The following is a 57,430-nucleotide window of genomic DNA, read 5'->3' on the forward strand; positions in this document are numbered from 1 at the left end:
ACGGGATGATGGCCACCAGCAGGATGATGAACGGCGTGGAGCGCACGGCATTCACGATCCAGCCCACGATCTTGTTGGCCGGGCCGTTCTCCAGCACGCCGCCCGCATCCGTGAGGCGCAGGAACACACCCAGCGGAATGCCCACCAGGCCGCCGACGATGCCGGACACGCCGACCATGATGATCGTCTCCCACAGCGAGGTGACGAACAACTCCAGCATCATTTCAGAAAAGTTCTCGAACATCGCCCGCCCCTCAGCCTGTCACTTCCACGGTGCGCACCACCACGCCGTTGGCACGCAGATAGTCGATGGCCGCGCCGATGCGCGCCATGTTGCCGCTGGCGTACACCGCCAGCGAACCGAAGGTCTGGTCCTGGATCTCGTCGATCTGGCCATGCAGGATGGACAGGTCCAGTTCCAGCTCGCGGATCAGGTGCGACAGGATCGGCTCGTAGGCATGCTCGCCCGCATACGACAGGCGCAGCAGCTGGCCGCTCGCGCCCGGCTCCAGCCGCGCGGCCAGGCTGCGCACGCGCGCCAGCACCCCGGCGGGCAGCTCCTGGGGCACGATCTCGTCGATCAGGCTCTTGGTGATGTCCTGCTGCGGGCGGGTGAACACGTCGACCACCGGGCCCATCTCCACGATGCGGCCCGCGTCGATCACGGCCACACGGTCGGCAATCTGCTTGATGACCTGCATCTGGTGCGTGATCAGCACCACCGTCACGCCCATTTCGCGGTTCACCTGGCGCAGCAGGTCCAGGATGGAACGGGTTGTCTCGGGGTCCAGCGCGCTGGTGGCCTCGTCGGACAGCAGCACCTTCGGGTTGCTGGCCAGCGCGCGCGCAATGCCCACGCGCTGCTTCTGCCCGCCCGAGATCTGCGCCGGGTAGCGGTCGGCCAGGTGCGCCAGGCCCACCAGGTCCAGCAGCGGGTCGATGCGCTTCTTGATCTCGGCCCGCGGCATGCCCGCCAGCTCCAGCGGCAGCGCGGCGTTGTCGAACACCGTGCGCGACGACAGCAGGTTGAAGTGCTGGAACACCATGCCGATCTCGCGGCGCGCGGCGCGCAGGTCGGCGTCGGACAGTTGTGTCATGTCGCGCCCCGCCACCATCACCTGTCCCGACGTGGGGCGGTTGAGCAGGTTGATGACGCGGACCAGCGAACTCTTGCCGGCGCCCGAACGGCCGATGATGCCGAACACCTCGCCCGGCGTGACATGCAGGTCGATGCCGCGCAGGGCTTCGACGGGGCCCTGCGGGCCCGGGTAGATCTGGGTGATACCCCGAAGGTCAATCATGAAATGCAATGCAAAGCGCGCGCAGGCTGCCCCCTCAGGGATGGCCAGCCGCGGCGGGTGAAGATCAGAACAGCGGGTGAATGTAATTGTTCGTTATGAAAAACCCAACGAACAAAAAGTAGGCACATAAGACGGCCCCGTTATGAGGCGTGCTTCAGCGAGCCGGGCGCTGCCCCGGTCGGGCGGCAATGCCACGCAGTAGCGGAGCACAGGGGCGATTTTAGGTGACGGGGCACATCCCCGGGCCGGCGTGCGCCTGCGCCTGGGGCAGGAACACGCGCAACTGCAGCCGTCCTGCCAGGGCGAGTGGCGAAACGGCGCCCGCCCGCCCAGCGATGCGCAAGACTCGCCTACCACCGACAGCACAGGCGTATGGCGCACCACCTATCCACGGCTGCGTGGCGCGTGGGGTCTAGCGCCGGCGGCCTCCATGGGGGCCCTCGCACACCGTACCATTCACCATTCACCGTTCCCGACACGCCCCGCTGCCGGCTCCCCGTCGCCGCCGCGCCCCACCGCGCGGGCTTTCTCCCTCCACCTATGCAAGAACGCTCCTGGTCTCCCGTTGTTTGGATTGGCTATGCCATGTGCGTCGGCGTCATGGGCACGGCGCTGGCCAGCCCGCTGTACCCGCTCTACCAGCAGGCCTGGGGGCTCAAGCCCAGCGACATCACGCATCTCTTCGTGGTGTACATGTTCGGCGCGCTCACCAGCCTGCTGTTTCTGGGGCGGCTCACGCAGCGCCACGGCTTCCTGGCCATCCTGCGCACGGGCCTCGCGCTGATGACCGCGGGCGTGGTCCTGTCAGCCCTGGCGTGGAATGTGCCCGTCTTCATGCTGGCGCGGCTCATGATCGGGCTGGCGTCGGGAATGATCACCACCTCGGCCTCCATCGGCATGGTGCAGGCCCGCCCCGGGCGTGATCCACGGCGCACGGCCGCACTGACCACCGTGGCGATGACGCTGGGTTTCGGCCTGGGGCCGCTTGTGGGCGGCTTGATGGCCCAGTGGGTGCCCCACCCGCTCGTCACTGCCTACGTGCCCACGGCGGCCATGGGCCTGCTGGCGGTGTATGCGCTGCACCAACTGCGCGGGCTGCCCACAGGGGGAACGCGGGACGACGCCCTGCCGCCCGGCACCTGGCGCGGCGTGATCGCACAGTGGATGCCGCGGCTCACGCCGCCGCCGCGCCTGCGCCGGCGCCAGTTCTGGCTGGCGAGCATGGGCGCCTTCAGTGCCTTCGGCATGTTCAGCCTGTACTCATCGCTGGCGCCCAGCTTCATGCAGGAGATCGTGCCCTGGCATGGGCCGGCCGTGAGCGGACTGTCGATCGCGATGATCCTGTTCCTGTCGTCCGCGTTCCAGTTCATGGTGCGCAACTGGCGCACCAAGCGCGTGGCCCTGGCCAGCGGCTGCGCGCTGGTGCTGTGCAACCTGCTGCTCATGGCGACCACGCTCACCGGCGCCACGCTGGTGTTTGGCGCGGCGGTGATCGCCACGGCCTTCGGCCATGGGCTGGCCAATGTGGCGGGCATGGGCGTGGTGGCCAAGCTCACCACGCCCGAAGAGCGCGGCGGCCTGCTGTCGTCCTACCTGATCGTGGGATACCTGGGCACCATCGTGCCCATCCTGGGCATGGGCTGGCTGTCGGACCATTTGGGCTTGAACCGCGGCTTGCTGGTGTTCTGCGGCGCCATGGCCCTGCTGAGCGCCGTGGTCACCGCGCTGGGCATGCGCACCGCGGAGATCCCCGTGCCGCAGCAGCACCTTTAACCGCTGGTGTCAGCGCCAGCCGATCAGCAGGATGGCGATGTTGACCAGCAGTCCCGCGCCCCACACCAGGCTGCGCGCCGTGGGCATGTCGCCCACGTACATGGTGATGTAGCACACGCGCAGCATCACGAACAGGAAGGCCAGCAGGTCCAGCATCATCTGCGGCGCACCCAGCTGGTGGGCAATGATGACCGCGCCGATGAAGAACGGCAGCGCCTCGAAACTGTTGGCCTGCGCCGCATTGGCACGGGCGCGCCAGCCGGTCTGGCGAGCCAGCCACGCACGCGGGTCGTGGTTGTCGCTGCCGCGAAAGCCCCCCCGCTTGGCCAGCAGCGCGCAAGCCATGGGCAGCAGCGCCGCAATCAGCACGCACCAGTAGGCCACGGTGAAGCGGGCCACATGCATTGTTGTGTTCATTTTTGCAGTGTTTTTGACCTCCAGCGCTTATCCAACAAGCGCTAGCAGCTATTGTTTTTGATATTCAGCGCCGATCCGCCAGCGCATGAGCGATGGTGCCCAGGTCCACGTATTCCAGCTCGCTGCCCACGGGCACGCCCCGCGCCAGGCGCGTGACGTGCACGCCGCGGCGCTTGAGCGCCTCGCCGATCGCGTGGGCCGTGGCCTCTCCCTCGGCCGTGAAGCTGGTGGCCAGGATCACCTCCTGCACCACGCCGTCGCTGGCGCGCTCCAGCAGGTTGTGCACACCGATGTCGCGCGGCCCCACCCCATCCAGCGGCGACAGCCGCCCCATGAGCACGAAGTACAGCCCCTTGAACGCCGCGGTGCGCTCCATCGCGGCCTGGTCGGCGGGCGTCTCCACCACGCACAGGCGGGTGGCGTCGCGCGCCGGGTCCAGGCAGGTCTCGCACACCGCGCCCTCGGTGAAGGTGTGGCAGCGCTCGCAATGGCGTACCTGCGTTGCCGCCTGCGCGAGCGCCTGCGACAGCACCTGCGCTCCGGCGCGGTCATGCTGCAGCAGATGAAACGCCATGCGCTGCGCCGACTTCACGCCCACACCGGGCAGGCGCCGCAGGGCCTGGATCAGTGCGTCAAGGGAGCTGGTGTCGGACATGAAGAATGGATTTCGGAGTGCAAACGCCGCCCCCAAGGGCGTAGCGAGCGCCTGCCAGGCGAGGCGGACGGAGTACAGCAACCGGAACGTACTTGCCTAGTACGTGAGGATTGCGAGCACCGCCCCACGACGCATGGCCGGCGCGCAGTAGCCTGCCCTCAGAAGGGGAATTTCATGCCGCCGGGAAGGCCTGGCATGCCGGCCGTGATCTTGGCCATCTTCTCCGCCGAGGTTTCCTCGGCCTTGCGCACCGCGGCGTTGAAAGCGGCGGCCACCAGGTCTTCCAGCATGTCCTTGTCGTCGGCCAGCAGGCTGGGGTCGATGGTCACGCGCTTGACGTCGTGCTTGCAGGTCATCAGCACCTTCACCAGGCCGGCGCCGGATTCGCCCTCGACCTCGATGTTGGCCAGGTCGTCCTGGGCCTTCTTCAGGTTGTCCTGCATGGCCTGGGCCTGCTTCATGAGGCCGGCGAGCTGTCCCTTGTTGAACATGGATGGTTTCCTTTGCGTTTCAAAAATGGTTATGCAGGCTTGATGCTGCCCGGGACGATTTTCGCCCCGAAATCACGCATCAGTTGCTGCACGTAGGGGTCGTTGTGGACGATCTCCTCGGCCACGCGCTGGCGTTCGGCCGCGGCGTGCGCGTTGCGGCGCGCGGGGCTGTCGATCACCACACCCACCTCCACGCTGATCTGGCGCGCATGGCCCGCGGCCTCCAGCGCTGCGCGCAGGCGCTCGCGCGCCGTGGGCTGGTTGAGCGACTCCCGCTCCACGCGCAGCAGCCAATGGTCCGGGTCACGCGCCACCAGTTGCGACTGCAGCGCCAGTTCGCGCACCAGGGCGGTGATGGCCTCCTGGGCAATGAGTTGCTGCACGGTGGCATGCCAGACATCGCCCTCCTCCGTGCGCACCAGCCGCGCGGGTGCCGGGGCCGCCGATGGCAAGGGCTGCAGGCGCGCGCCGGGTTCCGGCGCGGTACGCACGGGTATTGCTACCGTTTCAGGAGCTGCTTGCGCTGTATGGGCGGGCGCTGGAGGTGTTTTTTGCCTTAGATCCTCAGGGGAGCGTACGGGCAGACGCACAGGCGCTGCGGCCCGTACGGGCGCCTGGGCCGTATCGCCGGCTTCCCACGGGGGCGATTCGCGGTCGCCCGCGTCCAACGCGTCCTGCACGGCCTGGTTCACATCGTCCGGCGTGGCTTGCGCCCGCGTGGGTGCTGCCGATGCGGCGGGCCGGGCGGGCGCGGCAGTCGCGCAGTCCATCGCGGGCGCCGCGACAGGAGCCGGGTGCACCGACGCCGGCGACGGTGCGGGAGCCCGGTCCGCGGCGGCCGGCACAGCCTGCGGTGCCTGGACTACCGGCGTATCGGCCGGCGCATGGGCCGACGGCGCTGCGGCTTCAGGCCGCGTCAGAGTTTTTTTTTCAGCCGAGGCAGCCGCGCCGCCTTCCGAAGCCGCCGGCTTGAACGCCAACAGGCGCAGCAGCACCATGGTCAGCGCGGCATATTCGTCGGGCGCCAGACCCAGATCGGCGCGGCCGTGCAGACAGATGCTGTACAGCAGCTGCGTCTCGTCGGCCGGCAGGGCGGCAGACAGGCGCGCAACCTCTGCCGCCTCAGGGTCGCTGGCGTCCGCGGCCGCAGCCATCTGCGGAACGGCCTGCAGCACGGCCATGCGCTGCAGCACGGCGCTCATGTCCTCCAGCGTGGAGGCGGCGGACAGGCCGTTGATGCGCAGGGTGTCCGCCGTCTCGACCACCGTGCGGCCATCGCCCTGCGCCAGCGCGTCGATCAGACGGAACACATGGCTGCGGTCCACGCTGCCCAGCATCTGGCGCACAGCGGCTTCCTGCAATTGGCCGCTGCCGAAGGCAATCGCCTGGTCGGTCAGGCTGAGCGCGTCGCGCATGGAACCGCGCGCGGCGCGGGCCAGCAGCCGCAGGGCCTGCGGCTCGGCGGGCACGTTCTCGGCGGCCAGCACGCGGGTGAGGTGCTCCAGCACCGTCTCGGGCGCCATGGGCCGCAGGTTGAACTGCAGGCAGCGCGAGAGCACCGTGACCGGCACCTTCTGTGGATCGGTGGTGGCCAGCACGAACTTGAGGTATTCCGGCGGCTCCTCCAGCGTCTTGAGCATGGCGTTGAACGCCGTGTTCGTGAGCATGTGCACTTCGTCGATCATGAAGACCTTGAAGCGCCCCTGCACCGGCTTGTAGACGGCCTGCTCCAGCAGCCCCTGCACCTCGTCCACGCCGCGGTTGGAGGCGGCATCCAGCTCGGTGTAGTCAGGAAACCGGCCGCTGTCGATGTCGGTACAGGCCGGGCACACGCCGCAGGGCGTGGCAGTGATGCCGCCTTGGCCGTCCGGACCCTGGCAATTGAGCGACTTGGCCAGGATGCGCGAGACCGTGGTTTTGCCCACGCCGCGCGTGCCGGTGAACAGGTAGGCGTGGTGCAGCCGCTGCTGCGTGAGCGCGTTGGAGAGCGCCTGCACCACGTGCTCCTGCCCCACCATCTCAGAGAAGGTCTTGGGACGGTATTTGCGGGCGAGCACAAGATAGGACATGGGGCGTGATTCTATGTGCGGGCCAGACACGCAGCGCGCCAAGGCTTCTAGCTGGCCCGGGCCTACGCAGGCCACCGCGCCGACCGAGGGTGATCTGCTCTCTGCCAGGATTCACACTCCCCGGGAACGACTGCAAACTGCCAGTCGCACCGTACCGCCATGTTGCCCGCCCTGCTTCCAGCCCTTGCGGCCCGCAGGCGGCTATCGCGACAAGGGTTGCTGACCCGGTCGGCTGCGGTGCGTCTCGCCTGCTGGCTACTGTGTCTGTGCCTGCAGCCGCCGACGCAGGCCCAGGATGGTTCTAAAGACACCTCCGCCGACGATCCACGCAGCAGCAGGCACTACCTGCGGACCTGGATCTGCGTGCGCGGGACTACCCCGAGCCAGACGGTTACTCGCTGCCCAGCACGCCCGAGTTTGGCGCCATCGGCGTGCAGCTGCAGGGCGACTCACGTTTGCTGCTGCGCGTCCGGCGCGGTGGCCCCATACTGTACTACCGGGCAAAGTTCTGACAGGCCACGGGCAGAGCGTGGTTCGTCGTACAATCACGGGCGACGGGCCTCCCCGCATGGTGAAGCGGCCAACCGGGTCAGGTGGGGAACCAAGCAGCCCTAACTGTGGAGCCAGTGCCGGGGGTAAGGCTCGTCACCTTCTTCTTTTCTTTCCCCTTCTTTTTTGCGTCGCCTGAGCGCTTTGCGTTTCATCGGGCGGTTGCGGCGTTGCCTGCACATGAACGGCATGCGTCAGCTCCGTCCTACAGCGACACAAGCACGGCGATCGCGACAAGCATGTGCCCGCGGTCCATACTGCGCACCAGGAGTTCTCGCCACCGATCCACTTTCTTGCTGTCCCGTGCCGCCATGCTGTCTGCCATGTCCGCGCTGCTTGCAAGTCATCTGCTCCGGCCGCTGCCACGGCCGGCCATGGATTGGAGCATTGTGTGCCTGCTGTGCCTGTGCGCGGCATTTCCCGCCCGGGGCGATGAGAGCCTGGCAGACGGTGCTGCGGCCGCATTGCGAGAGGCTCAGGATGAGCCTTCATCCGCCGCCTTCACACAGAACACCGCCACCTACCCCGACCTGAACGGCAGCGATCTTCCGCGCGCAGCATTCGGCAACAGCGTTCAGTACACGGACATCACCCGTTGGCTTACGCCGCTGCAAGCCTCTCGCCTGGGGCTGACGCTGGGCGTGGTGGTTCCGTCGGACGGCGCGGCCCGCGCAGGAGCCGTCAGCCCGGCCTACCCGTCAGGCACCCCGCTGGCTTACGACCTGGGTCTGCGCTGGCGATCACAGTTGCAGCCGCGCGTACGGCTGGACCTGCAGGCCTGGGCCCGCACCCACCCGCACACGGGCCTGCACGACGCCATGGGCATGATCTGGGGTCGCGACCAGGGCAGCAACTTTGGCACCCGTCTGGAGGTGCAATGGTCCGCATCGCGCACGCGCGGTCTGGTCCCCGAGCTGGGCGCCATCGGCGTGCAGTTGCAAGGCGATGCGCGGCTGGTGCTGCGCGCCCGCCGCGGCGGGCCCATGGTGTATTACCGCGCGAAGTTTTGACCGCGCGCTCAGCAACGCTCTGGGTTGACGCCGACCTTCTTGCAATGACCGCAGAGCATGCCCTAAAGCGGCGCCCCTGCTGTACTACGCCTGCGTTGCCAGCCAGTGCGCGGCACCCGCCCCTGCCGCACGCCCGGTGGCATAGCACGCAGTCAACAGATAACCCCCGGTGGGCGCCTCCCAGTCCAGCATCTCGCCCGCGCAGAAAACCCCGGGCATGGTGCGCAGCATGAGGCGCGTATCCAGCGCTTCGAAGGCCACGCCGCCGGCCGTGCTGATGGCCTCATCCAATGGGCGTGCTGCCACCACGGTGATGGGCAAGGCCTTGATGGCATGGGCCAGCGCCACCGGGTCGGACATACCGTCCTTGCCCAGTTGTTCGTAGAGGACGGCGGTTTTGATGCCGTCCAGGCCCAGCCGGCTCTTGAGGTGGGTGGAAAGGCTGCGCGAGCCGCGCGGGTGGCGCACCTCGGCCAGCACGCGCTCGGGCGTGTGGTCGGGCAGCAAGTCCAGGTGGAAGGTGGCGTGACCGTGTGCCACGATCTCGTCGCGCAGCAGGCTGGAGACCGCATAGACCAGGCTGCCTTCCACGCCCGTGGCCGTGGCCACGAATTCCCCGCGCCGCTCAAAGCGCCGGCCCTGGCTGTCGGTGAAGGACAGCACCACCGACTTGAAGGGCTGGCCCGCGAAGCGCTCGACGAAATGCGGCGTCCAGCCGACGGCGGGCGCGCCTCGGCCGATGAGCTCCAGAAAGAACTCTCGCCGCGTCTCGCCCACGGGCGCATCCACGCGCGGTACGTCGAAACCGCAGTTGGACGGCGCCAGCGGCGCTACAGGCACGCCGCGCTGCGCCAGCAGCGGCGCCCAGGTACCGTCCGAGCCCAGGCGGCCCCAGCTGCCGCCGCCCAGGGCCAGCACGACGGCGCGCGCCCTTACCCGCACCTCTCCCGCCGGCGCGGCAAAGCGCAGCACAGGCGGCGTGATGCCATTCAATGCGTCGGCCCAGCCCATCCAGCGATGGCGCATGTGCAGCTGCACCCCCTGCCCGCGCAAGCGCTGCAGCCAGGCACGCAGAAGCGGCGCGGCTTTCATGTCCTTGGGGAACACCCGGCCCGACGTACCGACGAAGGTCTGCGTGCCCAAGGCATCAGCCCACGCGCGCAAGTCCTCGGGGCCAAAGTCTCGCAGCCAGGGCGTCAGCGCCTGCTGGCGATCGCCATAGCGCGCCATGAAGGCCGCCAGCGGTTCGGAATGCGTGAGGTTCAGCCCGCCCCTGCCCGCCAGCAAGAACTTGCGTCCCACCGAAGGCATGGCGTCGAACACATCCACGCTCAGGCCCGCCGCTGCGGCGGTCTCGGCGGCCATCAGGCCAGCCGGGCCTGCGCCTATCACGGCGATCTCGCAGGATCGCAGATCCGTATCCATCATGGTGTTGCTTTCATCAACCCACACGCCGCAGCAGGCGCACGTGCATGGGCCGCACGAAGTGCGCTCCCTCCATCGTGCAATGCGGCGCGAAGGCCGCCGCCACGCGCTCGCGCAGGGGCGCGTCGATGCGGTGGTCGGCAAAGGTGGGGTTCATCATCCGCCGCTCAAACTGAGCGAAGTCCTCGAAATGCACAGGCATGTCGAATCGCCGTTGCGCCACCTGCTCCCAGGTGCTGCGGACGGCCAGGGCGCGGTCCAGCGCCGCCTGCGCAGCGGCGCGCACGATGCCTTCGTCGTTGTACAGGCGCACGATCTCGTTGAGCGCGCCTTCGTAGACCGGCTCCGAAACGTACAGATGCCCGCCGGGACGCAGCACGCGCGCCACTTCGGTCAGCGCCTGGTCCATCGCATCCAGCGGCACGTGGTGCAGGGACTTGAGCATCAGCGCCAGGTCGAACTGCGCGTCATCGCATGCAATGGCCTGCGCACCACCCACGGCAAAGCGCATGCGCGGCGGCGTGTCCTGCAGGTTGATTGCGTGCTGCCGGAGGTCCACTTCCAGCCCCAGATACCGCATGTCCGGCCAACGCTGCAGCATCTGCCGCGCCATGCGCGCTCCGCCGCATCCGAGTTCGATGACGCGCGTGCCGGGGGTTGGCAGCAACTCGACCAGGACATCCAGTTCATCAGGGACGAGGGTGTGGTTCATGGGTCATCGATCAATCGGCAGAATCAACCGATGGTACCTACCCCTGCGCACGACGCGGGGTATTCCTGTACGCCGGCCACAGGCCCGGCGCCTGCCCACCCGGTTAGAACAGCACGCCCTGCCCTGGCGCGTCCACGACCACCAGCCTCCCATCGCCCGTCAAGAAAGCCGCGCCCACCTGTTCGCCCGGAAACTGCGCTCCCACCGCTTCGCGGTACAGGCGCAGCTGGGCCATCAGCTGCGGCTGGCGCTCGGGCGCGGTGGCGCTCTTGTAGTCCAGCACCCACCAGCGCGCACCCTCGCGCGGCTGGCGCAGCCGCACCAGGCGGTCCAGACGCAGACCCTGGCCCTGGTACACCAGCGGCGCTTCGTTGAGGGCCTGCTCCACGTGATCGGGGTTCCACGCCCAGGCACCCTCGCCCTGCAGAATGCTCCGCGCCATCGCTGCGGCCTGTGCGGCGGCCTCCGCCGTGATGTCGAAGTCGCGCGCCAGCTGCGCCAGCCGCCGCGCGGGCCACACGCCGCCCGCCCGCCGGGCGCCGACCACGCCCGCCTGCTCCAGCAACTGGTGCATGGCCTCGCCCTGGCGCGACTGCGGGGTGGAGACGGGAGCACCCGCCGCAGCGGCTTGTGCCCCCGGCGCAGCCCCCGCATACGGCGGAAGCTGCGGCAACGCGACGGCGGCATCGTCAGCCACATCGCCCAATGGCGCGGCGGGCGGCACTGGCGCGTCCTGCAGGGACTCGGCCAGCCGGTTCCACCAACTGCCGGGCGCGGCCGTGCTGGACTGCACCGCCGACAAGGCCAGGCAATGCTTGGCGCGTGTCATGGCCACATAGAGGGTGTTGAGCTCCTCGCGCTGGCGCTCCGCCAGTTCCGCCGCCAGCAGGTCCACCGCACTGGGCGGCGGGTTGGATTCGCTGGCCAGAAAGACAAAGCGCAGCGGAGCGGCCTGCTCGCCCGGCCAGTCGACCAGCGCGCCCATGGTCTCGGCCTTCTGCGCGCGCGCATCGGTGTCCAGCAGCAGCACGCTGTGCGCCTCCAGCCCTTTGGCGCCGTGGATGGTGAGCAGGCGCACGGCCTGCGCCTCCACGCGGCCGGGTGCGCGCATGCCCGGGCGCTTCATGGCGCGCACGAAGGCATAGGCCGTGAGGTAGCGTCCCCCGTCCTGCTGCAGCGCCGCGGCCAGCAAAGCGCGCAGGTTGGCCAGCACGCCCGCACGCTGCGAGGCGGGAGCCGCGGCGGCAAAGCGCGCGGGCACGTCGCCGTGTTCGTAGATGGCATGCAGCGCATCGTGGGGGGGGCGTGTTTCCACCCATCGCTTGTATTGAGCCAAAACAGGCGCCAGCGCTTGCAGGTCGGGCGGAAGCAGCTCACTTTTTTGAAGTACGTCGAACCAGCTGCACGGGGATCCTTCTGCGGCCGTCTGGCGTACCCGCAGCGCAATCTGCACCAGCGCGTCATCCGTCAGGCCGAACAGCGGCGAGCGCAGCGCACGCGCCAGCGAAAGGTCATGCCCCGGCGAGACCAGCGCATCCAGCAGCGCGACGATGTCCTGCACCTCGGGCGCCTCGCCCAGCTCGGCCTTCTCGGGCTGCACGCAGGGCACGTGCAGCGCGCGCAGGGCCTCCTGCAGGGAGGCCAGCCGGTCGCGCTTGCGCGCGAGCACCATGATCTCCTGCGGCTGCACGCCCGCGGCGATCTGCGCCGCCACCCATTGCGCAGCCTGCGCGCATTCGCGCATGCGCAGGGTTTCCTCGGCTTCATGGCGCGGCTGGGTCAGAGTGTCGCGCCACTCGGGGGTAGTGGCCGCGGCGGCATCACCCCCGTCAGGCGCCGTGATCGGGGGCAGGCGCAGCAGTTGCCCCGGGTCGCGCGATTCGGTGGTGTGGTCGCGAAAGCCCGCGTACTCACCCTGCGCCTGCGCCGCCTGCATGGCCCGGTTCACCGCTGCGATCACGCCGATGGCGTTGCGCCGCGTGTGGTCGCAGGCCAGCAGGTCGCCCCCCAGCCCCTCGCGCACGAAGGCCTGGGCGGCCTTGAAGACCTGCGGCTCGGCGCGGCGAAAGCGGTAGATGCTCTGCTTGGGGTCACCCACGATGAACACGCTGGGCGGCTGCTGGCCGCCGCCCGCGCCCGCGTAACCGGCCAGCCAGGCATGCAGCGCCTGCCACTGCAGCGGGTTGGTGTCCTGGAACTCATCCACCAGCAGGTGGCGCACGCGCGCGTCCAGCCGCTCCTGCACCCAGCCCGAGAGGATGGGGTCGGACAGCATGACCAGCGCCGTGCGCTCCACGTCGTTCATGTCCACCCAGCCGCGCTCGCGCTTGAGCTGGGCGAACTGCGCGATGAGCGCACGCGCCAGCCGCGCCATGCGCTGCTGGTGCAGCCAGGCCTCGTGCTGGCGGCGCGCGGCGCACAGGCGCTGAAGTTCGCCCTCGGCCTCCTGCGCGGCGGCGAACTTCTCCAGATTCTTGGACAGGCGATCCTCGCTGGCCACGAAGAAGGCCTTGCGCAGCGTGTCCAGACGCTGGCCCAGGTCGTCGCACAGCCAGGCGTCGATCACCGCGTTGGCGGCCTTCTGCGGCGTCTTGTTCGCCTGCGCCCCCAGCACCTGGGCCCAGGCATGCCAGCGCTGGCGCGCTGCGTCGCTGGCCAGCGCATCGGCCGGATGGTGCAAGCCGGCAAGGTCCGCGAACTGCGTGCCGAAATGCGGGATCGATGCGTCCACCACGCCCGCCTCGTCGGCCAGCGCGAACTCCACGCGCTTGGCCAGCGCGCCTTCAAGCGCCTTGTGCGTCTGCGAGCGGCCGTGATGCGCCACGCAGGCTTCGTAATCCGCGCGCAGCGCGGCGTCCTGCGCCACGGCGGCGAGGTAGGGGCGCCAGACCTCGCGCACTGCCTCGGCGTCATCCTCCAGCAAGTCGTAATGGGCGGGCAGGCCCTGCTGCTCCAGCACCGCCAGCGGCGCCGTGCCCAGCAGCGCCGCAAACCAGCTGTGAAAGGTGCGTATCTGCACGGGGCGGCCCGCGTCCAGCGTCTGCCGGTATAGTTTTTGTAGCTGCTCGCGCTTGTCCAGAGCGCGCTGCGGCCCGATTCCTCTTGCAATCAGCTCCTTTTCCAGATCAGGCAGCGGCTTGGCCGCAAACTCCTGCAGCCATTCCTGCAGGCGCTGGCGCATTTCGCCCGCGGCCTTCTTGGTGAAGGTGATGGCCAGGATCTCGTGCGGCGCACAGCCGTCCAGCAGCGCGCGCAGCATGCGCGAGACCAGCATCCAGGTCTTGCCGGCGCCGGCGCAGGCCTCCACGGCCACGCTGCGCTGCGGGTCGCAGGCGATGGCATAGAAGGCCTCCCGCGTGACCGGTTGGCCGTTGTGTTCGTAGGCGGCTTGCGCGGCAGCTTCACTCATTCCAGAAATCCTTGCGGCACAGACCGCGCGCGGCGCACCATTCGCACACGCTGCCCTCGCCCAACGCGGGCAGCGGCGCGCCGGCGGCAATGCGCTGCATGTCGTGCGTGATGCCGTCCAGCAGCAGGTCGCGCAGGTGCACCACGTCGTCCTGCTCGTGCAGCCGGGTTTCGCCGCGCTCGCCCACATTCACGTACGCGGCCCGCAAGGTGTCGTCCTGCAGCAATGCGGCATAGAAGGCGAGCTGCGTGTCCTCGGCCCCGGCCTTGATGCGCCCGCGCGTGAGGGCGTCGCTTTCGGTCTTGTAGTCGATCACCAGCGCCAGGGGTTCGCCGCCGCCCTGCGGACGCACGGCGTCCACACGGTCCAGTGTGCCGACCAGTTCCAGCGCGCCCAGCGGCTGGCGCGCGCGCAGCTCGGCCTGGCGAAAACAGGCGCCAGCGGCTTCGTGCTTGCCCAGCCATTCCAGATAGCCGGCGCGCAGCGCGGGCCATCCCGAGGCGTAGGGCAGGAAGTCGCCCTCCTGCAGCCCCAGCTCGCGCGTGGCGCGCGCAGCCGCCTCGTCCATGAGCGCCGTGCGCGCCGCGGCGTCGCCCGTGGGCGCGTCCTGCAACGCCTCATGGAAGTGCTGCAGCACGGCATGCAGCCAGGTGCCGAAGTCACGTTTGTCCAGCCCGGCGTCCAGTTCGTCGTCTTCCTGCAGCTGCAGTTGGCGCAGCGCGAAGAAGCGGTAGGGACAGTGGCGCAGGTCGGAATATGCCGAGGACGACAGCCGTTGCACCGGCAGCTGCGCGCCCACCGGCAGCGGACGCGCCGTGGGTGCCACGGGCACGCTGCGCGTCACCCGGGGATCGGCACCGTCCGTGCCGGTTCCGTCCAGCCGAAGCGCCTGGACCAGCGGACTCGGCAGGAGGGGTTCGCCCCCCTCGTCACCCACGCGCCACAGGAGGTCGACACGCTCAATGCGCAGGGCCTGCCGCCAGGCGGCGCGCTGCGCGGCGGCCAACAGGTCGCGCGTGGGCAGCCCCAGTCCCTCGCGCTGCGCCTGCGTCCAGGGGCCGGGCGGTTCAGGCGCGGCCTGCAGGCGTTTCTCATCGCAGCCGGGCAGCACCAGCGCAGCGAACGGGCGCGCCAGCAGCTGCGGCAGGGGCAGAACCACCACGGGTGCATCGTCCACATAGGCCGGTCGATAGCGCGCGCATTCCAGCACCTCTCCCACCCAGCGCGTGAAGTCCGCCAGCGCCATGCGCGCACCGGCCCCGTCCATGTCCTGCAGATCGTCCTGCAGGCCCTCGGGCAGGCGCAGCTCGGCAAGCACGCGCGCACCGGCCTCGTCCTGCTGCAGCCCGTCCCACAGGCCGCAGTCCTGCAGCAGCACGCGCAGCGACTGCAACCACTGGGCCAACGGCCGCGCGGCCCGCAGCTGCGCGCGCCAGGCCTGTACCTGGTCTGCCAACACGGCCTCGGCCGGGCGCCGCTCAGCCAACGCCTGCAGTTGCGTCGCCGCGCCGCTCCAATGCCGGGCGCCCGCACGGCGCAGCCAGTGCTCCAGCGCGCGCAGTGCGGCCCCATCCACCGCGGGCGACTGCTTGAGCCAGTCGAGCACGGCATCGGCGGTGGCGTCCCAGGCACAGGCCTGCAACACCGCCATCAGCCGCGCCGCGGCGTGGGTGATGGAGAGCAGCCAGCCGTTTTCGTCGTGCACAGCCACGCCTGCGCCGCCGAGCAAGGCGCTGATGCGGCGGGTGAGCGCGCGGTCGTTGGCCACCAGCGCCACGGGCGCCTGTCCCTGCGCCAGGTGCTGCAACACACAGGCGGCGGCGCGCTGGGCCTCGTCCTCGGCATCGGGCACGGCATGCAAGGTTGGCACGCCGGCCTTCCCGCCGTCCATCACCTGCGGCAGGTCCACGACAAGGCCCGCCTCTGCCCAGTGCCGCGCCAATGTGCGGGCCAGGGGGTCGGGTTGGAAGCCCTGCACCACCACCAGCAGCGGCACGGCCGCACGCACGCCAGACTCGAACAGCACATCCCCCACGTGGCGCGAGGCCAGCACCCATTCCAGGGCGATGCGCGCTGCGGCGGCCTCCAGCCGGAGCGCGCCACCGTCGCCCGCCGCCGGCAGCAGGGCGCGCGCCGCCTCGCCCCAGTCCGGGCGCCGGTCAGGAGCCACGGCCGCTGCCACCACCGCCAACTGCGCGGCCATCTCCAGCAGCGGACCGCTGAGGACTTCGCGGTGCGCGGCAAGACCGGCGCGGTCGAGCAATGCACGTGCGGTGACCGCATCGCGTGCCATATCGCCCGCGTACTCGCCGCCCTCCGCCAGAGGCGCGCCCAGCTGGGCAGCCCAGTTGCGCGTGGTCTCGAAGCGCGGCGCGAAACCCTGCGGGTAGGCGCGCTGCCATTGCCGGCGCGCCTCGCCCATGAGCTGGGCATACGGCACCAGCACCACGGTGGCCGCCAGGTGCGCGCCGTGCTGCGCTGCCGCTGAGCGCACCTGCTCGAAAACCGCGCGCCACCCCGCGCTGCACGCTGCGGCGTGATCGTCTTTTGCTATGGGTGTCATAGCGTTACAAGCACCGGCCATATGAGGATGCGGGGATTCGGTTTCTGTCACAATGACTGGACTTTATACGTACCGGCATCGCCCACTGCTCACACAAGGAACCAAGGAACGCGCCATGGCCAGCGAACTCATCAAACATCTCTCCGACGCCAGCTTTGAAGCCGACGTGCTGAAAGCCGGCACTCCGGTGCTGGTGGACTACTGGGCCGAGTGGTGCGGCCCCTGCAAGATGATCGCCCCCATCCTGGACGAGGTGGCTGGCGCCTACCAGGGCAAGCTCACCATCGCCAAGATGAACGTGGACGAGAACCGCGAGATTCCCGCCAAGTTCGGCATCCGCGGCATTCCCACGCTGATGCTGTTCAAGAACGGTGAACTCGCCGCCACCAAGGTAGGCGCCATGAGCAAGGCCCAGCTCACCGCCTTCATCGACCAGCAATTGGCCTGATTCCCTTCTTGCCGGCCGCCCTGCGCGGCCGGCAGTCTTCCGAGGTGCGCAGCACCCGGGCAACCTGCGAATAGCGCAGAACTTTTCCTGTCATAATTCGCGCTGATCGCCTCGCCGCACGTGCACCCAGCGGCCGGCTCCGGATCACAGGCTCGCCAAGTCCGCCATCACCCATGGCCCGCACGAAACGCACCCCTTCCCCTCACACAGACATTTCCACTCCGTCCAGGAGTCACTCCATGCACCTTAACGAACTCAAGGCACTGCACGTGTCTGAAGTCCTCAAGCAGGCCGAAGACCTGGAAATCGAAAACGGCGGCCGCATGCGCAAGCAGGAGCTGATGTTCGCCATCATCAAGAAGCGTGCAAAAGCCGGCGAGCAGATTTTTGCCGACGGCGTGCTTGAGATCCTGCCCGACGGCTTCGGCTTCCTGCGCAGCCCCGACACCAGCTACACCGCGAGCACCGACGACATCTATATCAGTCCGAGCCAGGTGCGCCGCTTCAACCTGCACACCGGCGACATGATCGAAGGCGAGGTGCGCACGCCCAAGGACGGCGAGCGTTACTTCGCGCTGACCAAGCTTGACTCCGTCAACGGCGGCCCGCCCGAGCAGAACAAGCACAAGGTGATGTTCGAGAACCTCACGCCGCTGTTCCCCAAGGAGCAGATGCGGCTGGAGCGCGAGATCAAGGGCGAGGAGAACATCACCGGCCGCATCATCGACATCATCGCCCCCATCGGCCGCGGCCAGCGCGCGCTGATCGTCGCGCCTCCGAAGAGCGGCAAGACGGTGATGATGCAGCACATCGCCCATGCCATCACGGCCAACAACCCCGATGTGCACCTGATGGTGCTGCTGGTGGACGAGCGCCCTGAGGAAGTGACCGAGATGCAGCGCTCGGTCAAGGGCGAAATCATTGCGTCGACCTTCGACGAGCCCGCCGCACGCCACGTGCATGTGGCCGAGATGGTGATCGAGCGCGCCAAGCGCCTCGTGGAACTGAAAAAGGACGTGGTGATCCTGCTGGACTCCATCACCCGCCTGGCCCGCGCCTACAACAACGTGGTGCCCTCCAGCGGGAAGGTGCTCTCCGGCGGCGTGGACTCCAACGCCCTGCAACGCCCCAAGCGCTTCTTCGGCGCGGCGCGCAAGGTCGAGGAAGGCGGCTCGCTGACCATCATTGCCACGGCGCTGGTCGATACCGGCAGCCGCATGGACGAAGTGATCTTTGAAGAATTCAAGGGCACGGGCAACTGCGAAATCCACCTGAGCCGCCGCCTCTACGAAAAGCGCGTGTTCCCGGCCATCGAGCTCAACAAGAGCGGCACACGCCGAGAGGAACTGCTGCTGGCACCCGAAATCCTGCAGAAGACGCGCATCCTGCGCCAGTTCATGTACAACATGGACGAGATCGAGTCCATGGAACTCATGATCAAGAAGATGAAGGAAACCAAGACCAACGTGGAGTTCTTCGAGGCCATGCGCCGCGGCGGCTGACCTGGTCTGCTCCACCGCTTTGCCCAGCCCCGCCATCGTGCGGGGCTTTTTCATGGCCGCCCATTGCCCCTCGCTGTGCGCAGGCGTGACTCCCCGCCCACCGCTCACTTGATTCGCCTCAAGACACGGCGCGACGCGCCGGCCCATACTGGCTGTCATCTCATTTCGATATCATGGTGGCCCGCAATGGGGCGCCCAACGGACCGGGCGCTGCGAACGAAATTGCGGATTACCATCGCCGGCCTGCGTATGCCCTTCGCCCTCCCCGCCCTCGTGTCGCTCCTTGACAGCCCAGCGCTGCGCACGGGCCTGCTCGGGATCTGCGTCACAGTCGCCGGATGCATGGCAGGGGTGCGAACGGACGTGCCCTCCCCTGCGCTGCTGCCCGCCGCATGGCCCGTGCCACCCGTCGCCTTCGATGACAGCACCGTCAGCGTTGACGACCAGGCCGAGTGGGGGATGTTCTACCGCGACCCCACACTGCAAGGCCTGGTGCGCCAGGCGCTCGAGAACAACCGCGACCTGCGCCTGGCAATGCTGCGCGTGGACGAGGCGCGCGCCGCCCTGGGCCTGCAGTCCGCCGAACGCTGGCCGACCCTGGCCGTGGGCAGCAGCCACACCCGCGCCCGCGTGCCGGGGGACCTGAACGTGGCCGGCCGCGCCGTCACCACCGGCGAGCACCGCGTGGGCCTTGCCATCAGCAACTGGGAGCTGGATCTGTGGGGCCGCGTGCGCAGCCTGGAGGCGGCAGCGCAGCAGGCCTACTTCGCCTCCGCCGAAGGCAGCCGCGCCGCCCAGGCCGCACTGGTGAACCAGGTGGCACGCAACTACCTCGCATGGCGCGAAACGCAGGAACGCATCGCGCTGACAGAAGACACCATCGCCACGCGCCGCGAGAGCCTGCGCATCTTCGGGCGCCGCCACGCGGCCGGCGCCATCTCGCGCCTGGCGCTGACGCAGGTGGAATCTCTGCTGTACCAGGCCGAATCCATCGGCACCCAGCTCGCGCAGCAGCAGGCACTGCAGGCCCATGCGCTGGCGCAGCTCGTGGGCGTACCGTGGGATGCGCTGGCCCTGGCGCCGCCCCAGGCTGCCGTCGCCCTTCCCACCGTGCCCGCGGGATTGCCTTCCGACCTGCTGCTGCGCCGCCCCGACATTGCCGCCGCCGAGCACACCCTGCACGCCGCCAACGCCCGCGTGCAAGCCGCGCGCGCAGCGTTCTTTCCGCGCATCGCTCTGACCACGAGTGCGGGCACCGCCAGCGCGCACCTGGACGGCCTGTTCGACAGCGGCAGCCGCGCCTGGACGTTCGCTCCCAGCATCTCTGTGCCGCTCTTCGACGGCGGGCGCCTGCAGTCCAACCTGGATCTGAGCGCCGCACGCCAGAACATCGCTGTGGCCGACTACGAAAAGACCGTGCAGACGGCCTTCCGCGAAGTGTCAGACGCATTGGCCACGCGCGCCACGGCAGCGCGCCAGATCACGCTGCAGCAGGCCCAGCGCGACGCCTTGCATGAACGCGCACGTTTGGCGCAACTGCGCTACGACCACGGTGCCACGCCCTACTTCGAAGTGCTGGATGCCCAGCGCGACCTGCTGGCCGCCGAGCAGCAACTCGTGCAGGCACGCTATGCGCTACAGGCAGCACACATCGCCGTCTATGCCGCGCTGGGCGGCGGCGCGCCCGCGCGCTGACAACCCAACGGGACCCTCGCATGACCATTCCCAAGAAAATCCTCATCGCCGCAGCCGCAATCGCTGCCATCGCCGCACTGGGCGGCTACGCCTGGCTGCAGTGGAAGGAAACGCAGCAGAACGCCGGCCTTGTGGGCGGCAACGGGCGCATCGAGGCCACCGAGGTGGACGTGGCCACCAAGTACGCCGGCCGCGTGGCCGAGATCCTGGTGCAGGAAGGCGACTTCGTGCAGGCCGGCCAGCCACTGGCGCGCATGCAGGTGGACAGCCTGCTGGCCCAGCAGCGCGAGGCCGAGGCCAGCCGCGACCGCGCCCTGCAGGCCGTGGCCTCCGCGCGCGCCCAGGTGGCACTGCGCGAGAGCGAGCACACGGCCGCCCAGGCCCTGATCGCCCAGCGCGAGGCCGACCTGGACGCCGCTCAGCGCCGCGCGGCACGGTCGGAGACGCTGGCGCGCGAGGGCGCATCCTCCGAGCAGGAACTGGACGACGACCGGGCCCGCGTGCGCAGCGCACAGGCCGCGCTGAAGGCCACGCAGGCACAGGCGCAGGCCGCGGGCGCGGCCATCGTTGCCGCGCGCACCCAGGTGGCCGGCGCCGAATCGGCGGTAAAAGCCGCCGATGCGACCGTGCAGCGCATCAACGCCGACCTGGCCGACAGCGAACTCGCCGCCCCGCGCGATGGCCGCGTGCAGTTGCGCCTGGCCCAGCCTGGTGAAGTGCTGGGCGGCGGCGGCAAGCTGCTGAACCTGGTGGACCTGACCGACGTGTACATGAGCTTCTTCTTGCCCGAGACCGTGGCCGGCCGCGTGGCGCTGGGAACCGAGGTGCGCATCGTGCTCGACGCCGCACCGCAGTATGTGATCCCGGCCAAGGTGTCGTTCGTCGCCAGCACGGCGCAGTTCACGCCCAAGACCGTGGAGACGGCCAGCGAGCGGCAAAAGCTCATGTTCCGCGTGCGCGCGCGCATCGCCCCCGAGCTGCTGCGCAAGCACATCACGCAGGTGAAGACCGGCCTGCCCGGCCAGGCCTGGATCAAGCTGGACGAGGGCCGCGACTGGCCGGCGCACCTGCACAACGTCGTGGCCCCCTGACGGACCGTGACGCCCGGCTGCTCCATGCCCCAGCACCTTGAGACCGCCACCCCCGTGGCCCGGCTGCGGGACGTGCAACTGCGCTACGGCGCGGCCCAGGCCCTGCGCGGCATCACGCTGGACATACCGACCGGCCGCATGGTGGGCCTGATCGGGCCGGACGGCGTGGGCAAGTCCAGCCTGCTGGCGTTGATGGCCGGCGCGCGCGCACTGCAGCAGGGCAGCGTGCAGGTGCTGGGCGGCGACATGGCGCGCAAGGCGCACCGCGACGCGATCTGCCCGCGCATCGCCTACATGCCGCAGGGCCTGGGCAAGAACCTCTACCCCACGCTGTCGGTCGAGGAGAACCTGCAGTTCTTCGCGCGCCTGTTCGGCCACGGCGTGGCCGAACGGCGCAGGCGCATTGACGACCTCACACGCAGCACAGGCCTGTACCCCTTCCTCGCGCGGCCCGCGGGCAAGCTCTCGGGCGGCATGAAGCAAAAGCTGGGGCTGTGCTGCGCGCTGATCCATGACCCTGACCTGCTGATCCTGGACGAGCCCACCACCGGCGTGGACCCCCTTGCACGCGCGCAGTTCTGGGAGCTGATCGCCCGCATCCGCACCGAGCGCGCGCACATGAGCGTGATCGTCGCCACCGCCTACATGGACGAGGCGCAGCGCTTCGACTGGCTGGTGGCCATGGACGATGGCGCCGTTCTTGCCACGGGCACACCGCAAGAGCTGCTGCAGCGTGCTGGCGTCGACACCCTGGAGGAAGCCTTCATCGCCCTGCTGCCCGAAGCCAGGAAGCGCGGCCACAGCCCGGTGGTGATTCCACCGCTGCCGACCAACGGCGAGGACGACATTGCCATCGAGGCGCAGGGCCTGACCATGCGCTTTGGCGACTTCGTGGCCGTGGACCAGGTGAGCTTTCGCATCCGACGCGGCGAGATCTTCGGCTTTCTGGGCTCCAACGGCTGCGGCAAGTCCACCACCATGAAGATGCTCACCGGACTGCTGCCTGCGTCCGAGGGCCGTGCCTGGCTGTTCGGGCAGGCGGTGGACCCGCACGACATGGCCACGCGCCGGCGCGTGGGCTACATGTCGCAGGCGTTCTCGTTGTATGGCGAGCTGACGGTAGAGCAGAACCTGGTGCTGCACGCGCGTCTGTTCCATGTGCCGGAAGAACAGGTGACAGCGCGCGTGGACGAGATGCTGCAGCGCTTTGCCCTGCAGGACGAGCGTGCCACCCTGCCCGCCAACCTGCCGCTGGGCATGCGCCAGCGCCTGTCGCTGGCCGTGGCCATGGTGCACCGGCCCGAGTTGCTGATCCTGGACGAGCCCACCTCCGGCGTGGACCCGGTGGCGCGCGACGCCTTCTGGCGCCTGCTGGTCGAACTGTCGCGCCGCGACCGTGTGACGATCTTCATCTCCACCCACTTCATGAACGAGGCCGAGCGCTGCGACCGCATGTCCATGATGCACGCGGGCCGGGTGCTGGACAGCGACACGCCGGCCGCGCTGATGGCCCGGCGCGGCGCCCAGACGCTGGAGCAGGCGTTCATCGGCTACCTGCTGGAGGCCGCTGGCGAGCCCGCGGCCGATGACGGCGCTACAAAAACAGGAGCTTTCAGCGCTCAATCGACGGTCGTATCAAACGCAAAAGAGTTTGAAACACCCGCAAATCAAGCGGCAGCAGCTCCTGAAATAGAAGCACCCCGGCACCGCGCCTTCAGCCTGCAGCGCATGCTGAGCTACATGTGGCGCGAGTCGCTGGAGCTGCGCCGCGACCCGGTGCGCGCCACGCTGGCGCTGGCGGGCTCGTTGATCCTGATGTTCGTGATCGGCTACGGCATCAACATGGATGTGGAGAACCTGCGCTACGCCGTGCTCGACCGCGACCAGACCACGCTGAGCCAGAGCTATGCCAACGCGCTCTCGGGATCGCGCTATTTCATCGAGCAACCGCCGCTGTCGGACCATGCCGAGCTGGACCGGCGCATGCGCAGCGGCGAGCTGTCGCTGGCCATCGAGATCCCCAGCGGCTTTGCCCGCGACGTGCTGCGCGGCAAGAACGTGGAGATCGGCGCCTGGGTGGACGGCGCCATGCCCATGCGCGCGGAGACCGTGCGCGGCTATGTGCAAGGCATGCACCAGCATTGGCTGGCCGCGCAACTGCACGAGCGCACGGGGCAGCGCCTGGCCAGCAGCGTGACCGTGCAATCGCGCTACCGCTACAACCCCGACGTGCGCAGCCTGCCCGCCATGGTGCCGGCGGTGATTCAGCTCTTGATGCTCATGCTGCCGGCGATGCTCACGGCGCTGGCCGTGGTGCGCGAGAAGGAGATGGGCTCCATCCTCAACCTGTACGTGACGCCCGTCACACGCACCGAATTCCTGCTGGGCAAGCAACTGCCCTACGTGTTGCTGGCCATGCTGAACTTCCTGCTCATGTGCCTGCTGGCGGTGACCGTGTTCGGCGTGCCCATCACCGGCAGCTTTGCCACGCTGGCGCTGGCAGCGCTGGTGTTCTCGGTCACCTCCACCGGCATGGGCCTGCTGGCCAGCAGCGTCACGCGCAGCCAGATTGCAGCCATGTTCTTCGCACTCATCGGCACGCTGATACCGGCGGTGCAGTTCTCGGGCCTGATCGATCCCGTCTCGTCGCTGGAGGGCAGCGGCCGCCTCATCGGCTCGGTCTACCCGGCCACGTACATGTTCATGATCAGCCGCGGCGTCTTCAGCAAGGGACTGGGACTGGCCGACCTGCAGGGCGCGCTGCTGCCGCTGCTGGCGTCGGTGCCCGTGGTCATGCTGGGCGCGATTGCGCTGCTGAAGAAGCAGGAGCGCTGACCAATGCCCGGCTCCTCCTCATCCGTGCGCCTGCACCTGCTCAACATCTACCGCCTGGGCGTGAAGGAGTTGTGGAGCCTGCTGCGCGACCCCACCATGCTGGTGCTGATCGTGTATGTGTTCACGCTGTTGGTGTACGCCGCCGCCACGGCCATGCCCGAAATCCTGCACAAGGCGCCGATCGCGATCGTGGACGAGGACCAGTCGCAACTGTCGCAGCGCATCGTTTCGGCCTTTTACCCGCCGCAGTTCAACACGCCGGCGCTCATCACCGCGCGCGAGATGGATGCTGGCATGGACGCGGGGCACTACACCTTCGTGCTCAACATCCCGCCCGACTTCCAGCGCGACGTGCTCGCGGGCCGGGCAGCGGAAGTACAGCTGAACGTGGACGCCACGCGCATGAGCCAGGCCTTCAGCGGCAATGCCTACGTGCAGCAGATCGTGCTGAGCGAGGTCAGCGAGTTCGTGCAACGCTACCGCGGCACCGCAGCCCCACCCGTGGATCTGGCGCTGCGCATGCGCTTCAACCCCGCGCTGGACAAGGCATGGTTCGGCAGCCTGATGCAGATCATCAACAGCGTGACCATGCTGTCCATCATCCTCACGGGCGCGGCGCTGATCCGCGAGCGCGAGCACGGCACCATCGAACACCTGCTGGTGATGCCGGTCACCCCGGCCGAGATCATGCTGTCCAAGGTCTGGTCGATGGGGCTGGTGGTGCTGGTGACCGCCTTCGTCTCGCTCAACCTGGTGGTGCGGGGTCTGCTGGGCGTGTCGATCGAAGGTTCGCTGGCGCTGTTCGTGGCCGGGGCGGCGCTGCACCTGTTCGCCACCACCTCCATGGGCATCTTCATGGCCACGGTGGCGCGCAGCATGCCGCAGTTCGGGCTGCTCATGGTGCTCACGCTCATCCCGCTGGAGATGCTGTCGGGCGGCACCACGCCGCGCGAGAGCATGCCGGCGCTGGTGCAGGACCTGATGCTGGCGGCCCCCACCACGCACTTCGTGGAGCTGGGCCAGGCCATCTTGTACCGCGGCGCAGGCATGGACGTGGTGTGGCCGCAGTTCCTGGCGTTGGCGGGCATCGGCTCGGTCCTGTTCGCCCTGTCGCTGGCGCGCTTTCGCCGCACCATCAGCAGCATGGCCTAGCACCGCTGAATCAGCTTGTGCGATAATTGCAGGCTTTTTTGCGGAAAGTACACTGGAATAGGCTGGTGCGGCTCCCGCTGACTTGAGGAAGAAGATCATGAAAGAAGGCATCCACCCCAATTACCGCGAAGTGCTGTTCGTTGACCTGTCCAACGGCTTCAAGTTCGTGACCCGTTCCTGCGTGAACACGAAGGAAACCGAAACCTTCGAAGGCAAGGAATACCCCCTGTACAAGCTGGACACGTCCTCCGAATCGCACCCCTTCTACACCGGCACGCAAAAGTCGGTGGACAACATGGGCGGCCGCGTGGAGCGTTTCCGCAACCGCTTCGGCAAGACCGCAGCGAAGTAAGCAGCAAGGCCTGCCCCGTGCAGGCCCGTGCAGGCAGGTGGCGAACCCATTCGCCGCACCTGCACACACCAGGCAGCCCGGCTTCTCCGCGCTGCCTTTTTTATTGCGCACTCCGCTATCCTCGGCCCAACGCCATTTCCCCCCGTCCGCGTGATACACCCGACCCCCGCCATCGTTGCCCAGAGCGCCGTGCGCCCGCTGCCGCGTTGGGCCTTGCTGCTGCTGTGCCTGGCCTATGCCGTTCCCGGCTTCGTGGGGCGCGACCCGTGGCGCAATGCGGACATCGCCTCGTTCGGCTACATGCGCGAACTGGCCCTCGGGCGCACCTCCTGGATGGACCCGCTGCTGGTGGGCGTGCCGCCGGATGGCGACGGACTGCTGCCCTACTGGCTGGGCGCGTGGGCCATCCAGGCGCTGGACGGCTGGCTGCCGGCGGAGCTTGCCGCGCGCCTGCCGTTCGTCGCTCTGCTGCTGCTGACCCTGGCGGCCACCTGGTACAGCGTGTACTACCTGGCGCGCAGCCCCGGCGCACAGCCCGTGGCCTTTGCCTTCGGCGGCGAGGCGCAGCCCGCCGACTATGCCCGCGCCATGGCCGACGCCGGCCTGCTGGCCTTCATCGCCTGCCTGGGACTGGCCCAGCTGTCGCATGAAACCACGAGCTACCTCACCCAGCTGTGCTGCACCGCGCTGCTGTTTTACGCTGGCTCCGCAATGCCTTGGCGCACGGCGTGGCCCACCTTCACCGCCATTGCCGGTCTGCTGGGGCTGGTGCTCAGCGGCGCCCCCACGCTCGCAGTGCTGCTGGGCCTGGGCTGTGCCTGGCTGGTGGCCTGCACGCGCGGCGCGACACTGCGAAGCCGCGCAGTGGCAGGGGGCGTGCTGCTGGCCGCCACAGTGGCCGCTGCCGCGCTGGCGCTGCAGTTGGACCTATGGCGCTGGCGCATCGTGCGCTTCGAAGATCTGAAACAGTGGCAAAGCCTGGTGCGCCTGTTCATCTGGTTCAGCTGGCCCGCCTGGCCCCTCACGCTGTGGACGCTGTGGCGCTGGCGGCAGCAGATCCTCAGCCGCGAATGGCACCGGCACCTGTTGCTGCCGCTGTGGTTTGCCCTCGTGGCCGTGACAGCCACACTGACCACCCAGCCGGCCGACCGCGCACTGCTGCTGGGCCTGCCCGCCCTGGCGGCGCTGGCCGCCTTTGCGCTGCCGACGCTGCGGCGCAGCATCGCAGCGCTGATCGACTGGTTCACCCTGCTGTTCTTCAGCGCCTCGGCCATCGGTATCTGGGTGGTGTGGCTGGCGGTGCAGACAGGGGTGCCGGCCAAGCCCGCGGCCAACGTGGCCAAGCTGGCGCCCGGCTACGTGCCGTCGTTCTCGCTGTTGGCCTTCGGCGTGGCGCTGGCCGCCACGGCTGCGTGGTGCCTGCTGGTGGTCTGGCGCGCGGCACGCAACCGCCCCGTCATCTGGCGCAGCCTGGTGTTGCCCGCAGGCGGCGCCACGCTGGGCTGGCTGCTCATGATGACCTTGTGGCTGCCGCTGCTGAACTATGGCCGCAGCTTCGCACCCCAGGTGGCCGGCGTGGCTGCCGCCATCACCGACCGCGACAGCTGCGTGGTCGGCTACGGGCTGAACCGTGCGCAGTTGGCCGCGCTGCTGCACCATGGGCAGCTGCACATGGTGCCCACCGAACAGCTGGCGCAGTGCGACTGGGTCATCGCAGACGCCTCCGCCGCACCGCTGGTGAGCGCGTTGCTGCCCCCAGCGCAGTGGCAGGAGATGGCGAGCGTCAGCCGCCCCACGGACCGCGGCGACCGCATGCTGGTGCTGCGCCGCGCGGCCCGCAAGCGCTGATGTCCGAGCTGTCCACCATTGCACGGCACGCACTCACCGTGCTGGCCGGGCAGCTTGCGGTGATGGCCTTCGGGGTCACCGACACCATCGTTGCCGGACGCCATTCGCAGGAGTCCCTGGCCGCCCTCTCCATCGGCTCAGCCGTGTTCGTGAGCGTGTACGTGGCGCTCATGGGTGTGTTGCAGGCCTTGCTGCCCATCTGGGCCGAGCAGCGCGGCGCGAACGCACAGGCCGGCATGGGCGCCAGCGTGCGCCAGTCGCTGTACCTGTGGGCGGGTGCCGCGGTGCTGGGCATGGCCGTGCTGCTGTCGCCAGGCCCACTCCTGCAATGGACCGAGGTGCCGCCGGCGCTGCGCGGCGAGGTGCAAGCCTACCTGGCCATCCTCGCGTTCGGCCTGCCGCCTGCATTGCTGTTTCGCATCTACAGCACCCTCAACCAGGCTTTGGGGCACCCGCAGCTCGTCACCTGGCTGCAGGTCGGCTCGCTGGCGGTCAAAGTGCCGCTCTCGGTCTGGTTCACCTTCGGCGGTGCCGGTCTGGCGCCGCAGGGTGCTGCAGGCTGCGCGTGGGCCACGCTGGCCGTGAACTACGGCCTGATGCTGCTGGGCTGGTGGATGCTGCGTCGCCACACGATGTACGGCCCGCTGCGGCTGTGGCGCCCGTTGGAGCGGCCCGACCCCGCGCAGATTGCGCGCTTTCTGCGGCTGGGCCTGCCAGCGGGCTTGTCCATCCTGGTGGAGGTGACTTCCTTCACGCTGATGGCGCTGTTCATCGCACGCCAGGGGGCGTTGGCCTCGGCTGCGCACCAGATCGCTTCCAACCTCGCCGCCGTGCTCTACATGGTGCCTTTGTCGCTGGCCATTGCCGCAAGCGCCCGCGTGAGCTTCTGGCGTGGCGCGGGGAACGAGCACCAGGCCGCTGCCGTCGCCTTGAAGGGTTTTTGGCTTGCAGCGCTTATGGGATGTGCGCTAGCAGCTATATTATTAATAGCAAAAGACACGATCACGGCCTTGTACTCCACCAGCGCGGAAGTCGTCGCCATGGCTGGCGCGCTGGCAGTATGGGTGGCCGCCTACCATGTGGCGGATGCCCTGCAGACGCTGTGCATCTTCGTGCTGCGCAGCTACCGCATCACGCTGGCGCCATTGGCGGTCTATTGCGTGCTGCTGTGGGGCGTGGGACTGTATGGAGGCTACGTGTTGGCCTACCGCGGCCTGGCGGGTTGGGGGCCGATGCATTCCCCTTCGCCTTTTTGGGCCGCCAGCGCTGCCGCTCTAGGCGCGACGGCGTTGATTTTCACGGCCCTGCTGCTGGGCGTGCTCAGGCTGCAGACACGCCGGGCGGCTCCGCCGCTACGGCAGGACCCCCACCGCTGAGGCCGCGCGGCGGCGTCCGCAGGCGCGACGGCGGAAACACCACCGTGAACGTCGAGCCCTGCCCCACCACGCTGGCCACCTGCAGCGCTGCGCCATGGCGCTGCACCACATGCTTCACGATGGCCAGTCCGAGGCCCGTGCCGCCCGTGTCGCGCGAGCGGCTGCGGTCCACGCGGTAAAAACGCTCGGTGATGCGCGGCAGGTGTTGCGGCTCAATGCCAGGCCCTGAGTCGCGCACCATGAAACGGGCGCTGCCATCAGGCTCCACGTCCCACGCCACGGTGATGCTGCCCCCGGGTGGCGTGTAGCGCACGGCGTTGTTGACCAGGTTGGCCAGGGCGCTTTGCAGCTCGGCCGCATTGCCGGCCACCTGCCCGGCCGCCTGCGCTGCTTCGGCCGTGGGGAACGTGATCTGGTGAAGCTTGCCGGGCTGGTTCTGCGTCAGCAGGGCCGAGAGCGCGCGCCCCTCGTCCTCGCAGCGGCGCAGCAGCGTCGAGACCGCGACCCATTCGTGCATGCTGGGCGGAGGGCTTCCCTCCAGGCGCGACAGCGTCAACAGGTCTTGCACCAGGTTCTGCATGCGCACGGCCTGCTGCGACATCATGCGCAGGTAGCGCGCACGCTCCTCGTTGCTGAGCTGCAGGGTCTGCAGGGTTTCGACAAAGCCCATCAGCACGGTGAGCGGGGTGCGGATCTCATGCGACACGTTGGCGACGAAGTCGCGCCGCATGGCCTCGGCCTGCTCCAGCGCCGTCACGTCGCGTGACAGCAGCAGCTTGCGGCCATCGCCATACGGGTGCAGGTGCACCGATACGCGCACCGGCCGCGAGGGCGTGCTGGCGCGTCCGGGCAGCACCACGTCGCGCGTGTAGTCCTTGGACGCGTAGTAGGTACTGAAGTCCGGGTCCCGCACGAGGTTGCCGATGGATTGCTGCGCATCACGCTCCGCATCCAGGCCAAAGTGTTCCTCGGCCATCTGGTTGCACCATTCGATATGGCCTTCGGCATCCAGCAGCATCACGCCATTGGGCGATGCCTGCAGCGCCTGGAGGATTTCCTGCAGGCGCGCATCGCCAGCCTGCGCCTTCAACTGGCCCTGGCGCACCAGGCGCCGTGCGCGGTCCGCTGCTTCTCCCCACAGGCCGCTCAGGCGTGGCGTTTGCGTGGGGTCTCCTTGGCGCAACCAGTTCAGCACGCGCGCGCCGCGCCACAGATCCCAGGCAAACCACAACCATGCGGCGAAACAGGCGCCGATGCCGGCACCCCAGGGGCCCGCCTGCCACCAGCCCAGCGCACCGCCGATCAGTTGGCACAGCAGAAAGAAACAGAAGCGCAGGAGCATGGCCGCAGGGCTCAGGTCAGGAACAAAAAAGGCGCCCGCACATGATACGGACGCCTGAAAAAACACGGGGCGAGGCGCGCTCGCCGTTACGCCCGCATGAGTGCCTGCGGCTGCGCGGTAAGCCGGTAACCCGCTCCGCGCACGGTCTCCACCATGGCGCCGCCCACACCCAATGCTTCGCGAAGGCGCTTCACGTGAACGTCCACCGTGCGCTCCTCGATGAAGACGTGGTCCCCCCAAATCTTGTCGAGCAGTTGCGCGCGGCTGTGCACGCGCTCCGGGTGCTTCATCAGGTAGTGCAGCAGCTTGAACTCTGTCGGCCCGACCTTGAGCTGCTGGCCCTGGTAGCTGACGCGATGCGTGGCCGCATCCAGCACCAGTTCACCAATAGAGACGCTGTCGCTGACCTGCTCGGGCGCACGCCGGCGCAGCACGGCGCGGATGCGCGCCAGCAGTTCCTGCGTGGAAAACGGCTTGGTGATGTAGTCGTCGGCGCCGGCATCCAGCCCGGCCACCTTGTCGGGCTCGTCACCGCGCGCCGTCAGCATGAGGATCGGGATCTGCTTGGTGCGGCTGTCGGCACGCCACTTGCGTGCCAGTTGCAGGCCACTTTGGCCCGGCAGCATCCAGTCCAGCAAGATGACATCGGGCAGCACCGCGTCCAGCTCGCGCTGCGCCGACTCGCCGTCTTCCGCCCAGATGGGCTGAAAGCCGTTGTGGCGCAGGTTCACGGCCACCAATTCTGCGATGGGGGACTCGTCCTCGACGATGAGTACCCGGGGAAGCTTCTTCATCGGTTCACCGCCTTTCTCAGGCCACGGCCGACTCGATCTCGTCCAGCGCCGTGTGGCGCACGTCCTTGCCCTTGACGAGATAGATGATCAGCTCGGCCACGTTCTTGGAATGGTCGCCGATGCGCTCGATGGCCTTGGCCAGGAACAGCAGGTCCAGGCTGGCGGAGATGGTGCGCGGGTCTTCCATCATGTAGGTGATGAGCTTGCGCACGAAACCGTCGAACTCCCGGTCGATGAGATCGTCTTCCTTCAGGATGGCAACAGCGGCCTTGGTGTCCAGGCGGGCAAACGCATCCAGCGCCTTGCGCAGGAGCCCCGAAGCCAGGTCGGCCGCCACACGCAGGTCGCTGGACGGTAGCGAACGGGCGGCCCCGCTTTCGATGATGGACTTGACCATGCGCGCCATGCGCGTGGCCTCGTCACCCATGCGCTCCAGATTGGCGATGGCCTTGGAGAAGGCCATCAGCAGGCGCAGGTCGCGTGCGGTGGGCTGGCGGCGCGCGATGACGGAAGCCAGCTCATGGTCGATCTCGACCTCCATGGCGTTCACGCGGCGCTCCAACTGCTCCACCTGTTCGACGGCTTCCAGGTTGAAGTGGGAAAGCGCATAGATGGCCTGGCGAATCTGCGACTCCACCAGGCCGCCCAGTTCCATGACGCGGGAGGAAATGTTGTTCAGTTCGCTGTCGAACTGTGAAGAAAGATGTTTGTCTGCCATGTCTCGTACCTCCATCAGCCGAAGCGGCCCGTGATGTAGTCCTCTGTCTCCTTGCGCTGCGGCTTGAAGAACATCTGCTCTGTGTCCCCGAACTCCACCAGGTCGCCCAAATACATATAGGCGGTGTAGTCACTGCAGCGCGCCGCCTGCTGCATGTTGTGCGTGACGATGACCACGGTGTAGTCGTCTTTCAGTTCAGCGATCAATTCCTCGATCTTGGCGGTCGAGATGGGGTCCAGCGCCGAGCAGGGCTCGTCGAGCAACAACACTTCCGGCTTGATGGCGATGCCGCGTGCGATGCACAGGCGCTGCTGCTGGCCGCCGGACAGGCCCGCGCCGCTCTGGTCCAGCTTGTCCTTGACCTCATTCCACAAGGCCGCCTTGCGCAGCGCCCATTCCACGCGGTCGTCCATGTCGCTCGCGCTCAGGCTCTCGAAAAGCTTCACGCCAAAGGCGATGTTGTCGTAGATCGACATGGGAAACGGCGTGGGCTTCTGGAACACCATGCCCACCTTGGCGCGGATCAGCGCCACGTCCTGCTTGCTGGTGAGCAGGTTCTCGCCGTCGAGGATGATCTGCCCCTCGGCGCGCTGCTCGGGATACAACTCGAACATGCGGTTGAAGGTGCGCAGCAGCGTGGATTTGCCGCAGCCCGACGGCCCGATGAAGGCGGTGACCTTCTTCTCGGGAATGTCGAGGTTGATGCTCTTGAGGGCATGGAACTTCCCGTAATAGAAGTTCAGGTCACGGACCGTGATCTTGGATTGCACGGGCGCGGAGGTCTTGGTGGAGGGCATGAATGTCTTCCGGAGGCAATAGTTACTTTTGGCGCGTGACCACGCGGGCCAGGATGTTCAGGCCCAGCACCGCAAGGGTGATGAGGAACACGCCAGCCCAGGCGAGCTGCTGCCAGTTCTCATAGGGGCTCATGGCGAACTTGAAGATGGTCACCGGCAAGCTGGCCATGGGCTTGGACAGGTCGCCATTCCAGAACTGGTTGTTCAGTGCAGTGAACAGCAGGGGCGCCGTCTCGCCTGCGATGCGTGCCACCGCCAGCAATATGCCGGTGATCACGCCGGCGCGGGCCGCGCGCAGCGTCACCATGGTGATGACCTTCCATTTGGGCGTGCCCAGAGCGTAGGCCGCCTCGCGCAGACTGGCCGGAACGAGGATCAGCATGTTTTCGGTGGTGCGGATCACCACGGGGATGACGATGAGCGCCAAGGCCATGATCCCGGCGTAGGCCGAGAAGCTCTTGAACTGGGCGACCACCACGGCATAAACAAACAAGCCGATCACGATGCTGGGTGCGGACAGGAGGATGTCATTCACAAAGCGCGTCGTGGATGCCAGCCAGCCGCGTGCATCGTATTCCGCAAGGTAGACGCCCGCCATGATGCCGATGGGCGTGCCCACGAACGTCGCCAGCAGCACCATGACGAAGGAACCGAAGATCGCGTTCGCGATACCACCGGCTTCGTTGGGCGGGGGCGTCATCTGCGTGAACAGCGCCACGCTCAGCCCGCCCACACCCAGCCGGATGGTTTCCCACAGGATCCAGACCAGCCAGAACACGCCAAACGCCATGGCCAGAAGCGACAGCGTCAATGCGATCTGGTTCAGGCGCTTGCGCGACGCATAGCGCGCCTGGCGCACCTGGGCCAGCTCGGCCGCGGAGATGAGTTTTTGCGACGTGCTCATGCGCGCGCCCCTTCGTTTTTCTTGAGGCGCGCCAGCAGCAGCTTGGACAAGGCCAGCACCACGAAAGTGATGAAGAAGAGCACCAGTCCCAGATAGATCAACGACGCCTGGTGCAGGCCCTCGCCGGCTTCGGCAAATTCGTTGGCCAGCGCGGAGGTGATGCTGTTGGCCGCCTCGAACACGGACAGTGAATTCAGCTGGTTCATATTGCCGATCACGAAGGTGACGGCCATGGTCTCGCCCAGCGCACGGCCCAGCCCTAGCATGATGCCGCCCAGGACACCGGACTTGGTATAGGGCAGCACCACCTTCCACACCACCTCCCAGGTGGTGGAGCCCAGGCCGTAGGCGGACTCCTTGAGCAGCGCGGGAGTGACTTCAAACACATCGCGCATGACCGACGCGATGAAGGGGATGATCATGATGGCCAGGATGATGCCGGCCGACAGAATGCCGATACCCACGGGCGGCCCCGACACCAGCGCGCCAAGGTAAGGCACGCCGTGGAACAGCGACTGCAGCGGCTGCTGCACATAAGTGGCAAGAATGGGGCCAAACACCATCAGGCCCCACATGCCGTAGACGATCGAAGGCACAGCCGCCAGCAGTTCGATGGCCGTTCCCAGAGGACGCTTGAGCCATGCAGGGGAAAGCTCCGTCAGAAACAGCGCAATGCCGAAACTGACCGGCACGGCGATCAACAGCGCGATGATGGAGGTCGTCAGGGTGCCGTAGACCATCACCAGGCCGCCGTACTCGTTCTGTACGGGATCCCAGACGCTGCTCGTCAGGAAGCCCAGGCCGTACTGCTGGATCGATGGCCAGGCACCGTGCACGAGCGACGCCATGATGCCCAGCAAAAGCGCCAGGGTCAGCACGGCCGCGCCGCGCGCCAACCAGCCGAAGATGCGATCGGCAATCACGCCGGAAAACAGGGTGGTACGGGGCGGGGGGGAACCCCTGGATGCGCCAACAGCCGCATCAAGCGGCGGGGCCTCGTGGACGGGCATGGTACTGGACACGTCTGATTGCCTTGTAAAACAGGGGAACCGGTGGTCCACCCGGGAGGGCGGGCCACCGTGTCAGCTTACTTCAGGGCGATGGATTTGCCCGAAGTGTCCTTGATCTCGCCCCACGACTTCATGATCACTGCCTTCACATTTTCCGGCATGGCCACATAGTCCAGGTCAGAGGCGGTCTTGTCGCCCGACTTGTATGCCCACTCGAAGAACTTCAGTGCCGTAGCAGCCTGCACCGGCTTGTCCTGCGACTTCTGCATCAGGATGAAGGTGGCCGAGGTGAGCGGCCATGCATCCTTGCCGGGCTGGTTCGTCAGGATCTGGTAGAAGCTCTTGGTCCACTCCGCACCCGCGGCGGCGGCCTTGAAGGTGGCCTCATCAGGCGACACGAAGTTGCCAGCGCTGTTCTGCATCTGCGCGAACGTCAGCTTGTTTTGCTTCACGTAGGCGTACTCCACGTAGCCGATGGAGTTGGGCAGGCGTCCCACGAACGCGGCCACGCCTTCGTTGCCCTTGCCGCCCGCGCCGGTGGGCCAGTTCACGGCAGTGCCTTCGCCCACCTTGGCCTTCCACTCGGCGTTCACCTTGCTCAGGTAGTTGGTGAAACCGAAGGTGGTGCCGGAGCCATCGGCACGGCGCACCGGGGCGATGGCGGCATCAGGCAGGTTCAGGCCCGGGTTCAAGGCCTTGATGGCTTCGTCGTTCCACTTGGTGATCTTGCCCAGATAGATGTCGCCGAGCAGTTGGCCGTTGAGCTTGAGTTGGCCGGGCTGAATACCCTTGATGTTCACCACGGGAACGATACCGCCGATCACGGTAGGGAACTGCACGAGCCCCTTCTTGGCCAATTCTTCGTCTTTCAGGGGCGCATCGGAAGCGCCGAAATCAACCGTCTTGGCCTCGATCTGACGCAGACCGGCGCCCGAGCCGACGGACTGGTAGTTGATCTTGACGCCCGTGGCCTTGTTGTAGTCGGCCGCCCACTTGGAATACAGGGGTGCAGGGAAGCTGGCGCCAGCGCCCGTTGCTTCCTGCTGTGCCCAGGCGCCAGAAAACGCGCCCATTGCCACAACACCAGACACCAGAACGCGAATCGCGGAGAGTTTCATGGAAGAGACCTCTTGGTTGAAAAAACTCAATGCTGCGACTCTAGAAGCCGTTTGTGACATCACCGTGACATTCATTCTTGACCGTCATACACCGTCCGCAGCGCTGCCCCACTTCCTTGTCACGGAACTGTCGCAAGGGGAACGTACGCTCCCGCCACCGACAACAGTCGGTAACAAACACACCTCTTCGGGAGAACCACATGTTCCGTCGCCTGACTCTTCAAACCACCCTGGCCCTCGCGATCGTCGCGACCCTGGGCGCCTGCTCTACCCCCGCGTCTGCCCCTAACACGGTGGGCGACGTGGTTGCCAAGACCAAGAACCTCAGCACCTTCAACCAATTGGTCGCCGACGCAGGCATGGCAGCCACGCTGAACGGCTCCGGCCCCTACACGGTTTTCGCCCCCAGCGATGCAGCCTTCCAGGCGCTTCCTGCGAAGACGCGCGACGCCCTCAAGAACGACAAGGAACAGCTGAAGGCCGTGCTGAGCTACCACATCGTGCCGGCACACGTCACCGCAAGCGCCAAGGCCGGCAAGCTGAAGACCCTGCAGGGCTCGGACATTGATCTGGCACGCGCCGCAGACTTTGTGACCGTGGAGGACGCCCTGGTGGAACAGGCCGACCTGAAGGCGGGCAACGGTGTCGTGCACGTGATTGATCGCGTGCTGGTGCCTCCCCGCAAGAAGTAAGCCGTTCCACGCCAACCTGTCCTTCCAGACCATGCATCCTCCTCTTTCTTGCAGCCTGCGATTGCAGCGGCGCGCCCTGTTGAAGGCGGCGGGCGCTGCCTGCGCCATCGGCGCAGCGGCATATGCGCCCGTGGCGCGGGCGCAGGAGCAACGCGCTCTCGCAGTCACACAGATCGTGGATCTGTCGCCACAGAACCAGGACGTCAGCCGTGACTTCCTGATCGGGTCCCGGGCTGCATGGACGGACCTGAACGCTCGTGGCGGCGGCATTCGCGGCCGCTCCGTCCAGCATGTGGTGGTGGAGACCGACGGGTCGGCTGCCGCAGTTCGCACGGCCTGGAAGGCGGCATACGACAACGCCGCGTGTGTGGCATTGTCCGGGTGCGTGGGGGACAGCACGGCGGCCGCCATCGCCACCCTTCAGACGGGCGAGGCCGCACTGGCCCACCTGGCACCCTGGCTCTTGCGGCAATGGAAGGACGACAGCGACACCGTCTTTCCCATCTTTCCCAATTACCGTGCCCAGATGACCCATGCCATTCGCTCTCTCGCGGTCATGGGAGTGCAACAGGCAGGTGCGGTCTACGCCAATGCGACACTCCAGCAGCAGTTGCAGGGTCTGGTCACCGAAGTGGGCAAGGCCATGGGGTTGCGCATCCAGCCCCTCTCGCCCCAGGAGCAACGCGGAATTCCCCCCGCCATCGTGCTGTTCATCGGGGGCACTCCGGAGCTTCACGAATATGTAAGACACCTGACCCTGCCCCAGGGCCGGCAATGCTATGTAGTGGCCCTTGCCGATGCGAATCTGCAGGTGCTGGCGCAGTTGGGCGGCATTCCGCGCGGCATTTCCGTCATCGCCACGCAACCGGTTCCTTTGGTATCGCACGGCATGTCCATCGTGCGCAACTACCGCGAGGTCATGGCCAAGCTCTACGACGAGCCCCCCTCGCCCCAGGGGCTGGCGGGCTTCATCGCCGCACGGTATACCGCAGAGGTGCTGCAATCGGTGACCGGGCCGGTCACACGCGCCAGCGTTCTCGCCGCGTTGCGTAAACGCGTAGAAATCCAGGTCGGCGGCTACCTGGTGGCCTACGAAGACAGACGCCTGGCCAATACCCACGTCACACAAAGCATGCTCACGGCCGACGGACGCATCGTGGGCTGAGACGTGGCCGCCCTGCAGTCGTTTTCTCCCCGGCGCCGATGCTATGCTGCACCGCTGGAAAACCTGCGCACAGCGTGCATCCCCATGCAAGATGGAATACTGCTGGCAGCCGTGGATCTGGGCTCCAATAGCTTTCGCCTGGAAATCGGCCGCCTCGAACACGGGCAGATCCGCCGTGTCGAATACCTGAAAGAAACCGTTCGCCAGGGCGGCGGCCTCGATGAGGACCGCAACCTCACGCAGGACGCCATGCAGCGTGGCTGGGATTGCCTTGCCCGGTTTGCAGAGCGGCTTGCGGGTTTTCCAGCCGCTCATGTCCGTGCGGTGGCGACGCAAACCTTGCGCGAGGCACGCAACCGGGAAGAATTCATTACCCGAGGAAGCCGGATTCTGGGCTTTCCCATCGACGTCGTATCCGGGCCTGAAGAGGCGCGGCTCATCTACCAGGGCGTGGCAAGACTGCTGCCGCAATCCGACGAAAAGCGCCTGGTCGTGGACATCGGCGGTCGCTCGACGGAATTGATTCTGGGGCAGCAGTTCACGCCAGGTACCGTGGCGTCCTACCGCGTGGGCAGCGTGGCTTGGTCTGCCCGCTACTTCGCTGACGGTTCCTTCACGCGCCACGCTTTCGAAGCCGCTGAAATCGCCGCCAAGGCCGTGCTGGACGAGGCGATGGACAGTTACCGGCGCCAGACGTGGGATGTGGCCTATGGCTCATCAGGCACCGTCGGGGCCGTTGGCTCCATCCTTGCTGCCGCCGGCGGTGAGGAGGGTGTGATCCGCCGTGAGGGCCTCGACTGGCTGCAGGACCAGTTGATGCGTGCGCGCCATGTAGACCGCCTGCGACTGGACGGCCTCAAGGACGACCGCAAGGCGGTGATTGGAGGGGGCGTCAGCATCGTGCGTGCGATCTTTGATCTGCTGGATATCGAACGCATGACCGTGGCGCAAGGCGCCCTGCGCCAAGGTGCCCTCTACGATCTTCTGGACCGCGACCAGCCCGAAACGGATTTGCGCTCAGCTACCGTGCGCTCGCTCATGCACCGTTTTACGGTGGACCACGCCCATGCCGAGCGCGTTGCCGAACTGGCCTGCCGCCTGTTCCGCGAGGCTTCCCCGCAAGGCAGCGAACGTGCCGCCCGCAAGCTCGGCTGGGCCGCCTGCCTGCACGAGATCGGGTGCCGCATTTCACACAGCGACTACCACCATCACGGCGCCTACATCCTGGACCATACGGATGCAGCCGGCTTTGCCTTGCCCGAACTGCACCATCTGGGGCTCCTGGTGCTGGGCCACCGGGGAAAGGTGCGCAAGCTGGAAGCCGCGAATCTCGCCGATCCGGTCTTTGCCTTGCAGCTCATGTGCCTGCGCGCGGCAGTGGCCCTGTGCCACGCGCGGCGCCCTCCAGACGTAGAAGGTATCCATCTGCAGGTGGAAGGCCGCCGCTGTACCGTGCAGTCGCGCACCGGCTGGGCAGCGGCCTATCCGCAGTCTGCACACCTGCTGCGGGAAGAATCCGATGCATGGCAAAAAACGCCATGGGAATTCGTGACCGAGCTTTCTTGATGTGATGGCGCCGCAACATAAAACGATATAAACTGTTTATATCGTTTTTCAGTCAGGCAAGGTATATGGCACGAACTCCCGCTACCGACACAGCGGCCCCGGCCGCGCAGGCCCCTGCTCCAGCTCCGGCAAAAGATCTGGCAACAGAAGCGCCAGCGGCTTCGCCGAAGAGGTCGCCGGCAAAGCCTTCCAAGGCACACGTAAAAGCGCCCCTCAAGGCGGCCACCAAGGCAGCACCATCTGTGGCCGACAAAGAAAAAGACATGAAGGCCAAGAAGCCCAAGCTGGTGCGCGATAGCTTCACCATCCCGAAGGACGAGTACGCCGTCATCGAAACGCTGAAGGAACGCACGGCCCGCTTGTCGACGCCTGCCAAGAAGAGCGAGTTACTGCGGGCCGGCCTCAAGGTATTGTCGCAACTGGACGATGCCACCCTGCAAAAGGCAATGCAGTCCATACCCGCAATCAAGACCGGGCGCCCTAAGTCGGACAAGAAATAGTCTGCTTTGCAAGGCAGGTTGGAAGATCGCCTGCCCTGCCCTGTCCTGCGCTCCAGCTACAGGAATTCGGGCGATTGCACCGCAAGCAGGATGGTCTCGCTGGCATCCTGTCGTTGCCGATGGCGCAGCCACCACACAGCTCCCTTGCGGATGGAACATTCATCGGCACGCAATCCCAGGAGCCGCGCCACCGTTTGCCCCAGCATTGGCTGATGGCCCACTACCAGCACTGCCCCCCGCGAACGCGGCCACTGGGCCAGTTCCAGTAGCTCATCGGGTTGTCCGCCCGGCAACAGTTCTGCACGCAGCTTGTATTTGCGGCCCAGTGCTTTTGCGGTCTGCTCAGTGCGCCGTGCGGGGCTGGCAAGCACGCGCAATCCGTCGGGCAGTTGGCGATCGAGCCACACCGCCATGCGCGCCGCCTGTTTTTCGCCACGCTGCGTCAGCGGCCGGTCCAGGTCGTCTTCGTTCTCACCGGCATTTTCCGCCTCGGCATGGCGCCAAAGTATGAGATCCGTCATGCGCTTTCTTTCCGGGGCACGGGCGCAGCTACGGGGGCGTAGCGCGCCATCAGGGCATTTTGGGCTCCCGCGCCATCCAGCACATGCGGCGCGCGGGAATAACTGCCATCGCTCTCCAGGCTCCACGCATCACGGTTGTCGTGCAGGTAGGCCACAAGGCATTCGTCAATGATGCGCTGGCGCAGCTTCTTGTCCGTCACCGGCCACGCCAGTTCCACGCGGCGCAGCATGTTGCGGTTCATCCAATCGGCGCTGGACAGGTAAAGGTCTTCCCGCGTACCGCTGCGGAAGTAAAACACGCGCGTGTGCTCCAGGAAGCGACCGATGACGGAACGCACCCGGATGTTCTCCGTGGCGCCCGCCACCTGTGCGGGGAGGATGCATGCGCCGCGCACGATGAGGTCAACGCTTGCGCCACGCTGGCCCGCGCGGATGAGCGCCTGCACCAATGCCTCATCGGTCAGCGCGTTCATCTTGGCGACGATGCGGCCGCCCTCGCCGCGCTCAGCCGCCAGCCCTGCCTGCTCAATTTGCTCCAACAGGAACGAGTGCAGGTCGAAGGGCGCCATGACCAACTGCTTCAGCGGTGGCAGCCGGTTCTGATTGGCCAGATGGTCAAAGACGAGATCCATGTCCGCCGTCAGGTCCGCATCCGCCGTCAGATAGCTTAGATCGGTATAGAGCCGGGCCGTGCGTGGGTTGTAATTGCCAGTGGACAGGTGCCCGTAGCGCCGCAGGCGCCCTCCTTCGCGGCGCGTCACCAAGAGCATCTTGGCATGGGTCTTCAAGCCCACGACGCCATACACCACCTGCGCGCCGATGGACTCCAGCGCTTCGGCCCAGTTGATGTTGGCCTCCTCGTCAAAGCGTGCCTTCAGTTCCACGACTGCCGTCACTTCCTTGCCGCGACGCACCGCCTCACGCAGGAGCTCCATGAGTTCCGAATCCGAGCCCGTGCGATAGATGGTCTGCTTGATGGCCAGCACCTGCGGATCGTTGACCGCTTCGCGCAGGAATGCCAGCACTCCGTCAAAACTCTCGAAAGGCTGGTGGATGAGCAGGTCTCTGCGGCGCAGCTCCGCCATGATGGAGCTGGAGCGCGGCAATTGCACTGGCCATGCCGGGCGCCACGGAGGGAACAGCAAGGCTGGCACATTAATCAGTTCCACCATCTGCACCAACCGCACCAGGTTGACAGGGCCATGCACCCGGTACAGCGCCGCGGCAGGCAGAGCGAACTGGGATTGCAGGAATTCGGCCAGGAATCGCGAGCAACCGGAAGACACCTCCAGGCGCACCGCTTGACCGAAGTGCCGCTGCTGCAGTCCCTGCCGCAGGGCGGTGCGCAGGTTGCGCACGTCTTCCTCATCCACAGCGAGGTCCGAGTGACGGGTGACGCGGAACTGCGAAAATTCGTACACCTCGCGGCCCGGAAACAGGTCCACCAGGTGCGTGCGGATGATGCTGGAGAGGCTGACGAACTGCATGCCCGTGGGCGCCACATGTGCGGGCAGGCGCATGATGCGCGGCAATACGCGCGGCACCTTGACAATGGCGATCTCGTTTTCACGCCCGAAGGCATCGCTGCCGCGCAGGCGCACGATGAAGTTCAGGGATTTGTTCGCCACTTGGGGAAATGGGTGCGCCGGATCCAACCCCACCGGAATGAGCAGCGGGCGCACATCGCGCTGGAAATACTCACGCACCCACCGCCGCTGCGCCGCCGTGCGCTCGCCATGCGAGACCATGCGTATGCCCTGCGCGGCAAACGCGGGAATCAGCGAATGGTTGTACAGGGCGTATTGCCGCTCGACCAGATCGTGGGCTTTGCGTGCCAGCGCCTCAAACGAATGCAGGCTGTAGCCTTGCTTGGCTTCACCACTGTCCGCCGCGGCAAGATGGGCAGCGGCACGTACTTCGAAGAACTCGTCAAGGTTGGAAGAAACGATGCACAGGTAGCGCAGCCGCTCCAGCAGCGGCACGTCTTCCCGCATAGCCCAGTCCAGCACCCGTTCATTGAAAGCAAGAATGCTGTGGTCACGGTCCAGCAACGGCACGCCACCCACGGGAACCGGCAGAGCGGCGGCGGCCCCCTTCTTTTCCACGCCGGTATCCGGTTCCTCGTCGATCTGGCGAGAGACAGCGGACGGAGTCACGGAAGAGGACATGGGAGCACATAGAAGAAGAAGTGACTGCCAGTATTCGCCATGCCAATGACAAATTCATGACATTGACTTGTTTCTGTCATGCGTTGCTCGGGATACCTTTCCGAAGGCGTACTCGTCAATGTCCCAGGAAGTGCTTCCGGTAGCGAGGGGGCAGATCCACCAGGCGCATCAGCATGGGCAGGTCGGCCGTGTTGAAATCCGGGTCCCAGGCAGGCGCTCCCAGAATCTTGGCACCCAGGCGCAAATAGCCCTTGATCAACGCTGGCGGCTCCACATCCATGCTGCTGTCCAGGTGCTCGACAGGCAGCGGCAAGCGGGGCAAGACATGGTATTCGATGGGCGCGAGATGCGTCTGGCGCAATTGGTGCCAGATGCTGGCGGCCACGTCGCCCGTGACAATGCCGCCGTGCAGCATCGGGATGCTGGCGCAGCCGATCATCGTGTCCAGCCGGTTGCGGGCCATGAAGTCCGCCAGTGCGCCCCACAGCGCAAGAATGACGCCGCCATGGCGATGGTCGGGGTGAACGCAACTGCGGCCCAGTTCCACCATGCGCTCACGCAGGCCGCGCAGGCGCGTCAGGTCGAACTCGGTATCGCTATACGTGCTGCCCACGCGCTGGGCCTGCGCAGGCGTCAAGACCCGGTAGGTGCCGATCACTTGCCGCGACTGCGTGTCGCGCACCAGTAGATGCTCACAGTAGTCGTCAAAGAGGTCCACATCATGGCCGGGCAGCGCGGTCTGCAGACGTGCGCCCATTTCCGAAGCGAAGACATCGAATCTCAACCGCTGCGCTTCACGGACTTCATCGAGATGCCGCGCCCAGGCCACCTCCACACCGCCGTGCGACGCTGCACCGTGGCCCACACCTTCCGTGCTGCGTGGGCGGTGAAGTGACCCCCTGGGAAGGGTCACGGGGCTCAAGGGCATGGTGGGGTTCGGCAAGTCGCTCATTGGCACTCCTGATGTCGCAAGGACCACGCGTGCCTGCCCGAAGATGCCGGAGCACCGCATTCCTTGGACATGACTGTGCATACGGCCCGTGACGGCGCGGTGTCGCCTTCGTGGCGACTTTGTGTCATGGGACTAACCCTGCCAAAAAGAGATGGCCGAAAACGCCCCGCCGCTAATACAATTTGCTACAAATCAGGATTTCCAACGTCACCATCTTCGGACTGCTGGTCCATGTCGCACCCGTCCACCGCCCTGGCGCAGGACCCAGGGCAGGTTTCTCCCGGGGCGATGCAGCGCGTCCTGCGGGAACAGCAGACCTTGCTGGACAGCGCGGGTGTCGGGATCGTGTTCATTCGCAACCGCGCTTTGGTGCGGTGCAACCAGCGCTGCGCCGAGATCTTCGGCCTACCCTCGCCCGAAGACGCGATTGGCCGAAGCAGCGAAGCCCTGCACCCAAGCCGGGGAGCGTTCCGCGAACTCGGCCGCGCCGCTTATCCGACCCTCGCGCGCGGTCAGGCGTATCGCACGGAGCGCCAGCTGAAACGCTGCGACGGCCAACTGTTCTGGGCGCACCTCACCGGGCGATTGATCAACCCCCGGGACAGCCGCGAAGGGTCCATCTGGATCATCGACGACATCGACGAGCAAAAGCGCGCTCAGGCGCAGTTGCAGGCGGCCTTGTGGGAAAAGCAGGTGCTGTTCGACAGTGCCATGGTGGGCATCGTCTTCCTGCAAGAGCGGCGCATGACACGGTGCAACCGCCATTTCGAGCAGATCCTGGGGTACGGCCCGGGCGAACTGGCAGGGTCCTCGTCGCGGCGGTGGTATTTGAGCGACGAAGACTGGCACGAGGCCGGGGTGCGCTGCTATGCGCCGCTGGTGCAGGGACAGGCCTTCGAAGGCCAGATGGTCTTGCGCACCCGCGATGGGCGCGCCATTGAATGTGAGGTACGCAGCAAGGCCGTCGATCCGTCGAATGTCGCGCAGGGCTCCATCTGGATCGTGATGGATGTGAGCGAGCGATTGCGCATTCAGAGGCAGCTCGCGGGCATGCATGGCGAACTGGAGCAGCAAGTGCGCGACCGCACGCGCGAGTTGCAGGAGACAGTGGGCAACCTGCACCGCGAGATCCAGGACCGTCAACGCGACCAGGAACGTATCTACTGGATGGCGCACTACGACGCGCTCACCGAACTGCCCAACCGCGTCCTTCTGGCCGAGCGCGGTCAGGACGCGATCCGCCACGCGCAAGAGTCCGGTGCGCCCCTGGCCGTGATGTTCCTGGACTTGGACAACTTCAAGCACGTGAACGACTCGCTGGGCCATCGCATCGGCGATGCACTGTTGGTGGAAATCGCACAGCGCCTGCGCACCACGGTGCGGCAAAGGGACACCGTGGCGCGTCTAGGGGGTGACGAGTTCGTGCTCCTGCTACCCGGCGCCAACGCGCAAGGCGCCGCGCGGGTTGCGGCCAAGATGCAGGAAGCAGCCCTGCAGCCGGTGCACATCCAGCACCATGAATTGTCGCTGGCCCTGTCCATGGGGATTGCGCTCTTTCCTGAGCATGGGAGCGATTTCGAGACCCTGATCCAGTCGGCCGATACCGCGATGTACCGCGCCAAGGCGGACGGACGCAACAGCTACCGGTTCTTCACGCCCACGATGCAGGCGCAGTCGGCCCGAGCGCTGCAGTTGACCAACGCGCTGCGGCGGGCTCTGGAGCGCAACCAGTTGTCGCTGCATTACCAACCCCAGGTGTCTATAGCGACGGGCCGGGTCTGCGGCGTGGAGGCGCTGCTGCGCTGGCATCACCCAGAGCTGGGCGCGGTATCGCCGGCAGAATTCATTCCGGTGGCAGAAGACACTGGGCAAATCCTGCCCATTGGCGAGTGGGTGCTGCGCACGGCGCTGGCGCAGTTGCGCACCTGGCATAACCAGGGACTTCCGGCCCTGACGATGGCAGTGAATCTGTCCGCCGTGCAGTTCCGCCAGCCGCAGTTGCTGGAGCTGGTGGACCGGCTTCTCGCCGAGTACGGAGTGCAGCCCCACCTGCTGGAGCTGGAGCTGACCGAGAACGTGGCCGTCGCGGACCCCCACGCCGCGATCGCGACGATGGACCAGCTCCACGCCAAAGGCGTGCGCCTGTCGATGGATGACTTTGGTACCGGCTATTCGTCGCTGAGCCATCTCAAGCGATTCCAGATCTACCGGCTGAAGATCGACCAGTCCTTCGTGCGCGACCTGGACCATGACGGCAACGACCGCGCCATCGTCAGCGCCATCATCCGCATGGCGCAGGCGCTGGGCATGCGCACCACGGCCGAGGGGGTAGAAACCGCCCATCAGCTGACGTTCCTGCGCGAACAGGGCTGTGATGAAGCCCAGGGTTTCTATTTCAGCCGGCCCCTGGGGGCCCCGCATCTGCAGCAGTATCTGCTGCAGCGCCCTGCCTGATTGAACACTCAAAAGTGCCTGTAGCGCCCGTCTATCAAGCGCAAGCAGCTACACTAACAATAGCAAATCAGCCCGCACGCGCCGCGTCTGCCATGCGTTGTGCGCAGCGGTTCGCCTGCTCGGCCTCACGTGCCTCCACCATCACGCGCAACAGTGGCTCCGTGCCGCTGGCGCGTACCAGCACGCGGCCATGGGCGCCCAATTCGGCCTCTGCGTCGCGGATGGCATCCGCGAGCACAGGGTTGGTTTTCCAGTCCTGTCCCGGGTTCAAGCGCACATTGAGCAACACCTGAGGAAACAACGGCACGTCCGCGAGCAGCTGTGCCAGCGTTTTGCCGCTGCGCACGCACGCCTGCAACACCTGCAACGCGCTGATCAGGCCATCGCCCGTGGTGTGCCGGTCCAGCGCGAGCAGGTGGCCCGAGCCCTCCCCGCCCAACAGCCAATGCTGGCGCTGGAGTTCTTCCAGCACATAGCGGTCCCCCACCTTGGCGCGCATGAATTTCACGCCGCGCCGCTGCAGGGCTTCTTCCACGGCCATGTTGGTCATCAAGGTGCCGACTACGCCGGGCACATGCTCGTCGCGCGCCAGCCGGGCGGCAACCATCACGTAGAGCAGTTCGTCACCGTTGAAAAGCCGCCCCGCCGCATCCACCATTTGCACGCGGTCCGCGTCGCCATCCAGCGCAATGCCGTAGTCAGCATGGTTGGCACGCACGGCCCGCACCAGCGCGTCCGGATGCGTGGCGCCCACCTGATGGTTGATGTTGAGTCCATCGGGCGCGCACCCGATCGCCAGGACCTCGGCCCCCAGTTCATGGAACACCTTGGGCGCGATGTGATAAGCCGCGCCATGTGCGGCATCCACGACGATCTTCAGGCCCCGCAGCGTGAGGTCGTTGGCAAAAGTGCTCTTGCAGAATTCGATGTAACGGCCGGCGGCGTCATCCAGCCGTCGCGTCTTGCCCAGCGATGCGGAATCGGCCCACACGGGCGGTTGCTCCAGGGCGGCTTCCACCTCTTCTTCCCATGCGTCGGGCAGCTTGGTGCCTTGCGCACTGAAGAACTTGATGCCGTTGTCGGGGTATGGATTGTGGCTGGCGCTGATGACCACGCCCAGGCTCGCACGCTGGGCACGCGTGAGGTAGGCCACGCCCGGCGTGGGCAGCGGCCCCAGCAGCACGACATCCACACCCGCCGAGTTGAAGCCCGATTCCAGCGCGCTTTCCAGCATGTAGCCGGAGATGCGCGTGTCCTTGCCGATGAGCACCGTGGGACGCTCCTGCGTGCGGCGCAGCACACGCCCTACCGCATGTGCCAAGCGCAGCGCGAAGTCGGGGGTGATGGGCGACTGCCCCACCGTGCCGCGGATGCCATCGGTGCCGAAATACTTGCGGGTCATGAAATTCCTTGATTACTGGAAAATGGCGGCGCCGGTGTCCTGCTGCCGCATCGCGCTCCACACCGCCAGCGCCGCCACGGTGTCGCGTACGTCATGCACACGCACCACCCGCGCACCGCGCTCCACGGCAAGCACGGCCGCGGCAACGCTTGGTGCCATGCGTTCGTGCACAGGCAGGCCAGTGACGGAACCGATGGACGATTTGCGCGACCAGCCGGCCAGCAACGGGTAGCCCAAGGCCAGGAGCTCGGGCTGGCGGGCCAGCAGGGCGAAATTTTGCTCGACTGTCTTGCCGAACCCAATGCCATAGTCGAGTACGATGCGGGCCTTTTCCACGCCCAGCGCTTGCAGTTCCTGCGCTGAGCGCTCCAAAAAATAGAGCACTGACGGCACCACATCTTCCTCCATGGGCGTGGCCTGCATGGTCTGCGGGTCCCGGTGCATATGCATCAGGCACACGCCGCAGCGCGGATGGGCGGCGACGATCCCGGCCGCCCCTGGCTGGCGCAACGCCCAGATGTCGTTGACGATGTCCGCCCCCAGGTCCAGCACCGCCTGCATGACCTGGGGCTTGTAGGTGTCGACCGAGACTGGCACCCCCAGGCGCACCGCCTCCACCACCAGCGGCACGACGCGCGCCAGCTCTTGCTCCAGCGGCACCGCCGGGCTACCCGGGCGCGTGGATTCACCGCCGATGTCCAGGATATCCGCGCCATCCTTGATCAGCTGCTCGCAGTGCCGCAACGCTCCCCGCGTATCAACATGCCGGCCGCCGTCTGAGAAGGAATCTGGGGTGACGTTGACGATCCCCATGACCTGGGGACGCGTGAGGTCCACGTCGAAACGTGTGGTTTGCCAGCGCATGCGTGAGTGAGTGAGAGCCGTGAAATACAGAAAACGGGGCGCGAGGCCCCGTTCTTCATGCCAAACCGCTGTCAGGCGGCGGAGGGCGCCGGGTCCGGCTTGACGGCCGGAGTGCCGCCGCTGGAACCATCACCACCCGAAGGAGGGGTGCGCGGCGTCCAGTCCTTGGGCGGGCGAGGCGCCCGGCCGGCCATGATGTCGTCCAGCTGTTCGGCATCGATGGTTTCCCACTCCAGCATGGCCTTCGCCATGGCGTGCATCTTGTCCTGGTTCTCTTCGATCAGGCGGCGTGCCAATCCGTACTGCTCGTCGATGATGCGACGCACCTCGGCATCCACCTTCTGCATGGTTTCTTCGGAGATATTGGTGGTCTTGGTCACCGAACGGCCCAGGAACACCTCGCCTTCGTTCTCCGCGTACACCATGGGCCCCAGGGCCTCGCTCATGCCGTAGCGCATCACCATGTCGCGCGCGATGGACGTGGCGCGTTCGAAGTCATTGCTGGCGCCCGTGGTCATCTGGTTCATGAACACTTCTTCGGCAATGCGCCCGCCGAACAGCATGGCGATCTGGTTCAGCATGTACTCCTTGTCGTAGGAGTAGCGGTCCTTCTCGGGCAGGCTCATGGTCACGCCCAGCGCGCGGCCGCGCGGAATGATGGTGACCTTATGCACCGGGTCGCACTTCGGCAACAACTTGCCGATCAGCGCATGGCCTGCTTCGTGGTAGGCCGTGTTGCGGCGCTCTTCCTCGGGCATGACCATGGTCTTGCGCTCAGGGCCCATGATGATCTTGTCCTTGGCCTTCTCGAAGTCCTGCATCTCCACGGTGCGCGCATTGCGCCGTGCAGCCATCAACGCTGCTTCGTTGCACAGGTTGGCCAAGTCTGCGCCGGACATGCCGGGCGTTCCGCGCGCAATGATGGCGGGGTTCACGTCCTGCCCTACCGGAATCTTGCGCATGTGCACACCCAGGATCTGCTCACGCCCACGAATATCAGGCAGCGTCACATAGACCTGGCGGTCGAAACGGCCGGGGCGCAGCAAGGCAGCGTCCAGGATGTCGGGACGGTTGGTCGCAGCCACGACGATCACGCCCAGGTTGGTCTCGAAGCCATCCATCTCGACCAGCATCTGATTCAGCGTCTGCTCGCGCTCGTCATTGCCACCGCCCAGGCCAGCGCCACGCTGGCGGCCCACGGCGTCGATCTCATCGATGAAGATGATGCAGGGGGCGTTCTTCTTGGCGTTCTCGAACATGTCGCGCACGCGGGCCGCGCCCACGCCAACGAACATTTCCACGAAGTCGGAGCCCGAGATGCTGAAGAACGGCACCTTGGCTTCGCCAGCAATGGACTTGGCCAACAGCGTCTTGCCGGTGCCCGGAGGGCCGACCAGCAACAGGCCACGCGGGATGCGGCCACCGAGCTTCTGGAATTTCTGCGGGTCTTTCAGGAAGTCCACAACCTCCTTGACCTCTTCCTTGGCCTCGTCGCAGCCCGCCACGTCCGCGAAGGTGACGGTGTTGTTGTTCTCGTCCAGCATGCGCGCCTTCGACTTTCCGAAGCTGAAGGCACCACCCTTGCCGCCGCCCTGCATCTGGCGCATGAAGTACACCCATACGCCGATCAGCAGCAGCATCGGGCCCCAGCTGACCAGCAGGGTCATGAGCAGCGAGCCTTCTTCGCGCGGCTTGACGTCGAACTTGACGTTGTTGTTGATCAGATCGCCCACGAGGCCGCGGTCGAGGTAGGTGGCCGTGGTGCGGATGCGGCGGTCATCATTGGTGATCGCCACGATCTCGGTGCCGCCCTGCCCTTCCTGGATCGTCGCGCTCTTGATGCGGTTGCTGCGCACCTCTTCCAGGAATTCCGAATAGCCGATGGTTCCGGCGCCCGCGCCCGCACGGGTGTCAAATTGTTTGAACACCGTAAAGAGCACCATGGCAATGACCAGCCAGACGGCGACTTTTGAAAACCACTGATTGTTCAAGCGGAACTCCAGATTCAGAAGTGGGAGGCCGGCCACGACACTGTCATGGAAACGTCCTAACGCAATTGGGGTTCATTTTAGGCGTTTCAACCCGCCAGCACCGCCCATTAACCCCGGCACAGGCCATGGTCAAGGCGCTGCGGTCAACCTTGACGCTTGAGCCCCATGCCCACCAGAAAGGTCTCCGATGATTTGTCGCGCGAGGCCTTGGGCTTCATCGGCTTGACCACGCGAAAGGTGTCCTTGAAGAGTTGCACCAGCTGGGAGTAACCGCTGCCGTGGAACAGCTTCACAACCAGTGCCCCCTCAGGCTTCAGATGGTGCACGGCAAAGTCCACCGCCAGCTCGATCAGGTGCGCGATACGCACGGCATCCACCGACTCCACGCCCGACAGATTGGGAGCCATATCCGACACCACCACATCCACGGGCCGCGCTTGCACGGCCTCCTGCAAGCGTGCCAGCACCTCCTCCTCCCGAAAATCCCCCTGTAAAAAGGTGACGCCTTCAATCGGCTCCATCGGCAGGATGTCCAGCGCGATGATGACGCCGTTGAGTTGCCCCACGGCAGCCCCGTCCGGCGACAACCGCCGGCGCACATACTGGCTCCAGGCCCCCGGAGACGACCCAAGATCCACCACCACATGGCCGGGCTTGATCAGCCCGAGCTGTTCGTCGATCTCCTTGAGTTTGTAGGCGGCGCGCGCACGGTAGCCCTCCTTCTGGGCGAGCTTGACGTAGGTGTCGTTGACATGGTCGTGGAGCCATGCCTTGTTCACCTTCTTGCTTTTGGTCTGGGCTTTCATGGATAGATCGGTGCGCCGCCCCGGATCGGGGGACAGCAGTATGCCGGCCATTGCCGGGGCGTTGAGATAATACGGGTATGCCTCAAATTCAACTGACTCCCGCCGAGCGCCGGGAACACCGCGCCAATGCCCACCATCTGGACCCCGTGGTCCTGATCGGTGGCGACGGACTTACGGCCGCCGTTCAAAAGGAGATCGATGCCGCACTCAAGGCCCATGGCCTCATCAAGGTGCGCGTCTTCAACGACGACCGCGCCGCACGCGAGGAGATGTATCAGCAACTGGCCGATGCGCTGAACGCCGCACCCATCCAGCATATCGGCAAGCTGCTGGTGCTGTGGCGGCCCATTCCTGCGAAAGAGAAAGCCATCGACGAAGACCGCATGCCCGGTCCCCGCGATGTGAAGGTACTCAAGTTCAGCAAGCGCGGCGGCCAGCGCCCCGAGGTCAAGCAACTGCGTGTGCTGGGTAACCAGCGTCTGACGCCTGGCGGGCAGATCAAGCGTGCCAAGCCCAAGCAGAAGTCGGTGAAAAAACGCCAGGCCGATTGACCCTAGATCCCATGAACGCACCGCAGCAGCACCAGCGCCACATCCTTTGCATGAAGTGGGGCACGAAATATGGCCCCGAGTACGTCAACCGTCTTTACGCCATGGTGCGCCGCCACCTGAGTGGCGAGTTCAACTTCGTCTGCCTCACGGACGACGATGCAGGCATACGCCCCGAGGTGCAGTGCCTGCCCATCCCGCCGCTGAATCTGCAACTGGCGCCCGGCCAGCGGGACGGCGCCTGGAAGAAGCTCACGACCTTCGAGGCCGACCTGCACGGCCTGCGCGGCACAGCGCTGTTCCTCGACCTCGACGTGGTGATCGTGGGCGGGCTGGATCCCTTCTTCGAGCAGCCGGGTGAATTTCTCATCATCCACGACTACCCCCGTTTCTGGCGCTTTGGCCAGCGGATCACGGGCAACTCCTCGGTCTACCGCTTTGAACTGGGCGCGCATGCCGATGTGCTGGCGTACTTTCGCACGCACATGGACGAGGTGCAGGCTAGCTATCGCAACGAGCAGGCCTTTCTGTCACGCTTCCTGCACGCCCAGGGCAAACTGTCGTACTGGCCTGAAGGCTGGTGCCCGAGCTTCAAGTACGACGGCATTCCCGTGTGGCCGAGCAACTACTGGCGCGAGCCCTTCGTGCCCGAAGGCGCACGCATCATGATCTTCCACGGCGAATGCAATCCGCCGGATGCGCTGGAGGGACGGCGCAACAAGCGCTTTCACCACATCCAGCCCGCACGCTGGGTGGCGCGCCACTGGCACGAATGACGAGGTCGCACCGCCACGAAGCGGGGCGGAGAGGAGCCGTCAGCGCCAAGGCGCCGGTTAGGCCGTCGGAACGCCGTGCAACGGCCGGCCCGTCAATCGCGTGAGGATCGCCAAGGGGCTCGCTTCCCGGTCATACGCATGCGACGCGGGCAGGTGCAATGTCTGCTCCAGCATGTATTGGCCGGACATGACCGCATGCGTGGCTTGGTCCGAAAAGCACACCCATACCGAACCCGCCGGAAACGGCACCGTTTCCTGCGGACTGGTGCGCTGGTACTCCAGGTCGCCCTTCATGCCGTCGTGCAGTTGCAGCATCAGGTGGTCGTACTCGCTGCGAAAGGACTTGGTCACACGCAGCGCCTGCAGCACCTTGGCCTGCCACGCCGAATACGGCTTGGCGCGTGGCAGGAACTTACGCGCCATGGCTTCGAAGGGCTCACCCACGCGCCACACACGGGGCGCCCCGTCGGGGTTGACGTTGGCAAACACGCGCAGGATGCGTTCGCCATAGTTGGGGCGCGAGGGAAACGCATCCACGTGCAGCCGCCGGTCGTCGGCCCGCCAGGATTGCTGGCGGCTTTCCACCTGCATCGGCCGGTAGCTGGTGGGGGCCAGTCGCAGCGCAGAGGTGTAATGCGGCAGCAGCGCCTCGATCAAGCCCAGCGCCTGCGCCCGAAAGCGCGTGATCATGGCCGTCAACTGCGCCTGGGTGGCGGCGTCGCCCACCGCGCCCTTCAGGCTGCCGTCAACATTCAGGCTGATGTTGCGCGCACCAGGGTCGCGGATGTCGGGCCGCAGCAGGGCGCGCTCGTCAGGCTGCACCTCGAAGGCGAGGTTGGGAAAGAACAGCACCTTGCCGCCCTCCAGCGCAGCGCGCCAGGCGTCGGTCCCCGGTACCGACCAATCACGGGATTCGATGCGTACGACCTGGGATTCCATGCTCGCTCACCCTCCTTGCCTGGCAGTTTTCCACAACGTAATACCCGCGCAGAGCCATTGCACCAGATACATGGCACTGCCCACGCTGTGCCACAGCCGCAGGTTCTGGCGCGCCACGATGCGCGGCGCCACGCCATATTGCACCAGCAAGGCCAGCAGCAGGCCGAGGATCACAAAAACCATAGCTGCTCGCGCCCACTGCTCCTCGGTTTCCGCGTGTTTTCTTTTGGAAAGCACCAACAGACAAGCGCAACACGCTATCGAAATATAAGTCTGCGCCTCGAACAAACGGGCTGCCATCTGCCCCGCCATACTCGGCGTGGGCAGGTGGACGAACAGCATCGGCACGGCCACGAAGCCCATGGCCGAGAGGCTACCCCACCACAGGGCCGCAGCCAGCACGGGCAGGCGTTCGCGCATGGCGTGCACCCTCAGATGTAGCTGACGGCCACCACTTCGTAGCGCCGCACGCCCCCAGGCGCCTGCACCTCGGCCGTGTCGCCCTCTTCCTTGCCGATGAGCGCGCGCGCGATCGGGCTGGAAACATTGATCAGGCCGTGCTTCAAGTCGGCTTCGTCCTCGCCCACGATCTGGTACTTCACGGCGTCGCCCGTGTCCTCGTCCTCCAGCTCCACCGTGGCGCCGAAGACCACGCGACCGCCGGCGTCCAGCGCCGAGGGGTCGATGATCTGGGCCGCCGACAGCTTGCCTTCGATCTCCATGATGCGGCCTTCGATGAAGCCCTGGCGGTCCTTGGCGGCTTCGTACTCGGCGTTTTCGCTCAGATCGCCCTGCGCGCGCGCCTCCGCAATGGCGCTGATCACGGCAGGCCGCTCGACGGTCTTGAGGCGGTGCAGTTCCTCCTTGAGTTTCTCTGCGCCGCGCTTGGTGATGGGAATGGTGGCCATGGGTCAGTCTCCAGATTCCAGATGCAAAAAGCAAACCGCCGCGCGTTGCCGCGCGGCGGTCTCACAAATCAAGGGCGATTATGCCGCGTTTGCCGCGGCGGTCATCCCCTAAAACCCGGTGCCGCGCTCAGGCTGCAGCCGCCAGGCGGGCGTGCAGTTCCTGCACCGAATACACGTCCAGATTGTCGAGGTGCTTCATGCCTTCCACGGCCGCTTCGGCGCCGAAGATGGTCGTGAAGGTGGTCACGCGCGCCAGCAGCGAACTGGTGCGGATCGCGCGCGAATCGGCAATCGCGTTGCGGCGCTCCTCCACTGTGTTGATGACCATGGCGATCTCGTCGTTCTTGATCATGTCCACGATGTGCGGGCGGCCTTCGGTCACCTTGTTGACCACCTGCACCGGCACGCCGGCGGCCTCGATGGCCGCGGCCGTTCCCTTGGTGGCCAGCAGCTCGAAGCCCATGGCCGCTAGGTCGCGGGCAATCGCCACCGCGCGCTGCTTGTCGGCGTTCTTCACGGTGAGGAACACCTTGCCCGAGCGCGGCAGGCGCGTACCCGCACCCAGTTGGCTCTTGACGAAGGCCTCGCCAAAGGTCTTGCCCACGCCCATGACTTCGCCGGTGGACTTCATCTCGGGGCCCAGAATGGTGTCCACGCCCGGGAACTTGACGAAGGGGAACACGGCCTCCTTCACGCTGAAGTACGGCGGCGTGACTTCCTTGGTGATGCCCTGGCTGGCCAGGGTCTGGCCGGCCATGCAGCGCGCCGCCACCTTGGCCAACTGGATGCCCGTGGCCTTGCTGACGAACGGCACCGTGCGCGAGGCGCGCGGGTTCACTTCCAGCACGTAGATCACATCGCCGTCGTCGGTTTCCTGAATTGCGAACTGCACGTTCATCAGGCCCACCACGTTCAGGCCATGGGCCATGGCCGTGGTCTGGCGCTTGATCTCGGCCACCGTCTCGGCCTTCAGGTAGTACGGCGGCAGCGAACAGGCGGAGTCGCCCGAGTGCACGCCAGCCTGTTCGATGTGCTCCATCACGCCGCCGATGAACACGGCACCGGAGGCATCGCGCACACAATCCACATCGCATTCGATGGCATTGGAGAGGAAGCGATCCAGCAGCACGGGCGAATCGTTGCTTACCTTGACGGCTTCGCGCATGTAGCGTTCCAGGTCGCGCTGCTCATGCACGATCTCCATGGCACGGCCGCCCAGCACATAGCTGGGGCGCACCACCAGCGGGTAGCCCAGGGCAGCGGCCTTCTCCAACGCCTCGGGTTCGGTACGCGCGGTGGCATTGGGCGGCTGGCGCAGGCCCAGGTCGCCCAGCAGCTTCTGGAAACGCTCGCGGTCCTCGGCGGCGTCGATCATGTCGGGGGTGGTGCCAATGATCGGCACGCCAGCGGCCTCCAGGCCCAGCGCCAGCTTCAGTGGCGTCTGGCCGCCGTACTGCACGATCACGCCCTCGGGCTTTTCCTTGTCCACGATCTCCAGCACGTCTTCCAGCGTCAGCGGTTCGAAGTACAGGCGATCCGACGTGTCATAGTCGGTCGAGACAGTCTCGGGGTTGCAGTTGACCATGATGGTCTCGTACCCGTCCTCACGCATGGCGAGGGCGGCATGCACGCAGCAGTAGTCGAACTCGATGCCCTGGCCGATGCGGTTGGGGCCGCCACCCAGCACCATGATCTTCTTCTGGTTGGTGGGCTCGGCTTCGCATTCGTCCTCATAGGTCGAATACATGTAGGCGGTATTGGTGGCGAATTCAGCGGCGCAGGTATCCACGCGCTTGTACACCGGGCGCACATTCAGCGCATGGCGCGCTTCGCGTACAGCCTTCTCGTTGGTTTTGAGCAGCTTGGCCAGGCGGCGGTCGGAGAAGCCCTTCTTCTTGAGCGCGCGCAACGTGTCCGCATCCAGCGAGGCCAGCGCGCCATCGCCCTTCTCGGCCGTGAGTTGGTCCAGGTCGAGTTCGATCTTCACGATCTCCTCGATCTGCACGAGGAACCACTTGTCGATTTTGGTGAGGTCATGCACCTCGTCCACCGACAGGCCCATGGCGAACGCGTCGCCCACGTACCAGATACGCTCAGGTCCCGGCTCGCCCAGTTCCTTCTCGAGCAACTCGCGGTCCTGGGTCTTCTCATTCATGCCATCCACGCCCACCTCCAGGCCGCGCAACGCCTTCTGGAAGGACTCCTGGAAAGTGCGGCCCATGGCCATCACCTCGCCTACGGACTTCATCTGCGTGGTCAGGCGGCTGTCGGCCGCAGGGAATTTCTCGAACGCAAAGCGCGGGATCTTGGTGACGACGTAGTCGATGGAGGGCTCGAACGACGCGGGGGTGGCGCCGCCGGTGATCTCGTTCTTCAGTTCATCGAGCGTATAGCCCACGGCCAGCTTGGCAGCGACCTTGGCGATCGGGAAGCCCGTGGCCTTGGAGGCCAGCGCCGACGAGCGCGACACGCGTGGGTTCATCTCGATCACGATCATGCGGCCGTCCTTCGGGTTCACCGAGAACTGCACGTTGGAGCCGCCCGTGTCTACACCGATCTCGCGCAGCACTGCCAGGCTGGCGTTGCGCATGATCTGGTATTCCTTGTCGGTCAGCGTCTGCGCCGGGGCCACGGTGATGGAGTCGCCCGTGTGCACGCCCATCGGGTCCAGGTTCTCGATCGAGCACACGATGATGCAGTTGTCCGCCTTGTCGCGCACGACCTCCATCTCGTACTCCTTCCAGCCGAGCAGCGACTCTTCGATCAGCAGCTCGTTGGTCGGCGAGGCTTCCAGGCCGCGCTTGCAGATGGTTTCGAATTCTTCCGGGTTGTAGGCGATCCCGCCGCCCGTGCCGCCCAGCGTGAAGCTGGGACGGATGACGGTGGGGAAGCCCACGTTCTTCTGCACGGCCCAGGCCTCGTCCATGCTGTGGGCGATGCCGGAGCGCGCCGACCCAAGGCCGATGCGGGTCATCGCATCCTTGAACTTCAGGCGGTCTTCGGCCTTGTCGATGGCCTCGGGCGTCGCGCCGATCAGTTCGACCTTGTACTTGTGCAGCACGCCGTTGCGCCACAGGTCCAGCGCGCAGTTCAGCGCGGTCTGGCCACCCATGGTGGGCAGGATGGCGTCGGGGCGCTCCTTGGCGATGATCTTCTCGACCGTCTGCCAGGTGATGGGCTCGATGTAGGTGACGTCGGCCGTGGCCGGGTCGGTCATGATCGTCGCGGGGTTGCTGTTGATCAGGATGACCTTGTAGCCCTCCTCGCGCAGCGCCTTGCAGGCCTGCACGCCCGAGTAGTCGAACTCGCAGGCCTGGCCGATGATGATCGGGCCGGCGCCGATGATGAGGATGCTTTTGATGTCTGTGCGTTTTGGCATGGTATGTCTATCAATCGGTCGCTGGGGCTGAGGCTGGGGCGGCAGACACCGCTGCGGGGCGCCGCGTATTCAGCCTGTCCAGCAGCGCCTGGGCCCGCTCGGCGGGGAGGTTCTTTTGCATCAGCTGCAGCAGGCCGTCGCCCTGAACCAGGGGTCGCAACACTTCGGCTTCTGCCTCGTAGAACGTCACGTCCCACTCCTGCATGGCCTCTGCGAAGGTCGCATCGTCCCAGGTCTTGCCCTTGGCGATCAGCGTGACCAGGGGCATGGCCTTGTTCTCGACGAAAGACTTCTTGTAGGGCTTTTGCTGCCAGCGTTCGGTGAACCACTCGCGGTGCATTGGAGGCAATGTCAGCACGCGCTTGTGAATGGCTTTCTCAAGCGCTGCAGCCGGGAAGCTGAAGAGTTTCATGGCGCCGGTTTCCTTTTGGGCTTACTGGGCC

Annotated in this window: 48 protein-coding genes and 1 other RNA gene (2 of these 49 cut by a window edge); 19 read left to right on the forward strand and 30 right to left on the reverse strand. The window is 66.4% G+C overall.

Annotated elements, in window-relative coordinates; genetic code table 11:
* Positions 1–244 carry the 5' portion of a methionine ABC transporter permease gene (locus I3K84_RS05305; RefSeq protein WP_011805550.1) on the reverse strand. Its footprint begins 422 nt before the window's first position, so 244 of the gene's 666 nt are visible here — the first part of the coding sequence; its start codon is at positions 242–244; its stop codon lies off the left edge, out of view.
* 10 nt (positions 245–254) lie between these two features.
* Positions 255–1,301, reverse strand: a complete 1,047-nt coding sequence (locus I3K84_RS05310) for a methionine ABC transporter ATP-binding protein (protein ID WP_196995649.1) — start codon at positions 1,299–1,301, stop codon at positions 255–257.
* A 540-nt stretch (positions 1,302–1,841) separates the two neighbouring features.
* Here I3K84_RS05310 and I3K84_RS05315 point away from each other — a divergent pair.
* Complete coding sequence (locus I3K84_RS05315) at positions 1,842–3,074, forward strand: MFS transporter (RefSeq protein WP_011805552.1); 1,233 nt, start codon at positions 1,842–1,844, stop codon at positions 3,072–3,074.
* Positions 3,075–3,083: 9 nt separating this feature from the next.
* Here the strand turns inward: I3K84_RS05315 and I3K84_RS05320 are convergent, their stop codons facing one another.
* The 4 genes from I3K84_RS05320 to dnaX form a co-directional block, all read right to left on the reverse strand.
* Complete coding sequence (locus I3K84_RS05320) at positions 3,084–3,491, reverse strand: MAPEG family protein (RefSeq protein WP_041838824.1); 408 nt, start codon at positions 3,489–3,491, stop codon at positions 3,084–3,086.
* A 64-nt stretch (positions 3,492–3,555) separates the two neighbouring features.
* Positions 3,556–4,146 carry a recombination mediator RecR gene (gene recR, locus I3K84_RS05325; RefSeq protein ID WP_011805554.1) on the reverse strand — a complete coding sequence of 197 codons (591 nt, stop codon included), beginning with the start codon at positions 4,144–4,146 and terminating at the stop codon, positions 3,556–3,558.
* Between the two features lie 158 nt (positions 4,147–4,304).
* A complete protein-coding gene (locus I3K84_RS05330; protein ID WP_011805555.1) occupies positions 4,305–4,637 on the reverse strand; it encodes a YbaB/EbfC family nucleoid-associated protein in 333 nt (110 codons plus the stop codon).
* A 29-nt stretch (positions 4,638–4,666) separates the two neighbouring features.
* Positions 4,667–6,706 (reverse strand): DNA polymerase III subunit gamma/tau, encoded by a 2,040-nt coding sequence (gene dnaX / locus I3K84_RS05335; RefSeq protein WP_196995650.1) that lies wholly within the window; start codon positions 6,704–6,706, stop codon positions 4,667–4,669.
* Between the two features lie 553 nt (positions 6,707–7,259).
* Here dnaX and ffs point away from each other — a divergent pair.
* Together ffs and I3K84_RS05345 are read left to right on the forward strand one after the other, a co-directional pair.
* Positions 7,260–7,356: signal recognition particle sRNA small type (ffs, locus tag I3K84_RS05340), an RNA gene on the forward strand.
* 273 nt (positions 7,357–7,629) lie between these two features.
* Positions 7,630–8,265 (forward strand): hypothetical protein, encoded by a 636-nt coding sequence (locus I3K84_RS05345; RefSeq protein WP_231403414.1) that lies wholly within the window; start codon positions 7,630–7,632, stop codon positions 8,263–8,265.
* Positions 8,266–8,349: 84 nt separating this feature from the next.
* Here the strand turns inward: I3K84_RS05345 and I3K84_RS05350 are convergent, their stop codons facing one another.
* From I3K84_RS05350 to I3K84_RS05365, 4 genes are all read right to left on the reverse strand, one after another.
* Positions 8,350–9,693 carry a TIGR03862 family flavoprotein gene (locus I3K84_RS05350; protein WP_196995651.1) on the reverse strand — a complete coding sequence of 448 codons (1,344 nt, stop codon included), beginning with the start codon at positions 9,691–9,693 and terminating at the stop codon, positions 8,350–8,352.
* A gap of 13 nt (positions 9,694–9,706) precedes the next feature.
* Positions 9,707–10,402, reverse strand: coding sequence for a class I SAM-dependent methyltransferase (locus I3K84_RS05355; RefSeq protein ID WP_041838822.1), 696 nt, complete (start codon positions 10,400–10,402; stop codon positions 9,707–9,709).
* Positions 10,403–10,505: 103 nt separating this feature from the next.
* A complete protein-coding gene (locus I3K84_RS05360; RefSeq protein ID WP_196995652.1) occupies positions 10,506–13,811 on the reverse strand; it encodes an exodeoxyribonuclease V subunit beta in 3,306 nt (1,101 codons plus the stop codon).
* Entirely contained in the window at positions 13,804–16,374 is a 2,571-nt protein-coding gene (locus I3K84_RS05365) for a PD-(D/E)XK nuclease family protein (RefSeq protein ID WP_196995653.1), read from the reverse strand. Before I3K84_RS05365 ends, I3K84_RS05360 begins: the two co-directional genes overlap by 8 nt.
* Before the next feature lie 115 nt (positions 16,375–16,489).
* On the opposite strand from I3K84_RS05365, the gene trxA reads away from it, so the two are divergent.
* The 9 genes from trxA (at position 16,490) to I3K84_RS05410 (ending at position 28,673) form a co-directional block, all read left to right on the forward strand.
* Complete coding sequence (gene trxA, locus I3K84_RS05370) at positions 16,490–16,822, forward strand: thioredoxin TrxA (RefSeq protein ID WP_011805563.1); 333 nt, start codon at positions 16,490–16,492, stop codon at positions 16,820–16,822.
* Between the two features lie 239 nt (positions 16,823–17,061).
* Positions 17,062–18,324 carry a transcription termination factor Rho gene (rho, locus tag I3K84_RS05375; protein ID WP_011805564.1) on the forward strand — a complete coding sequence of 421 codons (1,263 nt, stop codon included), beginning with the start codon at positions 17,062–17,064 and terminating at the stop codon, positions 18,322–18,324.
* Between the two features lie 342 nt (positions 18,325–18,666).
* Positions 18,667–20,019: an efflux transporter outer membrane subunit gene (locus I3K84_RS05380; RefSeq protein WP_370567826.1), complete on the forward strand. Its 1,353-nt coding sequence runs from the start codon at positions 18,667–18,669 to the stop codon at positions 20,017–20,019.
* Between the two features lie 20 nt (positions 20,020–20,039).
* On the forward strand, positions 20,040–21,110 hold the full coding sequence (locus I3K84_RS05385; protein ID WP_172206710.1) for an HlyD family secretion protein: 1,071 nt from the start codon (positions 20,040–20,042) through the stop codon (positions 21,108–21,110).
* Between the two features lie 24 nt (positions 21,111–21,134).
* The gene (gene rbbA / locus I3K84_RS05390) at positions 21,135–23,945 is read left to right on the forward strand and encodes a ribosome-associated ATPase/putative transporter RbbA (protein ID WP_196995655.1); all 2,811 of its coding nucleotides are present in this window, start codon (positions 21,135–21,137) and stop codon (positions 23,943–23,945) included.
* 3 nt (positions 23,946–23,948) lie between these two features.
* Positions 23,949–25,097, forward strand: a complete 1,149-nt coding sequence (locus I3K84_RS05395; protein ID WP_196995656.1) for an ABC transporter permease — start codon at positions 23,949–23,951, stop codon at positions 25,095–25,097.
* A 97-nt stretch (positions 25,098–25,194) separates the two neighbouring features.
* The gene (locus I3K84_RS05400) at positions 25,195–25,449 is read left to right on the forward strand and encodes a type B 50S ribosomal protein L31 (RefSeq protein WP_011805569.1); all 255 of its coding nucleotides are present in this window, start codon (positions 25,195–25,197) and stop codon (positions 25,447–25,449) included.
* Between the two features lie 150 nt (positions 25,450–25,599).
* Positions 25,600–27,297 carry a hypothetical protein gene (locus tag I3K84_RS05405; protein ID WP_011805570.1) on the forward strand — a complete coding sequence of 566 codons (1,698 nt, stop codon included), beginning with the start codon at positions 25,600–25,602 and terminating at the stop codon, positions 27,295–27,297.
* Positions 27,297–28,673 (forward strand): MATE family efflux transporter, encoded by a 1,377-nt coding sequence (locus tag I3K84_RS05410; RefSeq protein WP_172206707.1) that lies wholly within the window; start codon positions 27,297–27,299, stop codon positions 28,671–28,673. Before I3K84_RS05405 ends, I3K84_RS05410 begins: the two co-directional genes overlap by 1 nt.
* On the opposite strand, the gene phoR is transcribed toward I3K84_RS05410, so the two are convergent.
* The 7 genes from phoR to pstS all read right to left on the reverse strand — a co-directional run bounded on the left by phoR (position 28,618) and on the right by pstS (position 35,356).
* Positions 28,618–30,015 (reverse strand): phosphate regulon sensor histidine kinase PhoR, encoded by a 1,398-nt coding sequence (gene phoR / locus I3K84_RS05415; RefSeq protein ID WP_196995657.1) that lies wholly within the window; start codon positions 30,013–30,015, stop codon positions 28,618–28,620. The genes I3K84_RS05410 and phoR overlap by 56 nt on opposite strands.
* 86 nt (positions 30,016–30,101) lie before the next feature.
* Positions 30,102–30,809: a phosphate regulon transcriptional regulator PhoB gene (gene phoB, locus I3K84_RS05420; protein ID WP_103737599.1), complete on the reverse strand. Its 708-nt coding sequence runs from the start codon at positions 30,807–30,809 to the stop codon at positions 30,102–30,104.
* Positions 30,810–30,825: 16 nt separating this feature from the next.
* On the reverse strand, positions 30,826–31,527 hold the full coding sequence (phoU, locus tag I3K84_RS05425; RefSeq protein WP_011805574.1) for a phosphate signaling complex protein PhoU: 702 nt from the start codon (positions 31,525–31,527) through the stop codon (positions 30,826–30,828).
* 14 nt (positions 31,528–31,541) lie between these two features.
* A complete protein-coding gene (gene pstB / locus I3K84_RS05430; protein ID WP_011805575.1) occupies positions 31,542–32,324 on the reverse strand; it encodes a phosphate ABC transporter ATP-binding protein PstB in 783 nt (260 codons plus the stop codon).
* A 22-nt stretch (positions 32,325–32,346) separates the two neighbouring features.
* Entirely contained in the window at positions 32,347–33,228 is an 882-nt protein-coding gene (gene pstA, locus I3K84_RS05435; RefSeq protein WP_011805576.1) for a phosphate ABC transporter permease PstA, read from the reverse strand.
* Positions 33,225–34,238 (reverse strand): phosphate ABC transporter permease subunit PstC, encoded by a 1,014-nt coding sequence (gene pstC, locus I3K84_RS05440; protein ID WP_011805577.1) that lies wholly within the window; start codon positions 34,236–34,238, stop codon positions 33,225–33,227. Before pstC ends, pstA begins: the two co-directional genes overlap by 4 nt.
* Before the next feature lie 77 nt (positions 34,239–34,315).
* Positions 34,316–35,356 (reverse strand): phosphate ABC transporter substrate-binding protein PstS, encoded by a 1,041-nt coding sequence (pstS, locus tag I3K84_RS05445; RefSeq protein WP_088886974.1) that lies wholly within the window; start codon positions 35,354–35,356, stop codon positions 34,316–34,318.
* Positions 35,357–35,556: 200 nt separating this feature from the next.
* Between pstS and I3K84_RS05450 the strand changes: the two genes are divergently transcribed.
* From I3K84_RS05450 to I3K84_RS05465, 4 genes are all read left to right on the forward strand, one after another.
* Positions 35,557–36,048 (forward strand): fasciclin domain-containing protein, encoded by a 492-nt coding sequence (locus I3K84_RS05450; protein ID WP_196995658.1) that lies wholly within the window; start codon positions 35,557–35,559, stop codon positions 36,046–36,048.
* A gap of 31 nt (positions 36,049–36,079) precedes the next feature.
* The gene (locus tag I3K84_RS05455) at positions 36,080–37,213 is read left to right on the forward strand and encodes an ABC transporter substrate-binding protein (protein ID WP_123676406.1); all 1,134 of its coding nucleotides are present in this window, start codon (positions 36,080–36,082) and stop codon (positions 37,211–37,213) included.
* An 84-nt stretch (positions 37,214–37,297) separates the two neighbouring features.
* Positions 37,298–38,779, forward strand: a complete 1,482-nt coding sequence (locus I3K84_RS05460; protein ID WP_011805581.1) for an exopolyphosphatase — start codon at positions 37,298–37,300, stop codon at positions 38,777–38,779.
* A gap of 65 nt (positions 38,780–38,844) precedes the next feature.
* Positions 38,845–39,279, forward strand: a complete 435-nt coding sequence (locus tag I3K84_RS05465; protein WP_041838820.1) for a hypothetical protein — start codon at positions 38,845–38,847, stop codon at positions 39,277–39,279.
* Positions 39,280–39,335: 56 nt separating this feature from the next.
* Here I3K84_RS05465 and I3K84_RS05470 read toward each other — a convergent pair whose 3' ends face one another.
* The 3 genes from I3K84_RS05470 to I3K84_RS05480 all read right to left on the reverse strand — a co-directional run bounded on the left by I3K84_RS05470 (position 39,336) and on the right by I3K84_RS05480 (position 42,920).
* Positions 39,336–39,800 (reverse strand): histidine phosphatase family protein, encoded by a 465-nt coding sequence (locus tag I3K84_RS05470; protein ID WP_011805583.1) that lies wholly within the window; start codon positions 39,798–39,800, stop codon positions 39,336–39,338.
* Positions 39,797–41,968 carry a polyphosphate kinase 1 gene (gene ppk1 / locus I3K84_RS05475; protein WP_196995659.1) on the reverse strand — a complete coding sequence of 724 codons (2,172 nt, stop codon included), beginning with the start codon at positions 41,966–41,968 and terminating at the stop codon, positions 39,797–39,799. Before ppk1 ends, I3K84_RS05470 begins: the two co-directional genes overlap by 4 nt.
* 115 nt (positions 41,969–42,083) lie before the next feature.
* The gene (locus I3K84_RS05480; RefSeq protein WP_172206702.1) at positions 42,084–42,920 is read right to left on the reverse strand and encodes a GNAT family N-acetyltransferase; all 837 of its coding nucleotides are present in this window, start codon (positions 42,918–42,920) and stop codon (positions 42,084–42,086) included.
* Positions 42,921–43,151: 231 nt separating this feature from the next.
* Here I3K84_RS05480 and I3K84_RS05485 point away from each other — a divergent pair, with 231 nt between their 5' ends.
* Positions 43,152–45,374 (forward strand): EAL domain-containing protein, encoded by a 2,223-nt coding sequence (locus I3K84_RS05485; protein WP_196995660.1) that lies wholly within the window; start codon positions 43,152–43,154, stop codon positions 45,372–45,374.
* 67 nt (positions 45,375–45,441) lie between these two features.
* Here I3K84_RS05485 and glmM read toward each other — a convergent pair whose 3' ends face one another.
* The 4 genes from glmM to I3K84_RS05505 form a co-directional block, all read right to left on the reverse strand.
* Positions 45,442–46,776, reverse strand: a complete 1,335-nt coding sequence (glmM, locus tag I3K84_RS05490) for a phosphoglucosamine mutase (RefSeq protein ID WP_123676411.1) — start codon at positions 46,774–46,776, stop codon at positions 45,442–45,444.
* A 12-nt stretch (positions 46,777–46,788) separates the two neighbouring features.
* A complete protein-coding gene (gene folP, locus I3K84_RS05495) occupies positions 46,789–47,640 on the reverse strand; it encodes a dihydropteroate synthase (RefSeq protein ID WP_196995661.1) in 852 nt (283 codons plus the stop codon).
* Between the two features lie 71 nt (positions 47,641–47,711).
* Positions 47,712–49,631, reverse strand: a complete 1,920-nt coding sequence (gene ftsH, locus I3K84_RS05500) for an ATP-dependent zinc metalloprotease FtsH (RefSeq protein ID WP_123676452.1) — start codon at positions 49,629–49,631, stop codon at positions 47,712–47,714.
* Between the two features lie 143 nt (positions 49,632–49,774).
* Positions 49,775–50,437 carry an RlmE family RNA methyltransferase gene (locus I3K84_RS05505; protein WP_196996068.1) on the reverse strand — a complete coding sequence of 221 codons (663 nt, stop codon included), beginning with the start codon at positions 50,435–50,437 and terminating at the stop codon, positions 49,775–49,777.
* 77 nt (positions 50,438–50,514) lie between these two features.
* Here I3K84_RS05505 and I3K84_RS05510 point away from each other — a divergent pair, with 77 nt between their 5' ends.
* Positions 50,515–50,988: a YhbY family RNA-binding protein gene (locus tag I3K84_RS05510; protein WP_011805591.1), complete on the forward strand. Its 474-nt coding sequence runs from the start codon at positions 50,515–50,517 to the stop codon at positions 50,986–50,988.
* An 11-nt stretch (positions 50,989–50,999) separates the two neighbouring features.
* The gene (locus tag I3K84_RS05515) at positions 51,000–51,761 is read left to right on the forward strand and encodes a glycosyltransferase (protein WP_196995662.1); all 762 of its coding nucleotides are present in this window, start codon (positions 51,000–51,002) and stop codon (positions 51,759–51,761) included.
* A 57-nt stretch (positions 51,762–51,818) separates the two neighbouring features.
* Here I3K84_RS05515 and I3K84_RS05520 read toward each other — a convergent pair whose 3' ends face one another.
* The 6 genes from I3K84_RS05520 to carA form a co-directional block, all read right to left on the reverse strand.
* On the reverse strand, positions 51,819–52,700 hold the full coding sequence (locus I3K84_RS05520; protein ID WP_123676415.1) for a Kdo hydroxylase family protein: 882 nt from the start codon (positions 52,698–52,700) through the stop codon (positions 51,819–51,821).
* A 6-nt stretch (positions 52,701–52,706) separates the two neighbouring features.
* Complete coding sequence (locus I3K84_RS05525; protein ID WP_196995663.1) at positions 52,707–53,120, reverse strand: DUF4149 domain-containing protein; 414 nt, start codon at positions 53,118–53,120, stop codon at positions 52,707–52,709.
* A gap of 11 nt (positions 53,121–53,131) precedes the next feature.
* Complete coding sequence (greA, locus tag I3K84_RS05530; RefSeq protein ID WP_011805595.1) at positions 53,132–53,608, reverse strand: transcription elongation factor GreA; 477 nt, start codon at positions 53,606–53,608, stop codon at positions 53,132–53,134.
* A 127-nt stretch (positions 53,609–53,735) separates the two neighbouring features.
* Complete coding sequence (gene carB / locus I3K84_RS05535; protein WP_103737591.1) at positions 53,736–56,987, reverse strand: carbamoyl-phosphate synthase large subunit; 3,252 nt, start codon at positions 56,985–56,987, stop codon at positions 53,736–53,738.
* 10 nt (positions 56,988–56,997) lie between these two features.
* A complete protein-coding gene (locus tag I3K84_RS05540; RefSeq protein WP_011805597.1) occupies positions 56,998–57,399 on the reverse strand; it encodes a hypothetical protein in 402 nt (133 codons plus the stop codon).
* A 21-nt stretch (positions 57,400–57,420) separates the two neighbouring features.
* Positions 57,421–57,430: the 3' end of a glutamine-hydrolyzing carbamoyl-phosphate synthase small subunit gene (gene carA, locus I3K84_RS05545; RefSeq protein ID WP_162844556.1), read on the reverse strand. The gene runs 1,163 nt beyond the window's last position; 10 of the gene's 1,173 nt are visible here — the last part of the coding sequence; its start codon lies off the right edge, out of view; its stop codon occupies positions 57,421–57,423.

The sequence above is a fragment of the Diaphorobacter sp. JS3051 genome (assembly GCF_015832135.1).
GTDB lineage: Bacteria > Pseudomonadota > Gammaproteobacteria > Burkholderiales > Burkholderiaceae_C > Diaphorobacter > Diaphorobacter nitroreducens.

Excerpts from the sequence above, each read along its gene's own strand:
- I3K84_RS05360 (WP_196995652.1), bottom strand. The coding sequence starts at position 13,811 with ATGAGTGAAGCTGCCGCGCAAGCCGCCTACGAACACAACGGCCAACCG.
- I3K84_RS05480 (WP_172206702.1), bottom strand. The coding sequence starts at position 42,920 with ATGAGCGACTTGCCGAACCCCACCATGCCCTTGAGCCCCGTGACCCTT.
- dnaX (WP_196995650.1), bottom strand. The coding sequence starts at position 6,706 with ATGTCCTATCTTGTGCTCGCCCGCAAATACCGTCCCAAGACCTTCTCT.
- I3K84_RS05355 (WP_041838822.1), bottom strand. The coding sequence starts at position 10,402 with ATGAACCACACCCTCGTCCCTGATGAACTGGATGTCCTGGTCGAGTTG.
- I3K84_RS05410 (WP_172206707.1), top strand. The coding sequence starts at position 27,297 with ATGTCCGAGCTGTCCACCATTGCACGGCACGCACTCACCGTGCTGGCC.
- phoB (WP_103737599.1), bottom strand. The coding sequence starts at position 30,809 with ATGAAGAAGCTTCCCCGGGTACTCATCGTCGAGGACGAGTCCCCCATC.
- carB (WP_103737591.1), bottom strand. The coding sequence starts at position 56,987 with ATGCCAAAACGCACAGACATCAAAAGCATCCTCATCATCGGCGCCGGC.
- I3K84_RS05455 (WP_123676406.1), top strand. The coding sequence starts at position 36,080 with ATGCATCCTCCTCTTTCTTGCAGCCTGCGATTGCAGCGGCGCGCCCTG.
- I3K84_RS05330 (WP_011805555.1), bottom strand. The coding sequence starts at position 4,637 with ATGTTCAACAAGGGACAGCTCGCCGGCCTCATGAAGCAGGCCCAGGCC.
- trxA (WP_011805563.1), top strand. The coding sequence starts at position 16,490 with ATGGCCAGCGAACTCATCAAACATCTCTCCGACGCCAGCTTTGAAGCC.
- I3K84_RS05385 (WP_172206710.1), top strand. The coding sequence starts at position 20,040 with ATGACCATTCCCAAGAAAATCCTCATCGCCGCAGCCGCAATCGCTGCC.
- ppk1 (WP_196995659.1), bottom strand. The coding sequence starts at position 41,968 with ATGTCCTCTTCCGTGACTCCGTCCGCTGTCTCTCGCCAGATCGACGAG.
- I3K84_RS05365 (WP_196995653.1), bottom strand. The coding sequence starts at position 16,374 with ATGACACCCATAGCAAAAGACGATCACGCCGCAGCGTGCAGCGCGGGG.
- I3K84_RS05515 (WP_196995662.1), top strand. The coding sequence starts at position 51,000 with ATGAACGCACCGCAGCAGCACCAGCGCCACATCCTTTGCATGAAGTGG.
- I3K84_RS05485 (WP_196995660.1), top strand. The coding sequence starts at position 43,152 with ATGTCGCACCCGTCCACCGCCCTGGCGCAGGACCCAGGGCAGGTTTCT.
- I3K84_RS05510 (WP_011805591.1), top strand. The coding sequence starts at position 50,515 with ATGCCTCAAATTCAACTGACTCCCGCCGAGCGCCGGGAACACCGCGCC.
- phoR (WP_196995657.1), bottom strand. The coding sequence starts at position 30,015 with ATGCTCCTGCGCTTCTGTTTCTTTCTGCTGTGCCAACTGATCGGCGGT.
- I3K84_RS05460 (WP_011805581.1), top strand. The coding sequence starts at position 37,298 with ATGCAAGATGGAATACTGCTGGCAGCCGTGGATCTGGGCTCCAATAGC.
- I3K84_RS05320 (WP_041838824.1), bottom strand. The coding sequence starts at position 3,491 with ATGAACACAACAATGCATGTGGCCCGCTTCACCGTGGCCTACTGGTGC.
- pstS (WP_088886974.1), bottom strand. The coding sequence starts at position 35,356 with ATGAAACTCTCCGCGATTCGCGTTCTGGTGTCTGGTGTTGTGGCAATG.
- greA (WP_011805595.1), bottom strand. The coding sequence starts at position 53,608 with ATGGCCACCATTCCCATCACCAAGCGCGGCGCAGAGAAACTCAAGGAG.
- pstC (WP_011805577.1), bottom strand. The coding sequence starts at position 34,238 with ATGCCCGTCCACGAGGCCCCGCCGCTTGATGCGGCTGTTGGCGCATCC.
- I3K84_RS05380 (WP_370567826.1), top strand. The coding sequence starts at position 18,667 with ATGGCAGGGGTGCGAACGGACGTGCCCTCCCCTGCGCTGCTGCCCGCC.
- I3K84_RS05505 (WP_196996068.1), bottom strand. The coding sequence starts at position 50,437 with ATGAAAGCCCAGACCAAAAGCAAGAAGGTGAACAAGGCATGGCTCCAC.
- I3K84_RS05310 (WP_196995649.1), bottom strand. The coding sequence starts at position 1,301 with ATGATTGACCTTCGGGGTATCACCCAGATCTACCCGGGCCCGCAGGGC.
- recR (WP_011805554.1), bottom strand. The coding sequence starts at position 4,146 with ATGTCCGACACCAGCTCCCTTGACGCACTGATCCAGGCCCTGCGGCGC.
- I3K84_RS05350 (WP_196995651.1), bottom strand. The coding sequence starts at position 9,693 with ATGATGGATACGGATCTGCGATCCTGCGAGATCGCCGTGATAGGCGCA.
- pstB (WP_011805575.1), bottom strand. The coding sequence starts at position 32,324 with ATGCCCTCCACCAAGACCTCCGCGCCCGTGCAATCCAAGATCACGGTC.
- rho (WP_011805564.1), top strand. The coding sequence starts at position 17,062 with ATGCACCTTAACGAACTCAAGGCACTGCACGTGTCTGAAGTCCTCAAG.
- I3K84_RS05520 (WP_123676415.1), bottom strand. The coding sequence starts at position 52,700 with ATGGAATCCCAGGTCGTACGCATCGAATCCCGTGATTGGTCGGTACCG.
- I3K84_RS05465 (WP_041838820.1), top strand. The coding sequence starts at position 38,845 with ATGGCACGAACTCCCGCTACCGACACAGCGGCCCCGGCCGCGCAGGCC.
- I3K84_RS05525 (WP_196995663.1), bottom strand. The coding sequence starts at position 53,120 with ATGCGCGAACGCCTGCCCGTGCTGGCTGCGGCCCTGTGGTGGGGTAGC.
- I3K84_RS05395 (WP_196995656.1), top strand. The coding sequence starts at position 23,949 with ATGCCCGGCTCCTCCTCATCCGTGCGCCTGCACCTGCTCAACATCTAC.
- rbbA (WP_196995655.1), top strand. The coding sequence starts at position 21,135 with ATGCCCCAGCACCTTGAGACCGCCACCCCCGTGGCCCGGCTGCGGGAC.
- I3K84_RS05540 (WP_011805597.1), bottom strand. The coding sequence starts at position 57,399 with ATGAAACTCTTCAGCTTCCCGGCTGCAGCGCTTGAGAAAGCCATTCAC.
- I3K84_RS05450 (WP_196995658.1), top strand. The coding sequence starts at position 35,557 with ATGTTCCGTCGCCTGACTCTTCAAACCACCCTGGCCCTCGCGATCGTC.
- pstA (WP_011805576.1), bottom strand. The coding sequence starts at position 33,228 with ATGAGCACGTCGCAAAAACTCATCTCCGCGGCCGAGCTGGCCCAGGTG.
- I3K84_RS05400 (WP_011805569.1), top strand. The coding sequence starts at position 25,195 with ATGAAAGAAGGCATCCACCCCAATTACCGCGAAGTGCTGTTCGTTGAC.
- I3K84_RS05345 (WP_231403414.1), top strand. The coding sequence starts at position 7,630 with ATGGATTGGAGCATTGTGTGCCTGCTGTGCCTGTGCGCGGCATTTCCC.
- folP (WP_196995661.1), bottom strand. The coding sequence starts at position 47,640 with ATGCGCTGGCAAACCACACGTTTCGACGTGGACCTCACGCGTCCCCAG.
- I3K84_RS05315 (WP_011805552.1), top strand. The coding sequence starts at position 1,842 with ATGCAAGAACGCTCCTGGTCTCCCGTTGTTTGGATTGGCTATGCCATG.
- phoU (WP_011805574.1), bottom strand. The coding sequence starts at position 31,527 with ATGGCAGACAAACATCTTTCTTCACAGTTCGACAGCGAACTGAACAAC.
- I3K84_RS05470 (WP_011805583.1), bottom strand. The coding sequence starts at position 39,800 with ATGACGGATCTCATACTTTGGCGCCATGCCGAGGCGGAAAATGCCGGT.
- glmM (WP_123676411.1), bottom strand. The coding sequence starts at position 46,776 with ATGACCCGCAAGTATTTCGGCACCGATGGCATCCGCGGCACGGTGGGG.